This is a genomic window from Bacteroides mediterraneensis (genome assembly GCF_900128455.1).
GTDB lineage: Bacteria > Bacteroidota > Bacteroidia > Bacteroidales > Bacteroidaceae > Phocaeicola > Phocaeicola mediterraneensis.
Window position 1 is genome coordinate 903,866 of the sequence record NZ_LT635783.1, and the last position, 57,671, is coordinate 961,536.

The window sequence follows — 57,671 nt, forward strand, 5'->3', positions numbered from 1 at the left end:
AAGAGCCTATTGGGTTGTGGATGGGGAAGAATATACCACTTCATTTGGCACAGAAGGCGGCATTGTGTTCAGTATGGATGAACTTTATTACAACCGGAAAAGTGAGGAATATGTAGAAACCTTGGAGGAAGTGCAAGCCTACAGAATCAGTATAACCGACCTCCAACATCTGTTCGAAACGAATCTGGAACTATGCAACTGGGGAAGAATCATCCATCAGAATGAATACAGAAGGCTCCACAGAAGTCATAAAGAGCGGCTGTCGCTCCCGGCCAAGGAACGTTATGAGGAATTCCAGAAACAGTTTCCCGAAATATGCAGGAAGGTGAACTTGAAATACATTGCTTCTTATCTGGGGATTACCCTTTCCACGCTCAGCAGACTGCGAAGCAAGAAGCCATAATTTGATGTAGGACAAATTTTAATTGGGGGTGATTCCCTATCTTTGCAGGGTCACATTCAATTTATTCCAATATGAATCATCTAATTTCTTCCTCGGCCTTTGCCGATACGAAACCCCATTATGAACTGCTCGACGGACTGAGAGGAGTGGCTGCACTGCTGGTGGTGTTTTATCACATTTTTGAAGGATTTTCCTTTGCCGGAGGGGGCACCCTCATCACGGTCATCAACCACGGCTACCTGGCCGTCGACTTTTTCTTTATACTTTCGGGCTTTGTCATCGGCTATGCTTACGACGACCGATGGAAGAAGAACCTGACCTTGAAGGGCTTCTTCAAGCGAAGACTGATTCGCCTCCATCCGATGATTGTCATGGGAGCGGTCATCGGTTGCCTCACCTTCTTTATCCAGGGAGGGGTGAAGTGGGACGGCACGCAGGTGGCTACCTCCGCGGTCATGCTGGCTCTCTTGCTGGCCATGTTTTTCATTCCGGCCTATCCGGGAGCGGGTTATGACGTACGCGGAAACGGGGAGATGTTTTCGCTGAACGGTCCCAGCTGGTCGCTGTTTTTTGAATACATCGGGAACCTCCTTTATGCCCTTTTCATCCATCGGTTGGGCAACAAAGCGCTGACCGTCCTGGTGATATTGCTTGGATTAGGACTCTCCTGGTTTGCCTTGTCCGACGTGGTGGGCTACGGTATGATTGGCGTGGGCTGGACACTCGACAGACTGAACTTCTGGGGAGGAATGTTGCGGATGCTCTTTCCGTTCACGCTGGGAATGCTGATATCGCGGAATTTCCGCCCGTTGAAGGTTCGGGGGGCGTTCTGGATTTGCAGCGTCATTCTGCTGGTGCTTTTTTGTGTACCTTATATTGGGGGCCATTCGCCCGTGTGTCTGAACGGGGTGTTCGAGATGGTCTGCATTGTCCTCATATTCCCTATGCTGGTTTGTCTGGGGGCCTCCGGACAGACCACCGACAAGCGGTCGACCCGTATTTGCAAGTTTTTAGGCGATATATCCTATCCGTTGTATGCCATTCACTATCCTTTGATGTACCTGTTCTATGCGTGGCTGATTGAAAACAAACTGTACACGCTGGGAGAAACCTGGCCGATGGCGGCACTGGTTTATTTCGGAAGCATCGTCTTGGCCTATCTGTGTCTGAAACTCTATGATGAGCCTGTAAGGAAGTGGCTGGGCAGGAAGTTTGTAATCACACTTTGAAGGGTTTGCGGAACTTGCATCCGTTTTTCCACTGCGAGCAGCCATAGGCCGTCTTTCCCTTGATGATGATTCCCGTGCCGCATACGGGGCAGGCTTTGCCCAAAATACTGTCGTCGGCAGGAAGGGTATCCTCTTTAGGAGTATCCGGCGCGGTGGCTTTCTTGCTGGCCCGTGGCTTGCGGGGAGCGGCTTTCTTCTTGGGCTCACCGTCGTTGCCCTTGGGGACAGCGGCTTTTTTCAACGGGATTTTCGGACTGTCGTCGGTAGTGACAGTGACACGGCGGTTGCTGTTGTCGCGCAACACACTGTACACAATGTCGGTGACCATCTGTTTCAGTTCGGCCAGGAAGGTACCCGCATCGTAGCTCTTCCGCTCGATTTCCCGCAGTTTCTTTTCCCAAATACCGGTCAGTTCGGCCGATTTCAACAGTTCTTCGTGAATCAGCTGAATCAGTTCCACACCCGTAGGAGTGGCAATCAGGTTTTTACGTTCCTTGCGGATGTAATGCCGCTTGAACAAAGTCTCGATGATGGCGGCACGGGTAGACGGGCGGCCGATGCCGTTCTCCTTCAAGGCATCCCGCAGTTCGTCGTTGTCCACCAGCTTTCCGGCGGTTTCCATGGCACGCAGCAGAGTAGCCTCAGTATAGGGTCGGGGCGGCTGTGTCCATTTTTCGTTGAGCATCGGACTGTGCGGACCGCTTTCTCCCTTGGTGAAGGCAGGCAACACGCTTTCTTCTTCATTTTCCTTGTTTTCTTCCGACACGTCCTTGGCAAAGATGACCCGCCAGCCGGGTTCCAGAATCTGTTTGCCGGTTACTTTGAACTCTATCTGGTCGGCTTCTCCGATGACGGTGGTCGTCGAGAATTTGCAGTCGGGGTAGAACACTGCGATGAAGCGCCGCGCTATCAGGTCGAATACCCGTTTCTCCATGTCGCTGAGGCCCTGCGGCTGTACGCCCGTAGGGATGATGGCATGGTGGTCGGTCACCTTGCTGTTGTCGAATACTTTTTTCGACTTGAAGAGCGGTTTCCCGGCCAGTACGCCCGTATAAACGGTATAATCTTTCAGTCCCTCCAGAATTTTCGGACACTTGGGATAGATGTCATCGCTCAGGAAAGTGGTATCCACACGCGGATAGGTGGCCACCTTCTTTTCATACAACGACTGGATGAGCTGCAAGGTCATGTCGGCCGAGTAGCTGAATTTCTTGTTGCATTCTACTTGAAGGGAAGTCAGGTCGAACAGGCGGGGAGGAGCTTCTGTACCTTTCTTGGAACTGACTTCAGTCACGGTGAAGTCTACGTTCCGGATGCGTTCCAGCAAATCTTTTCCCGTCTGTTCGTCGGTAATCTGCGGAATGCCTCGGTTGGCATCAGCCTGTGTCTTTTTCTTGGCCGAAGGATTCTCTTTTTCCTTTTCGGCTTCTTCTGCCAGTTCCTCGTCACTTTTGCGTACGATGGCCGAGAAGACCGTATCCCGGTATACCGTCTTCAGTTCCCAGTACTGTTTGGGTACAAAATGTTCGATTTCCTGCTGTCTTTTCACAATCAGGGCCAGGGTAGGTGTCTGTACCCGCCCGATGGAAAGTACCTGTTTGTTCTGTCCGTATTTCAGAGTATAGAGTCGGGTAGCATTCATGCCCAAGGTCCAGTCGCCGATGGCCCGGCTCAGTCCGGCTTCGTAGAGCGGCTGGAACTCCGACTGGTCTTTCAAGTGTGCAAAGCCGTCGCGGATGGCCTCTTCCGTCAGTGAGGAAATCCAGAGCCGTTTGACCGGACACTTGGCTCCGGCCTTCTGCATTACCCACCGTTGGATGAGTTCTCCTTCCTGGCCGGCATCCCCACAGTTGATAATCATTTCGGCTTCCTGCATCAGCTTTTCGATGATGTGGAACTGCTTTTCAATCCCGCTGTCGTTGATCAGCTTGATGCCGAAGCGGGGAGGAATCATGGGAAGTGTACTCAGGCTCCACGTTTTCCATGAAGGAGTATATTCATGCGGTTCTTTCAGGGTACACAAATGCCCGAATGTCCAGGTCACCTGGTATCCGTTTCCTTCAATGTATCCTTCTTTTCGGTTCTTGGCTCCCAGCACGTCGGCGATGTCGCGTGCCACGCTGGGCTTTTCGGCGATGCAAACTATCATGGTCTTTCTTTCAATATGGGGCAAAATTACGCAAAGTTGCCTGAATAGAAAAATAAAATCTTTATCTTTGAGCGGAAACGACTGACAGCCTTTCTTTTGGCAAGGTTTTTGTAAGATAGAATATATAACGATTAAATGAAGAATTTATGTTGATTTGGATTGTATTTATAGGTATTGCGATTCTCAGTTACATGGTGCAGGCCAGCCTGAAGAGTAAGTTTGAGAAATATTCCCAGATTCCGCTGACCAATGGGATGACGGGAAGGGAAGTCGCCGAAAAAATGTTGCGTGACAACGGTATTTACGACGTGACGGTGACCAGTACGTCGGGTATGCTGACCGACCATTATAACCCGATGAACAAGACGGTGAACCTGAGTGAAGGGGTTTATGGAAGTGCAAGTGTGGCTGCGGCGGCAGTAGCTGCCCATGAGTGTGGACATGCCGTACAGCATGCGCGGGGATATGCGCCTTTGCGGATGCGTTCAGCATTGGTACCGGTGGTACAGTTTTCTTCTTCCATCGTTTCTTGGGTGCTGCTGGCAGGTATCCTTATGGTAAATTCTTTCCCGCAGCTGCTGCTGATTGGCATTTGTCTGTTTGCCATGACTACCTTGTTCAGTATTATTACGCTCCCGGTAGAGATTGATGCCAGTCGTCGGGCGTTGGCGTGGTTGAGTCGGGCAGGTATCACCAATGCCTTCAACCACCAGCAGGCCACGGATGCCTTGAAGTCGGCTGCCTATACGTATGTAGTAGCGGCACTGGGTTCATTGGCTACGTTGATTTACTACGTGACAATTTATATGAATCGCCGCGAGTAAGCGTGAAATCCTTCCATTTTGTGTGCGGAAGGTAGAAATTTTATTCGTAATTTTGCCCCGTTAATTTAAAGACTGATTCATTATGGCAACAAAACCAAGTATACCGAAAGGAACAAGAGACTTTTCGCCGGTGGAAATGGCGAAACGTAACTATATATTCAACACGATTCGCGAAGTGTTCTATCTTTATGGCTTTCAGCAGATAGAGACTCCTTCCATGGAAAACCTGTCTACCTTGATGGGTAAGTACGGGGAGGAAGGTGATAAGCTGCTTTTCAAAATCCAGAATTCGGGGGATTATTTCTCCGGGCTGACCGATGAAGAGCTGTTGAGCCGGAACGCAGCCAAGCTGGCCAGCAAGTTCTGTGAGAAGGGTTTGCGCTATGACCTGACGGTTCCTTTCGCACGTTACGTGGTGATGCACCGTGATGAAATCACTTTCCCGTTCAAGCGTTTCCAGATTCAGCCGGTATGGCGTGCCGACCGTCCTCAGAAGGGGCGTTACCGTGAGTTCTACCAGTGTGATGCCGACGTGGTGGGCAGCAATTCTCTGCTGAACGAGGTGGAACTGGTGCAGATGATTGATACGGTGTTCCAGAAATTCGGTATCCGGGTTTCCATTAAGATTAATAACCGCAAGATTCTGACCGGTATTGCAGAAATTATCGGAGAAGCAGATAAGATTGTCGACATTACGGTAGCCATCGACAAGTTGGATAAAATCGGTTTGGACAATGTGAATGCGGAATTGGCTTCAAAGGGTATTCCGCAGGAAGCGATTGACAAGTTGCAGCCGATTATCTTGCTGAGCGGTTCGAACGAAGAAAAACTGGCTACATTGAAGAATGTGCTGGCTGCCAGTGAAACCGGTCTGAAAGGGGTGGAGGAAAGCGAATTTATCCTGAAGACGATTGCCGGACTAGGCATCAAGTCGGAAGTGGAACTGGATTTGACGTTGGCCCGCGGATTGAATTATTATACAGGAGCCATTTTTGAAGTGAAGGCCTTGGATGTACAGATTGGTAGTATTAGCGGAGGTGGCCGTTATGACAACCTGACAGGTGTGTTCGGTATGGACGGTATGTCAGGGGTAGGCATCTCTTTCGGTGCCGACCGTATTTACGATGTGCTGAACCAGCTGGATTTGTATCCGAAGGAAGCCGTGAACGGCACGCAGCTGCTGTTCGTTAACTTTGGCGAGGCGGAAGCGGCTTATGTACTTCCGATTTTGTCACAGGCGCGTGCGGCAGGTATCCGTGCGGAAATCTATCCGGATGCAGCCAAGATGAAAAAGCAGATGAGCTATGCCAATGCGAAGATGGTGCCGTTTGTGGCCATTGTGGGCGAGAATGAGATGAAAGAAGGAAAAGTGACACTGAAGAATATGGCAAGCGGCGAGCAGTCGCTGGTCACTCCGGATGAACTGGTGGATGCCATTCACGGATAAGTGTGATTCATTATATAAATAAAACAATAAGGACACAGGTTTCACGGGAGAAGGCGGAAGATGTAAAGGCTTCGGACTTCGGTTTCGTGGAACCTGTGTTTTTTGTCGGTCTACTTTGATAAATTAAATAATTGCAGAAGGTATGGAAATCGTATATTTAGTGATGGGCATGATAGTGGGGGGGCTGCTTGGCTATTTGTTTGCTGCCCGGAAATCGGTAGCTTTGCGCTCACAGTTGCAGTGGAGCGAGGCACATGCCCAGGATTTGCTTCAAGCAGAGAAGGAACGTGCGGCGGCTTTAGCAGAACAGTATAAGAAAGAGACGGAGAGACTGCACGGGCAGTTGGACGAACTTTCCGGAAAGTGGAGTGAGACCGGTCGGGCATTGGCAGCTTCACAAGCGGAACGTCGGAATTTGGAAGAGCGTTTGATGCATCAGAAGGAAGAAGTGGAGCAGTTGCGGAAGCAGTTGAATATGGAGTTTGAGAACATGGCCAACCGCATTTTCCAGCAGAAGACGGAGGCTTTCAACCGACTCAGCTCGGAAACGCTAGGCAATCTGTTGAAACCTTTCGGCGAAAACCTGAAGGAGTTCAAGCATCAAGTTGAAGAAGTGTATGATAAGGAATCCAAACAGCGCTTTTCATTGGAGGACCGTATCAAGGAACTGATGCAGCTGAACAAGCAGATTAGTGACGATGCCAACAACCTGACCCGGGCCTTGAAAGGAGATTCCAAGATGCAGGGAAACTGGGGAGAAATGATTCTGGAAACCATTTTGGAGAACTCCGGATTGCGGGAGGGGGAAGAATATTTCCGTCAGGAATTCTTGAAAGATGAGCATGGGGAACCGCTTAAGAATGAGCTGGGACAGCGGATGCAGCCCGATGTACTGGTGGTGTATCCGGACAACCGGCAGGTGATTATCGACTCGAAGGTATCGCTTACGGCCTACGCCAACTATGTGGGATGTGAGGATGCTGGACAGCGAGAACAGTACTTGAAAGCGCATCTGGTTTCGGTCAGGACACATATCGATGAATTGAGCCGGAAGGATTATTCCAGTTACAATGTGTCGGCCCTGGATTTCGTGATGATGTTCGTACCCAACGAACCGGCTTATCTGCTGGCGTTGCAGGCCGATCCAGACTTATGGAACTATGCGTATCAGAAGAAAGTGGTGCTGATGAGTCCTACAAACCTGATTGCGGCGCTGAGGCTGGCGCTGGATTTGTGGAAGCGGGAGTATCAGGTGAAAAACATTCAGGACATCATCAAGCGAGGTACCGTGCTGTATGAGAAACTGGTGGGATTTACCGAGACTTTCGAGAAAATCGGTGATACGCTACAGGCGGCTTCCACGGCTTACAAGAATGCTTTGGGACAGCTTTCGCAGGGAAAAGGTAATTTGATTCGTCAGGCGGACATGCTGACGGAGCTGGGGATTACGTCGAAAAAGAAATTCTCTCCCCGTCTCCGGCAAGAAGCAGATAAGGATGCGACGCCAGATTCTTCTGCAAGAGACCTGTTTACTTCTTTAGAAGAGAAATAAGAATGGAAGGAAGAAAAAAACTGTTTATGATGTCAGCGTTCAAATCCACTTTGTCAGTAAAATCATGTCAGAATGGCAGTTTTGAGCTTTGGCACGCTTTTCGTAAGAAAGTTGATGCTTTCATGTACAACGCATGAGATTATAATCTAGTATAAACGTAAAAAAATATAGCATTATGAACATTAAACCATTAGCAGACAGAGTCCTGATTCTTCCGGCTCCTGCAGAAGAAAAAACAATCGGCGGTATTATTATTCCTGACACAGCAAAAGAAAAACCGTTGCAGGGTGAAGTAGTGGCCGTAGGCCATGGCACAAAAGACGAAGAAATGGTCTTGAAAGTGGGCGATACGGTCTTGTACGGAAAATATTCTGGTACAGAAATCGAATACGAAGGCGTGAAGTATTTGATGATGCGTCAGAGCGATGTACTGGCAGTTTTGGGATAATTCATTCATTTATTTAAAAGATTAGAAAGGAAAATTCAATATGGCAAAAGATATTCTCTTCAACATTGACGCTCGCGATCAGTTGAAAAAAGGTGTAGACGAACTGGCTAATGCAGTGAAAGTAACACTGGGCCCGAAAGGACGTAACGTAATCATCGAAAAGAAATTCGGTGCTCCTCACATCACAAAGGATGGTGTGACAGTAGCGAAGGAAGTGGAACTGAGTGACCCTTTCCAGAACACTGGTGCACAGCTGGTGAAATCAGTAGCTTCAAAGACTGGAGACGATGCCGGAGACGGTACTACTACCGCAACCGTATTGGCGCAGGCAATCGTAGGCGTAGGTTTGAAGAACGTTACAGCCGGTGCTAACCCGATGGACTTGAAACGTGGTATTGACAAGGCCGTTGCAAAAGTGGTTGAATCAATCAAGTCACAGGCTGAAACTGTAGGCGACAACTACGACAAGATTGAACAGGTCGCTACTATTTCTGCCAACAATGATCCGGTAATCGGTAAATTGATTGCAGATGCCATGCGTAAGGTTTCTAAAGATGGTGTCATCACCATTGAAGAGGCTAAAGGTACTGATACTACCATCGGTGTAGTAGAAGGTATGCAGTTCGACCGTGGTTACCTGTCAGCTTACTTTGTAACTGATACGGAAAAGATGGAATGCGTGATGGAACATCCGTACATCCTGATTTACGATAAGAAGATTTCTAACTTGAAAGATTTCTTGCCTATCTTGGAACCGGCTGTACAGAGCGGACGTCCGTTGCTCGTCATCGCAGAAGATGTGGACAGCGAAGCTTTGACTACTTTGGTTGTGAACCGTCTGCGTAGCCAGTTGAAGATTTGTGCAGTGAAAGCTCCGGGCTTCGGCGACCGTCGTAAAGCCATGCTGGAAGATATCGCCGTATTGACCGGTGGTGTGGTTATCAGCGAAGAAAAGGGCTTGAAACTGGAACAGGCTACTTTGGAAATGCTGGGTACTTGCGACAAGGTAACTGTGACAAAAGAAAATACTACTATCGTAAACGGTGCCGGTCAGAAAGAATTGATTCAGGAACGTGTCAACCAGATTAAGGCCGAAATCAAGAACTCTACTTCTGACTACGACAAAGAAAAACTGCAGGAACGTCTGGCCAAATTGTCAGGTGGTGTAGCTGTTCTTTACGTAGGTGCTGCCAGCGAAGTGGAAATGAAGGAAAAGAAAGACCGTGTAGATGACGCCTTGTGTGCTACTCGTGCCGCTATTGAAGAAGGTATCGTACCGGGTGGTGGCGTGACTTACATCCGTGCCATCGATGCGTTGGAAGGCATGAAGGGTGACAATGCCGACGAAACAACCGGTATTGAAATCATCAAACGTGCCATCGAGGAACCGCTTCGTCAGATTGTTGCAAACGCCGGTAAGGAAGGTGCTGTAGTAGTTCAGAAAGTACGTGAAGGCAAGGGTGACTTCGGTTACAATGCCCGTACGGATGTGTACGAACATTTGCACGCAGCCGGTGTGGTTGATCCTGCCAAGGTAACGCGTGTGGCTTTGGAAAATGCCGCTTCAATTGCCGGTATGTTCCTGACTACTGAATGTGTCATCGTAGAAAAGAAAGAGGAAAAGGCTGACATGCCGATGGCTGCTCCAGGAATGGGCGGTATGGGAGGCATGATGTAATTTCTCCTTTCAAGCTATAAAAGTAAAATCCCAACCGGATTTTCCGGCTGGGATTTTTTTGTATAAGAGAGAATTTAGTATCCCGGATTCTGTGTCATATCCGGATTGTTGTTGAGTACTTCCGCAGGAATAGGTAAGTAATAATTGGTGGGACTGCTGAATCCAGTTTGTTCGATGGGAATGTTCAGCAGACGATAATAAGGATAGGCTCCTCCTGTGCCCTGTAACAGCTGAATATATTCCGCCCAGTCTGTTCCATTTAGTGAGAATGCCTCTTTTAGTTGATTCTTGATTTCAGTGGCTTGCATCTCATTCCCTATTAGAGAATAGGCGATGGCGGCCATGAGATATACCTCTCGTAAAAGGACGGGATGAATGTAGCTTCCTCCCGGATTTCCGAAATTATCTTTGTATCCTCCCCAAAGGACTTCCTGACTGTCTGACAGGTTTGTTGCCTCCGGATCCAGACTGAATGCATTGCTGTCCAGTATATATTGGCACTGTTGAAGGGCCTCTTGGTAATATCCGGAAATCAGGTAGGTTTTCCCTAGCAAGGCTCTGGTTGCCAACTGTCTTTTCTCGGTTGAACTGGATATCAAATCTGTCAGATAGTAGAGTAGCCAGTCTTGACTTGCTTCGTTGTCGTTGGGCATGATTTTTCCATAATATCCTAATAATTGGTTTTGAATCATTGTGTAGTCGACGGTCATATCCCAAGAAGCGGCCCATCCTTCCGACGTATTTAATGAGGTAACCTGGTCCAAGTATTTTTTACCGTTTTCCAAAGTCTGGTAAGCAAGTTCCCAGAAAGGACTGGAAGTATATTCCACCATGTTATAGTCGAAATAGGTATCGTATAGCAGGCTGTATTCCAGATTTTTGACTTGTGTCAGGTAGATGCCGAGCTCTTCGTTCCATTTGTTTTGAATATCCGCTACGCTTACCTCCTCAATTTTGGTCATGTAGCAGATTTTGGTTACACTGTTTTCTGTAAGGTTCCTATAATTCAGGTAGTATCTATACGGTTCGCTGTTTACCTTGTCATTTACATTGATTACTCCATCTCCATTTAAGTCAGTGAAGATAAGATTGCCATTGGCGTCAGCTCCTTCAATGAGGAAGCCGTCGGATAGATTGGAGTAACCTTCTTTGCTGATGACATAGGTTAATGTATCATTCTGATGTGAGATGATTGCTGCTCCGTTCTCATCGGTCGTGAAAGGTCCCAGTACGGTACCATTTCCTTCTTGGGCTTCAATGGTCACACCTTCCAGCGGTTCTCCAGTAGGTAATAGCACAAGAATGGTCGTTTCATGTAAGCTGACAATCGGTCCGTCGAGCATGGGAAAAACCTCAGGTACGACATATACATAACTGTTTCCTGCCGGAATGGCTTCTCCTTCAATCTGGATGCCGTTGATTTGAATGTTGTCTTCCTCACGTGTCACGTAAAGTGTTTCATTGCTGATACTGGTCAAGGTACTTCCTTCAGTAAGTTCGTTTTTGGTGTACTGTCCTTTTATGATGTGGTTTTTAATGGAAGCTGTGTCCAGTTTCTCGGTGCGACTGGCGGCATTGGCGTTTTTCACGGCAAAAACGGTCAGTTGACTTTCCTGGAGGTCGGCTACATTTGTTTTTTCCAGTATTTCCACAAACTGGCTCACCTGCGGTTCGCTTTCTTTCAGGACTTTTACAATGGTTTGCACTTCTTCCTGTCCTTTGGAAGGAGGAGGTTGCGGACTGGGAGATTCTTCATCACTACAAGCGTGTAGAATACACAATGCAAAAATGCTTGCTAAATAATACGTAAAGGTTTTCATAAGGCGTTTATTTTGAAGGTGGTTTTATAATAAGTCTCCTAAAAATGAAATGGAGTGTTTCCCTTTTTCAAATAGTCTGATTCCCCTTTTGAAGTCGGCTGGGGATATTGCGTTTTTCAGTGATTTCTTTTCCGTAGGTTTTCTGTTTGTTTTCAGATAAGCTTATTGGAACATCAATTAAATAAGTTGTATTTTCGTCCCGAAAGAATTATAGTAACAGATTCTTTTGTATGCCATCATAAAGGATGGCGTATTTTAGTTCAGGGGAATACTGAGATAGCCTTTTGAAAGTGCCTTGATGACCAAATCGGTGGCATTCTTTGCGCCGAATTTTACCATCAGGTTTTTGCGGTGCCATTCTACGGTATTTTCTGAAATAAAGAGGCACTCGGAAATTTCATGGGTATTCATTCCTTTGGCAATGGCTTTCAGCACATCCAGTTCCCGAATGGTGGGGGCAGAATCAAGCGTGTCGGTCGTATTGCTGACCTTTTCTTTTTCTTTATAGAGTTTTTGGAATTGCGGACAATAGTATGTTTTCCCCTTGAGGACAGCCTGTATGGCTTTCTCAATGTATTTCCCTGCCGACGATTTGAATACGACTGCATCAATGTCCGGATTTTTCAGCTTGTTGACAATCCAGATTTCTTCGTGCATGGTACTGACCACAATCTTGGCTGTCGGGTCTTTCTGTTTTATCTGGTGTATGAGTATAAATCCATCTATGTCTGGCAAATCCAAATCGATGATGTAGAGCTGAAAATCAAATTGTCCCATTAAATCTTTCAGCTGTGAGCCTGTCTGTGCCGTATGTATGCTTGTTATCCCCGGGCTATGGGACAACAGGCTTTTCAACCCTTCCAATACAAGAGGATGATCGTCGATAATGGCTACATTCAGGTTCATTTATGCTTTGTCTTTTTATTTATTAACAAAAGTACGCAACCCTCTTGAGATTCCCCCCACGGTAACCCGTAGTTTTCTAGGTGAACAGTGGAATAATGATGGTCATTTTCTGAGAATCCAGTGAAATGCTTCCTTTCAAGGCCATCGCACGTTCTTTCATGGTCTGTAATCCGATACCCTTTCCGGAGGTGGAGATGAAGTGTCCGTTGTGGGATATGATGAGTTCCAGGTTGGGAAGCTTCCATTCCAGTGAGAGATGAATTTCGGTTGGAGAAGCATGCTTGAGCGCATTGCTGGTTGCTTCCTGAATGATGCGGTAGATATTCAGGCTGTAGGTCTCGGGGAGCACCGACCAGTCGCATTCTTCAGGCTGGGTGGTAAAGGTGACCTGGCAAGCGGCTGAGGTCATGCGTTCCGCATAATTTTGCAGCACTTGTTTGAGCGTGGTTTCCTGAAAGGTGGGAGGAAGCAGTTCGTGGGATACCCGCCGGATGTTTTCCCGACTGTTGCGTAACACTTCCTTCCAAGGTTCATCAAGAGAAACGGCATTCATTTCCAAGGCATACAGGTCGTTGCATACCCCGTCGTGGAGCTCTTTAGCCAGGCGGTTGCGTTCTTCTTCCAGTTCTTTCAGATACGTGCGTGTGGCATTGCGCGCTGTTTCACGCTGTAAGTTCTCAAATTCACTGCGCTGTGTCTCCGCCTCTCTTTTCTGGCGTTCGATGCGTAGCCTCTGTTTTTGAATGAAATAGAGCGAGATGAAGGCCATGACTGCCAGCAGGATGAGCAAGGCGGTGATTTTCAGTTGCAGATTCTGCTTTTCTTTCTGTCGTTTTTCTTGTAGCTGTTGGTATTCCAGTTCTTTCTTTTGGGTTTCATATTTCACGGAGAGTTCCTCCAGCTGACGGCTTTTGTCTTGTACGAACAGCGAGTCGCCGAGGGTTTTGACCAGCCCTAATATGTGGTAAGCCTGTCGGTAGTCGGCCAGCTCCTTGTAAACAAGGTGAAGATTGTTGTAGATGTCGTATTCCAGGAACGGATAATTTTCGATACCCGGCAGCTGCAGCATCTTTTGGGCGGTCTGTGCGGCCTGCTTCCATTCTTTCTGGGTTTGTTGCACATAAAAGAGCACTTGATAGTAATTGACGAGAGCCATGGTTGAGCGGATTTTGGAAGCAAGCCGGTTAGTCTGTTGGACGAGCGGCTGAATCTCTTGGGAGGATGCACCCTCCCGAAACAAGGTCAGCAGGTAGTAGGTGCGTGCACTGAGTTCGGTTTCCGGTTGCTGAAGCTGTTGCGAAAGCTCTATGGCTTTAGACAGATAAGTTTTGGCTGCCTTATACTCCTTTTGTGTGATGAAGATTGAAGCGCATACATTGTAAATCTGAGTACGGAAAGCAGCGTCCTGACATTGGTCTGCTTGGGTAACTGCTTCGTGTGCATATTTCAAGGCTTGTTCCGAATCCTTCATGTCCAGGTGGATGGTGGCCAGGTTGTTGTAGAGTGTGACAAGGGCCTGCCGGTTCTCTTCCGAGTTTTCAGGCAGGCAGACGGCTAGTTGCAGGGCTTTGTCATACGCCGCCACTGCTTCCGGAATCTTTCCGGAAGAACGCAGATACACCCCTTGTGAGGTGTAGCAGGACACCATGCCGCAGGTATCCTTGTCGGTCAAAGCCTGCCGGATGGCCTGGTCGATGGCCCACAGAGCAGAATCTATCTTGCCGGTCTGATAGAATGCATCGGCGGTTTCCGTGAGTTTCTCTATATTTGAGGGGGAGGCTGAAAGCAGAAAGCAGGACAAACCAAGCAGGAAGGTAAAAATACGGGTTCTCATAGGCTATGATGATTAAGGGGGACTTTGCAATGTAAAGAAAAAATTTGGATTATTCTAGTTTTTTCCCTATTTTCAGTTCGTTTTTGAACTTGGACTTAAAACTAAATCGTATGACAAAAGAAGAATTGATGCGAAAAGCAATAGACCTGTCTGTGAAGAATGTAGCAGAAGGAGGAGGCCCTTTCGGGGCTGTGATTGCCCGGAATGGGGAAATTGTCGCTACAGGGGTAAACCGTGTGACTCCGGATTGTGACCCGACGGCCCATGCGGAGGTGAGTGCCATTCGGGCAGCTGCCAAGAAGCTGGGGACGTTTGATTTGAGCGGATGTGAAATCTATACTTCGTGTGAGCCTTGTCCCATGTGTCTGGGAGCCATCTATTGGGCGCATCTGGACCGGATGTATTATGGGAACAACCAGCACGATGCGGCAGCCATCGGTTTCGACGATGCCTTCATTTACGAGGAATTGGATTTGAAGCCGGCAGACAGACGCCTGCCTTCAGAGGTATTGCTGCCGGAAGAGGCCATCAAAGCCTTTCAGGACTGGACGGCCAAAACGGATAAGGTGGAATATTGAAAATGATTCGGCAAGGAGGCGGTAGCGTCTTGTCGTTTTTTAGGTTTCCCTTGGCGGAACCGTACGTTTCTCTTGGCGGAAACTTATGGCTCCGCCAGGGGAAACGTATGTTTTCCGGTGGGGAAACCTAGTGGGGATAAGCGTGTTTTTCCGAAAAGCAAGCAGCATTTTCAGATTAGCTTTACTGACTGTTATTCAGGTTGGAGTACGGTCGTGAATTCCCGTTCAAAATTAGGTGTGAACACGCCTTTTCCCAAGTTTTCCCGGATTTCTTCGATGGACCAGAAACGTCCGCCGGCCAGTTCTTCACTGGGAGAAATAGGACCTTCGTACACGGTCTTATGGGAAAATACCAGTTCTTTTTCCCGTGCGGATTCGAATACATAATGAGTCAGTAGCTGAGGGGTGAAGTCGGTAATGCCGAGTTCTTCGCGGACTTCCCGCTTCAAGGCCATCTCCACGCTTTCTCCCAAATCCACGTGTCCTCCCACGGAAGTATCCCATTTGCCGGGCTGGATGTCTTTCCAGTCCGGTCGTTTCTGCAGATAGAGTTCTCCTTTGCTGTTGAATACGTGCAGGTGGACCACCGGGTGCAGGAGCTTGCTGCCGTTGTGACATTCTCCTCGGGTGGCCGCTCCTATGAGGTTTCCTTCCTCGTCTACGAGGGGAAACATTTCTTCGCTATTATCTTTCATCGGTTGAGGCGTTTAAATTTTAGGGTATCAGTAAGGACGAATCGCCGTAGCTCAGGAAACGGAAATCGTGAGCCAGCGCATAGTCGTAAATCGGTCGCCAGTTTCCTTTTACAAAGGCTGAAACCAGCAACAGCAACGTGCTTTGCGGCTGGTGGAAGTTGGTCACCATTTTTTTGACGATGTGATATTCGTATCCCGGGGCGATGATAATCTGGGTACTGGTGTGCAGGGCTTCCAGTCCGTGATGGTCCATGTAGTCGAGGATGTGTTGCAGGGCCTCCAGCGTGCTCAGTGCCGGATGGGTTTCGTAGGGTTGCCATTGCTGTACGTGCAGCTCTTCCTGACTGGCGTCGGGATGCTGTGACAGGGTCACTCCGATGTAGTAAAGACTCTCCAGGGTACGGACGGAAGTGGTGCCCACCGCTACCGCCTCACCTCCGTGTGCCAGCAGTTTCTCGATGGTGCTCCGGTTCACGGAGATGTATTCCGTATGCATTTCGTGTCCTTCAATTTCTTCACTCTTTACAGGTTTGAACGTGCCGGCGCCCACGTGGAGGGTCACTTCCTCCAGGTCGATTCCTTTTTCTTTCAGGGCGTTCAATACGCGCTCGGTGAAGTGCAGGCCGGCGGTCGGGGCCGCTACGGAACCTTTTATCTTGGAATAGACCGTCTGATAAGTCTCCTTGTCGCTTTCCTGCGTCTCTCTGTTCAAGTAGGGAGGAATGGGCAGTTCGCCGAAGAATTCCAGAATGTCGGCAAAGGTCACTTCGGGGTTGTCCCAGGTGAAATCAATCCAGTGGCTGGTGCCGTGGCAGGCGCCACGGGTAGCCGTCAGGGTCAAGGTTTTGCCTTTGACTGTCATTTCCTTGTGCAGCGGGCCTTCCTTCCATTTCTTCAGGTTGCCAATCATGCAGAGCCAGGCCGCATGCTGGGTTTGCTGGAAGTTGAGGGCATAATCGTTGGGCTCGATGGGCTCCAGGCAGAATATCTCAATCAAGGCACCGGTTTCCTTGCGGAAATGCAGACGGGCCTGAATCACTTTCGTATTGTTGAAAATCATGAGAGTGCCGGCTTCCAGGTAATCCGGAAGGGAAGTGAAATGGGTTTCACTGATTTGTCCGTGCCGATAAACCAGCAGCTTGGACTGGTCGCGGACCGGCAGCGGGAATTTTGCGATGCGGTCATCCGGCAGCGGATAATTGTAATCGCTGATTTTTATATGCTTTGTATCTTCCATGTCGTTTATTTTTTTGCAAAAGTACAATAATTAGCAGAATCCTCCTAACAGAATATTTTTTTCGTGGACTTCCTTTCATGGCTTCTTGAATAATTTCCATATTCCGATGAAAGTCGTTACATTTGTCAGAGTTATAAAATCAGAGTAAAGATATGAAAATAGGAGATAAAGTACGTTTCCTGAGCGAAGTGGGCGGCGGGATTGTCCGTGGCTTTCAGGGAAAAGATGTGGCATTGGTAGAAGGGGAAGACGGGTTTGAAATCCCCATGCTGATTAAAGAATGTGTGGTGATTCAGACGGATGATTATAACATTCCGTTGAAATCGGCCCAGAAACCGTCGGCTCCGGAGGTGGAAGAGGAAGAAGAGGTGGAAGAAGAAAAACCGATTACGTATCGGGCTCCGGAAATCCGGGGAAATGATGTGCTGAACGTGTTCCTGGCCTACGTGCCGCAGGATGTGAAGGCCATCTCCTCTACTGCTTTTGACGCCTACCTAGTGAACGACAGCAATTATTTCGTGGATTACCTGTACCTTTCGGCAGAAGGCAATAGCTGGACGTTGCGCAGCCGGGGAACGGTGAAACCGAACATGAAGCTGCATCTGGAGGAGTTTGAAAAGAGTGCCTTGAACGGTATGGAGCGTGTGGCGGTCCAGCTTCTGGCTTATAAGGACGACCGTAGCTTCCTGTTCAAGCCGGCGGTGAGCCAGGAATTGCGCATCGACACGGTGAAATTCTATAAGCTGCATACGTTCCAGCCTTCCGATTTCTTTGAAGAACCGGCGTTGATTTATGAGATTGTGAAGGACGATGAGGCGGTGAAGCAGGTCTTCGTATCGGCCGATGACATCAAGAATGCCTTGTTGCAGAAGAGCGTGCAGGACGTACCGGCCAAGGTGCAGAAAAAGCAGCATGTGGTGAAAAACGAGATTGTGGAGGTGGACCTGCACATCCATGAATTGCTGGACGATACCACCGGCATGGGCAATGCGGAAATGCTGAACTATCAGCTGGAGGTGTTCCGCAAGACGCTGGAAGAGTATAAGCAGAAGAAAGGCCAGCGGATTGTGTTTATCCATGGCAAGGGAGACGGCGTGCTGCGCCGGGCCATCCTGGATGAACTGAAGCGGAAGTACAAGACTTACCAATGGCAGGATGCTTCTTTCCGGGAATACGGATTTGGAGCTACGATGGTGACAATACGTTAAGAGATATGGGAACTTTGAAAGAAATGCTGTCGGCCGACCGTTTTGCGGCGGAGGCAGGAGTAGAATTGTTGGAAATCAGTCCGGGATATGCCAAGGCGCGGATGAAAGTGACCGAAAAACATTTGAATGCCGGAGGGGTTTGCCAGGGAGGTGCGTTGTTCACACTGGCTGACTTGGCTTTCGCCGCGGTGGCAAACAGCCGGGGGAGGCTGACCTTGTCGCTGAATGCGAATATCACGTTCTTGCGTGCGGTGAGCAAAGGCTATGTGTATGCGGAGGCTACTGAGACGTATAATCATGCCCGGGTACCTTTCATCGAAGTACACTTGGTGGATGAACAGCAGCAGCTGATTGCCGTACTGACCAGTTCGGGTTACCGGAAAAGTGAGGAGCTGGAGGTAGACGAGCTGGAATAAAGTGGAAAGAAATTGTCGGGAGTATTCCCGCTCCTGAATGATGGAAAAATCCCCCTTGTTTTCAGGAATTTGAAGCGGCCCTAAAAAGTGGAGTATAAAACTTTTGGGATTACTTCAATTCAGAAGCGAGGGGGATTTTTTTACTCGTTTGTCAGATTTGTGCAAAGGCTTGTGTCAAGTCGGCAATCAAATCATCGATATGTTCGGTGCCTATTGACAAGCGGATGGTAGCTTGCGTGATTCCTTGTGCGGCCAGTTCTTCGTCATTGAGCTGGGAGTGAGTGGTGCTGGCCGGATGGATGACCAGCGATTTCACATCGGCCACGTTGGCCAGCAAGGAGAAAATCTTCAGGTGGTCGATGAAGCGGTGGGCTTCGGCGCGTCCTCCTTGAATCTCGAAGGTAAAGATGGAACCGGCTCCTTTCGGGAAATATTTCTGGTAGAGTGCCGGAGAGGTGTGTGACGGCAATGACGGATGGTTGGCTTTCGTCACCTTGGGGTGGTGTTGCAGGAAGTCCACTACCTTCAAGGCATTTTCCACATGGCGTTCCACTCTCAAAGAAAGGGTTTCCAGCCCTTGCAGGAGAAGGAAGGCATTGAACGGACTGAGGGCGGCTCCGGTGTCGCGAAGCAGGATGGCCCGGATGCGGGTCACATAGGCGGCAGCTCCGGCTACTTCGGTAAAGCAGAGTCCGTGGTAGCATGGGTCGGGATTGGTCAGTTGAGGGAATTTTCCGGAAGCCTTCCAGTCGAACTTGCCGGAGTCCACGATGATACCTCCCAGCGAGGTGCCGTGCCCGCCGATGAATTTGGTGGCTGAATGAATCACGATGTCGGCTCCGTGTTCAATGGGGCGCAACAGATAAGGCGTGGTAAAGGTGTTGTCTATCAGGAGAGGAATCTGATGGCGGTGGGCAATTTCCGCAATGCGTTCAATGTCCACCAGTGTACTGTTGGGATTTCCCAGACTCTCGATAAATAATGCTTTGGTGTTCGGCTGGATGGCCCGCTCGAAGTTCTCCGGGTCTTCCGGGTCTACGAAGGTAGTATGTACGCCCCGGGTAGGGAAAGTATGTGCCAGCAGATTATAGGTGCCTCCATAAATGGTGCAGGCGGATACGATATGGTCACCTTGGCAGGTGATGTTCTCAAACGCATAACTGATGGCGGCGGCTCCTGAGGCGACGGCCAAGGCTGCAACTCCACCTTCCAGTGCGGCCACCCGCTGTTCCAGTACGTCTTGTGTGGGATTGGTCAGACGACCGTAAATGTTTCCGGCCTCTTCCAGACTGAAACGGGCGGCCGCATGGGCAGAATCACGGAACACATACGAAGTGGTCTGATAAATAGGTACGGCCCGTGCGTCGGTAGTGGGGTCGGGAGTTTCTTGTCCTACGTGTAGTTGAAGTGTTTCGAAGTGTAGCTTAGTCTTTTCCATTGCACTGAGTTTTTAGGGGTTTAAATACAATGCAAAAGTAGTTCTGATGGACATATCCTCCAATATGAACGGGAAATATGGAAAATTCATCTATAAAAATATTCAGTAAAAGAAAAAATGATTAGTTTTGCACACATAAAACAAACTTTGTTGGAATAATATTCTGATGACGGAAAAATTGGATAAAGTAGATTTGCAGATTCTCCGCACGTTGCAGGAGAATGCCCGACTGACTACCAAAGAACTGGCGGCTCAGGTCAGTCTGTCGTCCACACCCGTATTCGAGCGATTGAAAAGACTGGAACGGGAAGGATACATCAAGAAATACATTGCTGTGCTCGATGCTGACAAGCTGAATCAGGGGTTTGTGGTGTTTTGCAACGTGAAGCTGCGCCGGATGAACAAGGACATTGCCATGGAGTTTACCCGTATCGTGCAGCAGATACCGGAGGTGACGGAGTGTTACAACATTTCCGGCAGCTACGATTACCTGCTGAAAATCCATGCTCCGAACATGAAATACTATCAGGAATTTATCATTAATGTATTGGGTACGGTAGACAGTCTGGGTTCGTTGGAAAGCATGTTTGTGATGGATGAAGTGAAGCACGACTACGGACTTCATATTTAGACCTCTGTACGGTTTACTGCTCTTTTATTCTATAATCGAAGCTCTGAATAGAATATTATTCTGTTTTGACAGGTGTTTTGTGGGTTAAACACTCTCTTTTTTCTAAATATCACCAGAGTGTTGGTGGATAAATCAAATGCTTGTATCTTTGTCGGTATAAATTTACAAATGCACGATGAAAGTAATAGATTTGATAAAGAATAGTAAGGAACCGATATTTTCCTTTGAGATTTTGCCGCCTTTGAAAGGAAACAGCATACAAAAAGTATATCACGTCATCGACAAGTTGCGGGAGTTCGACCCCAAGTACATCAACATCACGGCTCACCACAGTGAGATTGTGTATCTGCCGCAACCCGACGGCAACCTGAAGAAGACCACTGTCCGGAAACGTCCGGGAACGGTGGCCATTGCGGCAGCCATTCAGAACAAGTACGGCATTCAGGCGGTTCCCCATATCATCTGTAAGGGATTTACCAAGGAAGAAACGGAATACGCCTTGCTCGACTTGAACTTTCTGGGCATTACCAATCTGTTGTTGCTGAGAGGTGACTCCAAACCGTTGGACATTGCGGCCAAGGACCTGTATCTGTACAACGAACACGCCACCGACTTGCAGGAGCAGGTGAACCGTTTTAATCAAGGCATCTCACTGGACGGTTCGAAAATAGAAGGCATTGAAACTCCTTTCTCTTACGGCATGGCCTGTTATCCGGAGAAGCATGAAGAAGCGCCCAACATGGAATCGGACCTGTTCTATCTGAAAGAGAAAGTACGCAATGGAGCTGATTACGTGGTGACTCAGATGTTTTTTGACAACGAAAAATACTATGCTTTTGTAGACCGTTGCCGTCAGGAAGGTATTGAGGCACCTATCATCCCGGGCATCAAGCCGGTAGTCTTCAAGAACCAGTTGAATGTGCTGCCTAAAGTGTTCCGTACGGATATACCCGAAGCCTTTGCTTCAGAGCTCCGTAAATGTGAGAATGACGAGGAAGTGAAAGCTGTAGGAGTGGAATGGTGCAAGGCACAGTGCAAGGACTTGTTAGCACATGGGGTTCCCGGTCTGCATTTCTACACTTTCATGGCTTCCGACAGTGTATATAAGGTAGCCAAGGAGATTTATTAATCTCTTTGGCCTTTAAGAGCAATCCTTCTTAATCGGATGCGCAGATTGGACAATTCTGCGTCAGTATGCGGGGAAGAGGGATTGTGTGGTTTCAGCACAAGATGATGGTCTTTCCCGTTGAGTGCATCGGGTAGTACCACATCCTGCCGGTAGACTTTCTGTTCTTCTGCCGGGCGCAACAGGTAGGTGGCTTGCTCTTCAAAGCGGTTGTAAGTGCGGAGCACGACTTGGTTCATACCCTTTTTGAGCGGGAGCACGATTTTTTCCATACGGAATTGAGTCCGATACGGGTTCAGGTGTTTGGCAACCAGTTTTCCATTGACATAGACTTCCATGCCGTTTCCTGCTCCGATTTCAGCCAGAATGTGCTGTGAGCGAGGTGATTCTACCTCTCTCAGGATGTAATAGCTGGAGAATCGGGGGCAATCCAACGTATCGCTCTCTGCTGCGGGTTTCCAAGTTTTACCGGTAAGAGGGGATTGTTGCAGGTTGGCAACTAATGAATCTTTTGCATGGAATATCCCGTTGCCCGGTCCACAGATGTAAGTTTTTCCCCATTCCGTATTGGAAAGCGAGGTACCCTTCTGTTCTTTTCCTTTGTTCAAAGTGACGTGATAGGTTTTTCCATCCAGAATCAGATCGATTTTCCGTCCGGCTTCCTGTGGTGTGTAAATGAGTTCCAGCTGTTTGAGGAGCAGTTGTTCAAAATCCCAGCTGTAACCGATGACACTGCGGTAGTTGGTATAATAGTCAAAGCAGGAATAGCTGTATTGCGGAGTGGCATTTTGTGCGGTCAGCATCGTGCTTCTGACTGTATTTCCCGGAAGAGGTTCAATCTTTTTGTCGAACGAGAGTGTCAGCACATGGATTTGTTTGTCTTTGTAGGCTGAGGCGGGTATGGTGAGTACCACCTCGTCACCATATTGCAGATAGGTGGCCATTTTTCCGTCTCCTTTCTGCAGGATATATCCAGGCATGGAGAAGGTGATTTTCCCATCCTTGGGATAAGTACCCGATAGGAAGAGATACAGGTGATTGTCTTTACGGGTCACTTCTCCCCAGTCGAACTCTTCTTGAAAGGGAGAGGCTTCCGTCTGATATACGGCATAACCGTAATGGGAAAGCCAGTTGCCGACTTGTTCCAGCACTTCTTTCTCAAAGTCGACCACTTCTCCGTTGCCTTTAGGGCCGATGTTGAGCAGGTAGTTTCCTCCTCTGGAAACCACATTAATCAGACTGCGTGTCTTTTCCCGTACTTTGTCTTCCACGTTGCCGCGTGCTTGCCAGGAGCGATATCCCCATGTCTCGTCGAACATGGAAGCGGCGCTTTGCCAGGGAGCATGAAGTGTTTTCTCCGGGTAGTCATTGTCGGCCATCACACAGAAATCGTATTGGTCGTTTCCCAGTCGCCCGCTGACCATGCAGTCGGGTTGGTACCGGTGAACCATTTCGTAAAGTTCTTTGCTCTGTGCGGGCGTATTGGAACCCATGTCGAACCACAGTTCCGAAATGGTTCCGTAGTGGGTAAGTAATTCTTTCAGTTGCTGTTTGGAGTAACTATGGTGACTTTCCGTGATGAAATCTGCATTGTGCGGTGACATGGGCGAAGCATACGGGTAGTGCCAGTCGATGAGTGAAAAGTATAGTCCGAACCGCAGTCCTTGCCGCCGGGCCGCTTCCGACAGTTCTTTGACGAAGTCCCGTTTGCAAGGGGAGGCATCGTAGGAGTTGAACGGGGTAGTAGCGGTTTTGAACAGACAGAATCCGTCGTGATGCTTGCTGGTAAAGATAATGGAATGCATGCCGGCCTTCCTGGCAAGCAGGGCGATAGAATCGGCGTTGAATTCCGTAGGATTGAATTCACGGGCTATCTTTTCATATTCTGCTTGTGGAATTTGTGCAAAGGCCCGAATCTGTTCACTGTATCCATCCTGAATCTGTTTCTGGTGCCACACTCCTCCCAGCTGGGAATAGAGTCCGAAGTGAATGAACATGGAATATTTTTCACCGTGCCATTTCTGGAAGGCGGCTGAAGATACCTGACCTTTCGCTCCCAGACCGATTATGCACATTAATAGGAGGATAAATAGCTTTTTCATGGGCTTTTACTTGTATTCTTGAAAGCAAAGATAAGGAGTTCTTTGCTTTTATAGTGCTTTTTTATGTAATTTTGCAGCCGATTTAAAAACCATTAAAAACAAGTTAAATTCAAATGAAAAAATTATTTCTTTTCGTACTTCTTCTGTCTGCCTTCGTGGGAGGAGCCGTGGCGCAGAACATTCAGTTACACTACGACTTGGGACGTGCCTTGTACAAATCACTCGACGAGCGTCCTTGGGTAACCACCACGGTAGAAATGTTCAAGGCCGACAAGTGGGGAAGCACGTATTTCTTTGTCGATATGGATTACACGGATAAAGGAGTGGCTTCTGCTTATTGGGAAATCAGCCGGGAACTGAAATTCTGGAAAGCTCCTTTTTCTGCACACGTGGAATACAACGGTGGTTTGAATTACATTAATAACGCTTTTCTGGGAGGTGCCACTTATTCTTGGAACAACAGTGATTTCTCAAAGACGTTTGGTATTCAGGTGTTGTATAAATATATTCAGAAGAATGTAAAGCCCCATAATTTCCAGTTGACGGGTACCTGGACACTGAACTTCTGGCAGGAAAAGTTCACGTTCAGCGGATTTGCCGATTTCTGGCGGGAGAAGCATACCGATGTGAACGGGAAGAATCATAACTTCATATTCATCAGTGAGCCTCAGTTCTGGATAAACCTGAACAAGTTCAAACATGTGAATGACAATCTGAACCTGAGCGTGGGTTCGGAATGGGAACTGAGTCACAACTTTGCTACGCGCGACGGTTTTTATTTCATCCCGACGCTGGCCATGAAGTGGACTTTCTGATGTTGTTAGAATAGACTTAACGCAATTATACAATGAAAATGCTTGAAAAATTATTTGGTTTTAATCCTCGTGAGACCCGTGTGCGCACGGAAATTCTGGCCGGTATCACCACCTTTCTGACCATGGCCTATATTTTGGCCGTCAATCCGAACATTCTGGCGGCTACGGGGATGGATAAGGGAGCGCTGTTTACTACCACAGTCATCGCTTCTGCTTTTGCTACCCTATTGATGGCGGTATATGCAAAACTACCTTTCGGACTGGCTCCGGGTATGGGTCTGAATGCGTTTTTTGCCTATACGGTATGTCTGACGCTGGGATATTCCTGGCAGTTTGCCCTGACGGCAGTTCTTTTGGAAGGAATAATCTTTATTCTGTTGACGGTGACCAATCTGCGTGAAAAGATTGTGGATGCGCTTCCGCTGACACTTCGGAATGCCATCGGAGCCGGTATCGGTCTGTTCATCGCTTTCATCGGTCTGCAGAATGCCGGTATCATTGTGAATAACGATGCGACCCTGATTTCGTTGGGGGATATTACTTCCGGCTCTGCTTTGCTGGGAATCATCGGTCTGCTGGTGACTTCCATCTTGCTGGTGAAGAGGGTGCGTGGTGCCTTGCTGATTGGTATTTTGCTGACTACTGTCATTGGCATTCCGATGGGGCTGACCCATTTGGACGGCGTGGTCAGTACGCCTCCTTCTATTGCACCGATTTTCTGCCAGTTCCAATGGGAGCATATCTTCACCAAGGAAATGGTTATCGTAGTCTTTACCTTTCTGTTTGTGGACATGTTTGATACCATTGGTACGCTGGTCGGAGTGACTACCAAGGCGGGGATGGTGACGAAAGACGGAAAGATTCCGCATTTGAAACAGGCTTTTCTGGTGGATGCGGTTGGTACAACTGCCGGTGCCGTATTGGGAACCAGTACCATTACCACTTTTGTAGAAAGTGCTTCCGGAGTGGGAGAAGGGGGACGCAGCGGTCTGACAGCTTTCGTGACTGCCGTTTGTTTCCTGTTGTCCTTGTTCTTAGCTCCTTTCTTCTTGGCCGTTCCGGGAGCTGCCACCGCTCCGGTACTGATTCTGGTAGGACTGATGATGATGTCTTCCGTCAAGAAAGTGGACTTCCTGGATTATTCCGAAGCGATTCCGGCATTCATCTGTATCATTTTCATGCCGTTGGCTTATAGTATTTCCGATGGTATTGTATTGGGAATGATCAGTTATGTGCTGATTAACTTATTGTGCGGGCATACCAAGAAACTGACACCGGCTATGTACATCTTGTCGGTTATCTTTGTCTTTAAGTTTTTCTTGTAGTTTGAGTCCGTTTCGAGTATATGGCGGAAATACTGGTGTAATGGAAATCGGTATTTCCGCTTTTTTTATGCATAAAATGTGGTCAAATGTTTCCGATTAATGGGATTTTTTTACCTTTGTTGAATGTGAAATTGTTTTTATGTTCAAACTTTTAAAATCTAAGACATGAATGATTCTTTTTTAGAAACACGACAAGTCACCAAACGTTATGCCAACCATACGGCATTGGATGGAGTGAGCATTCAGGTGCCTAAGGGGCAGGTCTTTGGTCTACTGGGACCCAATGGGGCTGGAAAGACCACTTTGATTCGTATTATCAACCGTATTACGGCTCCCGATGCAGGAGAAGTCTGGTTCGACGGCCGCCTTTCCCAACCACAGGATATCTATTCCATCGGCTATCTTCCGGAAGAACGCGGACTTTACAAAAAAATGAAGGTGGGCGAGCAGGCTGTTTATCTGGCCCAACTGAAAGGCTTGAGCCGTCAGGAGGCAAAGAAGCGCCTGACCGACTGGTTCGAGCGGTTTGACATTATGCCTTGGTGGAACAAGAAGCTGGAAGAACTGTCCAAAGGTATGCAGCAGAAAGTGCAGTTTGTCATTACGGTACTCCACCGTCCTCCTTTATTGATTTTCGATGAACCGTTTTCCGGTTTCGACCCGGTAAATGCGGAACTGCTGAAACGCGAAATTCTGAAGCTGAAAGAAGAAGGGCATACCATTATCTTCTCTACGCACAACATGGCGTCCGTAGAAGAGATTTGTGACCATATTGCTTTGATCAATCATTCCAAGGTGGTACTGCAGGGAGCGGTGAAGGATATTCGTTCCCAGTATAAGAGCAATCTGTATGAATTGACCGTGCAGTCGGCCCAGCCATTGCCGGAATCGGATGCCTTCGAAGTGGTCGGTCGTCAAGTGCTCGATGCGCAGGCGGTCAGCTATAAATTGCGTAAGCTGACTTCCATTTCCAATTCGGAAATGCTGTCACAGATTGGGGTCCAGGCCGAAATCACCCAGTTCTCGGAATGTATTCCTTCCATGAATGATATCTTCATCCGTACAGTAGAAGGAAAAGTCTAACTAAAATCTGCTTTTGCTATGAACAAGACTTGGATTATAATTCAGCGTGAATTTATAAATCGGGTAAGCAAGAAATCATTTATTCTGCTTACCATTCTGATGCCGTTTGTGTTTGCGGCACTTATTTTTGTTCCCTTGTGGTTGTCTACCGTCAAGGGAGGCGATCAGAAACAGGTGGCCGTCATTGATGAAACGATGAAATACCTGCCTCAGTTCAAGGACGATGAATCGTATCACTTTGTAGGAGTACCTCAGATGGAGGCTTCTTTCCGGACAGATTCCAGTACGTTCGACGCCGTGGTGGAAATCAAGGCCGATTTGGCCGTCCATCCGGAAGCCGTGGCCATTTATTCACGGAAGGAAGTGCCGAACAGCCTTTCGCGGTTGGTGAGCGAGACACTCGATGAACAGGTACGTCAGGACAAACTGCTTCGTTATGACATTCCTCAGTTACCTTCCATTATGCAGGATATGAACCGTAAGCTGAATATCCGTACGGTGAAATGGGGTGACGATGGTACGGAAAGCGAGTCGAATGCAGGAGCCGCCATGGCAGCCGGCATGATTTTGACATTCCTTATTTACATGTTCGTGATGTCTTACGGAGGTATGGTGATGCAAAGTGTGATGGAGGAAAAGACCAACCGCATTGTGGAAGTCATTGTCTCTTCTGTCCGTCCTTTCCAGCTGATGATTGGAAAGATTGTGGGTATCGGACTGGTAGGCGTGGCCCAGCTGGCTATTTGGATTCTGCTGATTGTCGTGTTGTTGGGGGTTGCGGGTAGCCTATCCGGCAGCTCTCCGGAGCTGATGGGAGAGGCTTCCAGTGTGCTGGCTCTGCTCCATGGGTTGAATTTGGCCAAGATGGGAGGATTCTTTGTCTTGAACTTTGTCGGAGGTTATCTGGTGTATGCCTCTATCTTTGCAGCCATCGGGGCCGCCATCAACGGGCAGGAAGATTCCCAGCAATTTATGACTCCGATTGTTCTGTTGCTGATTTTTGCCCTTTATGCGGGTATCTACAGCTCCGACAATCCTGACGGACCGCTGGCTATCTGGTGTTCCATGATTCCGTTTACTTCTCCCATTGTCATGATGGTGCGTTTGCCTTTCGATGTACCGGTATGGGAAACCGTACTGTCGGTGGTGATTCTGTATGCCGCCGCTTTCGGCATGATTTGGATAGCGGGAAAGATTTACCGGGTAGGTATTCTGATGTATGGCAAGAAACCTTCTTTCAAGGAAATGATTCGCTGGATTACGTACAAATGACTTTTCAGTACTTCCAGGGCAGTACCGTAGTACTTTCAAGTAAGTACTGCAGTACTTTCAGTGAAGTACTCTAGTACTGCCCAGGAAGTACTGATATTGCCTAAAAGGCTGGTAAATAGTTCCTTTTACATCAAGCTGAAAAAATGATGGAAGAAGTATAAAAAGCAGAGGCATCTCAAAATCTGAGACGCCTCTGCTTTTTTATAGAAATCCTTCTTTTATTCCTCTTCCGCTTCCAGCAACAGTTCCATTACCTGACAAGCTGATTTGGCGACGGAAGTACCCGGGCCAAAGATGGCCATTACGCCGGCTTTATACAGGAAGTCATAATCCTGTGCCGGGATGACACCTCCGGCAAAGACCAGTATATCTTCACGTCCCAGACGCTTCAATTCGGCAATGATTTGCGGAATCAAGGTCTTGTGTCCGGCAGCCAGTGACGAAACGCCTACTGCATGCACGTCGTTTTCCACGGCTTCGCGGGCTGCTTCTTCCGGAGTCTGGAACAACGGTCCCATATCCACATCGAAACCGCAGTCGGCAAATCCGGTAGCCACTACTTTTGCACCACGGTCGTGTCCGTCCTGTCCCATCTTGGCAATCATGACACGCGGACGGCGGCCTTCTTTCTTCGCAAATTCTTCGGTCAGTTCGCAAGCCCGTGCGAAATCTGCATCCTTTTTACTTTCTGATGAATACACGCCTGATATTGTTCTGATAATTGCTTTATAACGTCCTACAACTTTTTCGCAGGCATCGGATATTTCTCCCAGTGTGGCACGTACGCGGGCGGCTTCTACGGCCAGTTCCAGCAGGTTGCCCTTTCCGGTGCGTACACATTCGGTGAGGGCCTCCAGTGCCTTGTCCACCTCGGCCTGGTTACGGCCTTCTTTCAGACGGCGCAGGTTCTCAATCTGCTCCTGACGTACGGCTGTGTTGTCCACTTCCAGAATATCAATCGGGTCTTCCTTTTCCAGACGGTATTTGTTGGTTCCCACGATGGTTTGCTCTCCGGAGTCGATACGGGCCTGTGTGCGGGCAGCCGCTTCTTCGATACGCATCTTCGGAATACCTGTTTCGATGGCTTTGGCCATACCACCCAGCTTCTCGATTTCCTGAATGTGTTCCCATGCCTTGTGAGCCAGCTCGTTGGTCAGGGCTTCCACGTAGTAAGAACCTCCCCACGGGTCTACGTTCTTGCAAATCTGCGTTTCTTCCTGAATGTAAATCTGGGTGTTTCGGGCGATACGGGCCGAGAAGTCCGTTGGCAAGGCGATGGCTTCATCCAGCGCGTTGGTATGCAGTGACTGTGTGTGTCCCAGTGCGGCAGCCATGGCCTCGATACAGGTACGTCCCACGTTGTTGAACGGATCCTGTTCGGTCAGTGACCATCCGGAAGTCTGTGAGTGTGTACGCAGAGCCAGTGATTTCGGGTTCTTCGGATGGAACTGTTTTACAATCTTGGCCCACAGCATACGGGCGGCACGCATCTTGGCGATTTCCATGAAATGGTTCATACCGATGGCCCAGAAGAACGACAGACGGGGAGCGAAGGCATCGATGTCAATGCCGGCAGCCACCCCCGCACGAAGGTATTCCAATCCGTCGGCCAGGGTATAAGCCAGTTCGATGTCGGCAGTGGCACCTGCTTCCTGCATGTGGTATCCTGAGATAGAGATGGAGTTGAATTTCGGCATCTTCTGGGAAGTGTATTCAAAGATGTCGGAAATAATCTTCATGGAGAAGGCAGGCGGATAAATATAAGTATTGCGCACCATGAATTCCTTCAGAATATCGTTCTGGATGGTTCCGGCCATTTCTTCCAGTTTGGCCCCCTGTTCCAGTCCTGCATTGATGTAGAACGCCATGATGGGAAGTACCGCCCCGTTCATGGTCATGGATACAGACATCTTGTTCAACGGAATACCATCGAAAAGCACCTTCATGTTTTCCAGCGAGCAGATAGATACACCCGCCTTACCCACATCGCCCACTACACGCGGATGATCCGGGTCATAACCACGGTGAGTCGGAAGGTCGAAGGCCACAGACAGACCTTTCTGTCCGGAAGCCAGGTTACGACGGTAAAAGGCGTTGGATTCTTCTGCGGTAGAGAATCCGGCATACTGACGGATGGTCCACGGGCGGAAGGTGTACATCATGGAGTACGGGCCACGAAGATAAGGAGGAATACCCGCCGCATAGTTCAGGTGTTCCATGCCCTCCAGGTCTTCCTTGGTGTATACAGGCTTCACCTGAATCTGTTCAGGTGTTTTCCAGTTGGCGGTGATGCCATTCTCTTTCTGCCATTCCATGCCGTTCTGCGGATGGAAACCGGCAAATATATCGATTTGTGTAAAATTCTGTCTCATAGTGTGCAATTCAAGATAAGAGTTTGCGGTTGTATTCGCGTAAAGTTTCCAGCACGTTGCAGCGTACATGGATGAAGTTCTCAATGCCGGCAGCTTTCAGTTCTTCCATGCAGGCCGGGGCACCTGCCACGATAAACATGGCACGTCCGTTGAGGGCTTTGAAGGCAGGAATGGCATATTCGGCATATTCATCGTCGCTGGAGCAGAGCACCACGATGTCGGCTTGTGCCTTCATGGCTGCTTCGATACCTTCTTCAATGCTGGCGAATCCCAGGTTGTCGATGACCTGATACCCCGCACAAGCCAGGAAGTTGCAGGAGAACTGGGCACGGGCCTGACGCATGGCCAGGTTGCCGATGGTCAGCATGAATGCCTTCGGACGTTTGCCGGAGTTCTCAGTCTCCAGGCGGAGAGCCTCGAATTCGCTGGCCGCACGTGCCGTCTGCAATTTAACCAAAGCCGTTTCTTCTTCTTCATGACCGCCACATCCGCATTTCGTACATCCGTCCAGCGGGCGTTTGTCGCCAGCCAGTTCGTTGAAGTTCGGATACTGGTTGGTTCCCAACAGAATTTCTTTCCGTTTGGAGACTGCTTCATGACGAGCTTTGTTGCTCTGGTTCACGGCCTCCTGTACGCTGCCCGCTTTGACCGCTTGCAGCATGCCTCCCGCTTCTTCCACAGTCAGGAAAAGTTTCCAAGCCTCTTTCGCGATGGAGACAGTCAGGTTTTCAATATAATAAGAACCGGCAGCCGGGTCGACGATGCGGTTCAGATGAGATTCTTCTTTCAACAGCAGTTGCTGGTTGCGGGCGATACGTTCAGAGAAATCGTTCGGCGTTTCGTAAGTCTTGTCAAACGGCGAAACGGTGATGGAATTCACACCGGCGATGGCCGCACTCATGGCTTCAGTCTGCGTACGGAGCAGGTTGACATGTGCATCAAACAGAGTGAGGTTGAAGTTGGAAGTTTCTGCATGAGCTACCATCTTGCAGGCACAGTAGCAAGTACCGTCGGCCCCTGTATTTTTGCAGTCCGTGCGCGGACATTTCGGCTGATATTGTTTTACGATGTCGGCCCACAGCATACGTGCCGCACGGAATTTGGCGATTTCCATGAAATAGTTGGAGCTGATGCCGAAATTGAATTTGATTTTCTTGGCAGCCAGTGCGGCGGGAACGCCGGCTTCCACCAGCTGGTTGAGGTATTCATTTCCCCAAGCCAGTGCATATCCCAGTTCCTGGTAAATGTAGGCTCCGGCATTGTTCAGCTGTATCGAGTTGACAGCGATGCAACGGAAATGCGGATATCCGGCCAGTGTTTCCACCAGTTCTTTTCCGGTGGCGATGACGGCGCTCACATCTTTTCCTTTCTGCATCATTTTGCTGATGGGGTCGAAGTTCAGCGAACCTTTCAGTTTTTCAGGCGCGTAACCTTTTTTCTGGAAGTAAGCTACCAGCAGCTGCGCCAGTTGCAGGGTATGGCGTTGGCAGGTAGAGAAGTTCAGTTCGATGCATTCGCAGCAGATATCTTTCAGCAGGGTTTCGAGGTATTCGGCACTAAGTTCTTTGGCCTTAATCTGAAATTCGAGTGAATCGACTCCTTTGTTTAAAATGTCAAGGGCTTTCGCATTGGCTTCGGCTGCATCCTCCACTGTAATATCCTGGCGGATGAACCAAGTGTTGTCGTCTTTCTTAATACCTCTTATATAGGGGTACTGTCCGGGAAGTCCTTCTGTCGTTTTCAGGCCTTCCAAGTCTTCTTGACGGTAGAACGGTTTCACTTTGAAACCCTCGTTGGTTTTCCACACCAACTTTTTCTCAAAATCGGCTCCTTTCAAATCGACCATAATTTTGTCCATCCATTCTTGGGTAGACACAGGCGGAAAATCTGAAAAGAGTTTTTCTTTACTATCTGCCATAGTGAATTAGTGTTTTTGTTGATATTCAGATTTAAAATTATTGTGTAGGTTGGTTACCTGCATGGGCAAATATACAAATTTTCCGGTTTTTTATTCTACATTCGTCCTTTTTTTACAGTCATAGTAGGCTAAAAACATTAAACTGGCATTATCTATTTAGTCTGGGAAAGTGTAAGTTGTAAATCCATCGGGAAGGCTTGGGATGAAAAAAGAAAGAAAAGTTTGCCCTATTCTTTTTAATTGGTTACATTTGCCTCTCGAATAAAATAATTTAATATCTATGAATTGGCTACAAGATTTATTGACGAATCCCAACTCAATAGCGCATATCGTAGCACTTTATGCTTTTGTGATTGCGGCGGGGGTATTGTTGGGAAAAATTAAATTCTTCGGCATTTCGCTGGGAGTTACATTCGTCTTGTTTGTCGGAATCTTGGCAGGACACTTCGGCTTTACCGGAAATCCGGCTATTCTTTCTTTCGTACAAGACTTCGGACTGATTCTCTTTGTCTTCTGTATCGGACTTCAGGTCGGTCCTTCCTTTTTTTCTTCGTTCAAGCGAGGGGGTATCACGCTCAACCTGCTGGCGGTGGGAATTGTGTTCCTGAATATTGCAGTAGCACTGATTCTGTATTTTGCCTTGCAGGGCAGGATAGATATTCCGATGATGGTAGGCATCCTTTGTGGGGCGGTGACCAACACTCCGGGACTTGGTGCGGCTAACGAGGCGTTGCAACAGCTGCATTATCAGGGCCCTGAAATTGCCATGGGATATGCCTGTGCTTATCCGCTGGGAGTGATGGGTATCATTCTTTCCATGATTATCATCCGTTATATCTGCCGGGTAGATGTGAAGCAGGACAGCGATGAAATTCAGAAAGAGGAGGAGGCAAATCCTCACATGAAGCCTTACACCATCTCCTTGAAGGTGCAGAACGAGGCCTTGAGCGGCAAGACGTTGTCGCAGGTACAGAACTTCCTGGCACGCGATTTTGTATGTACGCGCATTATTCAGGACGGACACATGATTACGCCGAATGCCAATACGGTGCTTCGTTTGGGCGACCGTATGTTCGTGGTGTGTGCCGAAGATGATTCCGAGGCTATTATGGCTTTCATTGGTCCGAAGATTGAACAGGACTGGGATGTGACGAACCAACAGGACAAACCGATGGTTTCCCGTCGTATTTTGGTGACACAGCCGAACATCAACGGAAAAACCTTGGGAGAACTTCACTTCAGCAGTATGTATGGAGTGAATGTGACACGTGTCAACCGTTCGGGTATGGACTTGTTTGCCGCTCGTCAGCTGCGTTTGCAGGTGGGCGACCGTGTGATGGTGGTCGGACCTCAGGATGCCATCGAGCGGGTGGCTAACTTGCTGGGTAACCAGTTGCGCCGTTTGGACCATCCGAACATTGTGACCATCTTTGTAGGTATCCTTTGTGGTATTCTGTTCGGTAGTCTGCCGATTGCCATTCCGGGCATGCCGACTCCGGTAAAACTCGGTCTGGCCGGTGGTCCGCTGATTATTTCCATCCTGATTGGCCGTTTTGGCCACAAGGTGAAACTGGTCACTTATACGACGATGAGTGCCAACCTGATGTTGCGTGAGGTGGGATTGGTGCTCTTCCTGGCCAGTGTGGGAATAAAGGCCGGTGAGAACTTCGTACAGATGGTAGTAGAAGGCGATGGCGTGCTTTACGTAGGGGTTGGTTTCCTGATAACGTTCATTCCATTGATTATTACAGGTATTGTAGCCCGCTGGCATCATCGGGTGAATTACTTCACGCTAATGGGTCTGATTGCCGGTAGTAATACCGACCCTCCTGCCTTGGCATACGCCAACCAGATAGCAGGTAACGATGCGCCGGCTGTAGGTTATTCTACGGTATACCCGTTGACCATGTTCTTGCGTATTCTGACCGCACAGTTGCTTGTCTTGCTGATGGCGGGATAAGTTTCGTGCAGGTGAAATAAGAGGAGCGTCCTGAATCTGAAAAGGTTCAGGACGCTTTTTTTGTAAACTCCAGTGCATAAAGAGTCATTCCACGTTTCATTTTCTATGTTCCCCTATCGGAAAACGTACGTTTTCCGAGGCGGAGCCGTATGTTTCGCATAAGGGAAACATACGTTTCTGGATTGGGAAACCTAAAAGAAGGGAAAGAATTTGGAAGATATCTTTTTGAGGTTTCCAATGATAGGCTTTTCCTGAAAACTATACTTTTAGGGGCTGTTTTCAGGTACGATTTATAGACTATTGGGAGGAGAAATCGTAGAACTTCATGCACCGTTTATGGTTGGGCTTGGGTATTAAGATGTACATCTATGAATCTTTTATTTGATATTAATGTGTTGATTATAAATGTCTTAACTTGTTTCTTAGATTCCGGAGAGATGTACGTTTCAGGGTGAAAGGATGGAAGTTGTTTGGTAGCGGGGGATTTATGTATATTTTTGCGAATACGAAATCGTGAGGATTTCATTTTTGACATAGGCTAGACAATTGAAAACTAGAATAACTAACTATTATTCATTTAATTTATTTTTTGTAGGAATTCTTCCCCGTTCGTTTCGGGTAGAATGTCGTAACCTTAAAAAAAATATTATGATTAAAAAAATCAGAACAGTAGGTATGCTGTGGTCCCTAGGGTTGTTGGCGACCGGAACAGCAGTTGCTTCATCTTCCTATGCGGGTATGGCAGGAACAGATGTAGTTCAACAAATGAATCCTTGTAAGGGTGTAGTGAAAGATGCCACGGGTGAGGTCGTGATAGGTGCATCTGTAGTAGTAAAAGGCAGTACGGTGGGAAGTATCACCGGACTGGATGGTGAATTTGAGATTGCCGGAGTGAAAAAAGGGGCTGTCATTGAGGTTTCTTTTGTGGGTTATGTCACACAAGAAATCGTTTGGTCTGGCCAGCCGCTCAACATTGTGTTGAGAGATGACACACAGGCTCTGGAAGAGGTGGTGGTCGTTGCTTTTGGTACGCAGAAAAAGGTGAATGTCACGGGTGCCGTTTCTTCAGTGAATGCCAAAGAAATTACTTCGCGTCCGGTGAGTTCTACGGTAGAGGCACTTCAAGGAGTAGTGCCTGGCATGAATATTTCCACCAGTTCCGATGGGGGTTCCTTGAAAGGAAACAAAGTGTTCAACATTCGTGGTACGGGTACTATCGGTAAAGGGTCTTCCGTGACTCCTCTTGTGCTGATTGACGGGATGGAAGGCGATATCAATGCCATCAATCCGCAGGATATCGAGAACATTTCCGTATTGAAAGATGCGGCTGCCTCGTCAATTTATGGTTCACGTGCTCCGGGGGGAGTCGTACTCATTACGACCAAAAAAGGAAAATCGGGCAAACCGAGTGTGAATTACAACAACAATTTCCGTTTCAAGTCGCCGCTCAACATGCCTCACATGGCCGATTCTTATAGCTTTGCCTTGGCTGTAAACGACCAGATGGCAAATAACGGAGAGGCTCCGATGTACAGTGAAACCAAATTGCAGCAGATTCTGGCTCATCAGAAAGACAAATCGGCTCCTTTCATGTGGGCCGAAAATTCCGGGCGATGGAATGCATTCGACGACCCGGAAAGAAAGGACATGATGCCTGCGGCCAATACGGACTGGTTGCATGAATTGTTTGGAAACAGCTTTACGCATGAACATGCCCTGAGCGTGAACGGGGGTACGGAAGTCATGCAGTATTATTTGTCGGCGAATTACCTGAATGAGGGTGGATTGCTGAAATATGGGGATGACGGCAAACAGCGTTATTCCTTTACTGGAAAAATCAATGCGGAACTGGCCAAATGGTTGAAAGTGGGTTACAGTATTCGTTTCAACCGCTCGGACTATGACGCTCCTTCGTTTGCCAGTGCAGGTAACAACCGTTCGAATGTGTTTTATTTTGATGTATGCCGGTATTGGCCGGTGATTCCGTTGAAAGACCCGAACGGTTATTATACGCAGGAGTCCAAGGTGTATCAGCTGACTCAGGGCGGACGTTACAAGACACAGTCGGATGTCATTGCCCAGCAGCTTCAGTTTCTCATTGAGCCGATAAAGAATTGGAAAACCACGGTAGAGCTGAACTATCGGATCAACAATTACTTTGCGCATACGGATTTTCAGACCGTGTATGGTTATGATTCAAATAAAAATCCGTTCGTAATCGCCAATAGGACGAGCAGTGTGTCGGAATATGCTTTTAAGAGTAATTTCTTTAATCCGAACATTTTTACGGAATATAGCTTGGAGACCAAACGCGGACATCACATGAAATTCATGGCCGGTTTCCAGAGTGAACTGTTTAAGCGGCGCGACATGAATGCCCGGCAAGATGGTATTATTGCCGGACTCCCCACGTTGAATACTACCACGACGAATGCCCAGGTAAGCGGCGGGTATGCCGAATGGGCTACTGTGGGATTTTTCGGTCGTGTGAACTATGATTACAAGGAACGTTATCTGCTGGAGGCCAATGTCCGTTACGATGGTACTTCCCGTTTCCTGAGAAACAAGCGATGGAATGTGTTCCCGTCTTTCTCTGCGGGATGGAATGTGGCGCGTGAGGCTTTCTTCGAACCTTATTCGCAGATTGTGAATACCTTGAAGATTCGTGGCTCATGGGGAGAACTGGGTAACCAGAATACAGACAACTGGTATCCTTTCTACCGGATTGTTAATTATCGCCCAAGTAGTGGCGGATGGGTTGTCAATGGGCAAAAACCGAACACTTCCTCTGAGGGCAAGCTGGTTTCCGCTTTGCTGGGTTGGGAGAAGACGCAGACGCTCGATTTAGGATTCGACTTAGGCTTGTTCGAAAATCGTCTGAACTTGAATTTTGATTATTTCCAGAGAAAATCGAAAGATATGGTCGGACCGGGTATGGAACTTCCGGGAGTGCTGGGTATTGCGGTGCCGGATGTGAATAACCTGGACATGACATCCAAGGGATGGGAACTTCAGGTGAGCTGGAGAGACCAGATCAAGGACTTCCGTTATGGAATTACGCTGGCTCTTTCGGATAATCAGGTAGTGATTGACAAGTATCCTAATCCGTCGAAAGACCTTGGACAGCGGTACTACGAAGGAGCACATCTGGGAGATATCTGGGGATATCAGACTGTGGGCATTGCCAAGACACAGGAAGAAATGGACAACCACTTGAAGACGGCCAAACCCTCATGGGGCGACAACTGGGGGGCAGGAGATATCATGTATGCCAACCTTGACGGAAAGGATGGAGTGAACCAAGGGGCCAATACATTGGATGACCATGGAGACAAAGTGTTGCTGGGTAACAGTACTCCACGCTATAATTTCGGACTTAACTTTGATGCGGCATGGAAAGGCTTTGATTTGAAAGTCTTTTTCCAGGGTACCTTGAAGCGGGACTATATGCCTGGGTCCGGAGCTACGATGTTCTGGGGCTCGGTGGGATACTGGCAGACAAACTTCTTTAAGCCACATTTGGATTACTTCCGTCCGGAAGATACGAAGAGCCCGCTCGGTCCGAATGTCGATGGATACTATCCGCGTCCGATGAACAGTGACAAGAACCGGCATGCCCAAAGCCGTTATTTGCAGAATGCATCGTATGTACGTTTGAAGAACGTGACATTGGGTTATACGCTTCCGACTGGGCTGACCAAGAAATTCTATGTGAACAACCTGCGTTTCTTTGTGTCGGCAGAAAACTTGTTGACATTTACCGGTTTGTGCAAGACTTTCGATCCGGAAACAATCGGTGTGGGTGATTGGGACGGCTGTACCTATCCTCTTTCCAAAACAATTTCATTTGGTTTAAGTGCAACATTCTAATTTTATAAAGCATAAGTGATATGAAAAAACATATAGGAATATTATCAATCAGTGTGTTACTTCTGGGAGGATTGACGGCTTGCAATGATTTCCTCGACAGAGAACCTTTGGATAAAGTGACTCCGGAAGTATTTTTTTCTTCCGAAGATGATCTTGCCTCATATACCATCAACTGTTATAGTTTCCAGACGGTGACGAGCGCGTATGGAAGTAATCTGTTCGGAGTGGACAGTCATACGGACAATCAGGCAGGGACTGGGATTCCGGCCTACTGGATACCGGGACAGAAACAGGTGGCAGCCAATGTGGGTGGCTGGAAATGGGAAGGAATACGTGCCTGCAATTATTTCTTCGACAATGTGCTTCCGAAAGAGGGAGATATAGTGGGGGCGCCAGGCAATATCCGCCATTATATTGGAGAGATGTATGTATTGCGGGCATATAAATATTTTGATATGCTGAAAACGTTCGGCGACTTGCCCATCATCGATAAGGCGTTGCCAGACGACAGGGAGATTCTGCTGAAGGCCAGTGTGAGACGTCCCCGTCATAAGGTGGCCGAGTTCATTATCAACGATTTGAAGGAAGCCGAAAAGCGATTGCTGGAAACGCCTCCGGGCGGGAAAAACCGAATCAGCCGCAATGTGGCTTATCTGTTGCATAGCCGTGTGGCACTTTATGAAGCTACATGGGAAAAATATCATGCAGGTACGGCTTTCGTGCCGGGAGGTAAAGGATGGCCTGGAAAAGACAGTGAGGGTTACGATGCCGCAAAATCGATTGCTTATTTCTTGGATGAGGCGATTGCGGCAGCTCAAGTGGTCGGTGACAAGATGGTAGATAAACTTGCCAAGAACACGGAAACGCCGGAAGGTATGGATGTAAACTTAAGTTCCATCAATCCATACTATACGATGTTCTGTGACGAGAATATGGAAGGTTACGAGGAGGTGCTGATGTGGAAAAAGTTCGACCTCGGTTTGGGTATAGTGAACAATCTCCAGATGGAACTGTGCCGTAACGGTGCCGGTACGGGATGGACCCGAGGAATGGTCAATTCGTTTCTGATGAAAAACGGCTTGCCGATTTATGATTCTAAGTCTGGGTATGACAAGAAATGGGAAGACCAGGGGGTGAACGCTACTTTGAAGGACAGGGATTCCCGTATCGTGATTTTCACGAAGAAACCTTATGATTTTGAGGCAGAAAAATATGGGATGAATGGCAACAGATATGTCAGTGCTTCGGGTAAGGTTCTGGCAAAAGGTGATGTGAACTATTATACTTCTGCCGGAAAAGAGGATACCTGTAAGATTGACTATATTTTTGGTACCAACATAGCGATGGCTCCTACCGGTTATATCGTGAAAAAGGGAAAACATTATTCCTATCTGATGGCACTGAACCATGCAAACGGTACGTCTGGAGGTATTGTGTTCCGTGGGGCGGAGGCTTTGCTAAACTATATGGAAGCTTATTATGAGAAGCATACGTCGTTAGACGATCGGGCAAAGCGATATTGGAAAGCCTTGAGAACACGTGCTGGCATTAAAGCTGAATATATGGTGACGAATGCTGCAACCAAAATGGAGGAAGAAGCCAAAGGAGACTGGGCGGCTTATTCTCATGGGAAATTGTTGAGCGATGTGACGCTTTATAATATCCGTCGCGAACGTCGTAATGAATTGTGCGCGGAAGCGTTCAGATGGGATGATTTGAAGCGCTGGAGAGCAATGGACCAGTTGTGTGACCATCCTTATGTCATAGAGGGGGCCAAGTTTTGGGGTACGATTTACAATAACAACAAGGCTTTGATGGAAAAATGCATTGTGGATGCAGCGAAAGGAAACATGTCTTCCAAGGATTTAAGTGATTACATTTGTCCTTATCAGAAGGTGACAGCCAACAATTCCATTGCCAAGCAGGGTGGTTTTCTGTTTTCCAAGGCTCAATACCTTGAACCCATCGGGGCGGCGGCATTTCGTCAGACGGCAGTCGACCCGGATAATTTCTCTTCTTCTGTCATTTATCAGAATCCGGGATGGAAGATTGAGGCTAGTACGGGAGCACAGCCTGTAGAATAAAAAGATACTTGAATTTTGCTGATGAACTGCGGATAGGGCGGAAGTGACAGCTTACAAAGGTTGTCTTTCCGCAATATCCGCAGTTTTTTATATCTTCGGATGGACTTGGAATTGGTTTATCGGGGGTGCGCTTGCAAATACAAGATTTTCTTGATATCTTGCAGAGAATATGGAATTAAATCTTTCTGCAGATAGTGATGAGGAAACAGAAACTGCGTAGATGCTTGATTATCGGAGTCATTTGGGGGTGCGTCGGATGGCTGCTGCCAGTTCGTACGTATGCGGTGGCACATGGAGAGTTTGCCGCATGGACGGGCGTGCGGGTAGACTGGCAGATGAACCGGTATTGGAAGTTCAGAGGCACCTTTCAGGCAAGAACCCAGCAGGGATTGAAAGAGATGGAACGGGAACGGCTGAATGTGGGGGTGAACTGTCGGGTGCTTCCGCTGATGCAGTTGAAAGGCTATTACGAATTGCAGTACCGTGACCGTGGAAAGGCGGGATGGAAAATCGGCCATCGCTATCAGGCAGGTTTTGTGGTGTCCGGTCCTGTGGGAGACCTTAAGCTGGGCTGGAGGGAGCTTTTCCAGCATACGTTTATCGGAGGAGGAAAGGAAGCACAACTTCGTTCGCGGCTGCAGGCTGAATATGCCCCCCAAGAATGTATTCTGCATCCTTATTTCTCGGTAGAGTCGTTTCAGCCGGTAGGTGGCGGGGCTTTCTTTTCGCTGCCGCGTGTCCGCTATCGTCCAGGAGTACGTTGGGGGTTGTCACGGAAAACGGCCTTGGATGTATATTACTGCCGGCAGTACGATGTGAAGCGGTGTCTGAATGTAATGGGAATCAATTTGGAAATAAAATTATAAAGGAATTATCGAGATGAATTTTTTGGAACTGGTAAAACAACGTCATTCCGTGCGGAGTTATGAACCTCGTGCGGTAGAGAAAGAAAAACTGGATTATGTGATGGAATGTGTGCGGATGGCTCCTTCGGCCGTGAATTTTCAGCCGTGGAAGTTTGCGGTGGTGACCGATGAGCCTCGGTTGTCGCAGCTGAAAAAGGCTTATCCGAGAGAATGGATATCCAATGTGCCTTGCCTCATTGTGGCGTGTGTCAATCACGAGGAATCATGGCATCGCAAGTCGGACGGGAAAGACCATGCCGACATTGACGTGGCTATTGCTGTGGAGCACCTTTGCCTGGCAGCCACAGAGCAGGGACTGGGCACCTGCTGGGTATGCAATTTTGACGTACCTCTTTGCCGGGAAGTGCTTCAGTTGCCTGCCCATATAGAGCCTGCGGTACTGATTCCGATGGGCTATTCTGCCGAACAGGAAATGTCAGCTAAGAAGCGCAAATCGTTGGATGAGATTTTATTTTGATAGTAATATGGTAGGTTTGTAAACAAAATATCAAATATTTAACGAGTTTTAGCTACAAAATTTGATTGAAATTTCTACTTTTGGGACGCTCTTTGGAACTTGGTTTTCTGAAGAGCGCCTTTTTATATACATTCAAATTAGTTGAAAAATGGAAAACTTTGAACTGGGATTATTGCTGATGGTGGTTGGAATGGTCACTGTCTTCGTAATTCTGCTCATCGTTATCTGGTTAAGCCAACTTCTGATTTCCATTGTCAATAAAGTAGCTCCAGAGGAAGCTCCGAAAAAGAAAAACACTTCATCGGGAGCATCTACTGATGCAGGTGCGATGGATGCCATCAAGGCAGCCGTCGACATTTTGACAGCCGGAAAAGGCCAGGTAATAAAAGTAGAAAAGTTGCAGTAGTCCGTTAGAAAAACACGCATGTAGAATCATGGAACAGAAAGAAGTCAAATTTAGTTTGGTTTTCCGCGATATGTGGCAGAGTGCCGGAAAATACGTACCGCGTGTAGACCAGTTGGTAAAGGTAGCCCCAGCCATTATTGAAATGGGGTGTTTTGCCCGTGTAGAGACAAACGGGGGAGGTTTTGAACAAGTTAACCTGTTATTCGGGGAGAATCCGAACAAGGCTGTCCGAGAGTGGACGAAGCCTTTTCACGAGGCCGGCATTCAGACGCACATGCTCGACCGTGCGCTGAACGGTTTGCGAATGAGTCCGGTGCCTGCCGATGTACGAAAATTGTTCTATAAGGTCAAGAAAGCACAAGGAACGGACATCACCCGTACGTTCTGCGGACTGAACGATGTGCGCAACATTATCCCTTCTATCGGCTATGCACACGATGCCGGCATGATTTCACAATGCTGTCTTTGCATCACTTATTCTCCTATTCATACCGTGGAATATTACCTGGATATGGCCAAGAAACTGATTGATGCAGGATGCGATGAAATCTGTATCAAGGATATGGCTGGTATCGGCCGTCCGGTGTTCTTGGGTAAATTGGTGGCCGGCATCAAGAAAATCAAGGATATTACGATTCAGTATCACTCACATGCGGGACCCGGTTTCAACATGGCTTCTATTCTGGAAGTCTGCAAGGCCGGTTGTGATTACGTGGATGTAGGTATGGATCCGTTGTCTTGGGGAACCGGACATGCGGATGTCATCAGTGTGCAGGCCATGCTGAAGGATGCGGGCTTCAAGGTGCCGGAAATCAACATGCAGGCTTATATGAAGGTGCGCTCGCTGATTCAGGAATTCATGGACGACTTCCTGGGCTTGTACATCAGTCCGAGAAACCGCTTGATGAACTCTCTGCTCATCGGACCGGGACTGCCGGGCGGTATGATGGGTAGCTTGATGGCCGACCTGGATACCAACTTGGAATCTATCAACAAATACAAGGCAAAACGGAACCTGCCGTTCATGACACAGGATGAACTGCTGATTAAGCTGTTCGATGAAGTGGCTTACGTATGGCCGCGTGTCGGTTATCCGTGTCTGGTCACTCCGTTCAGCCAGTATGTGAAGAACCTGGCCATGATGAACGTCATCCAGATGGAAAAAGGCAAGGAACGCTGGGGCATGATTGCCGATGATATCTGGGACATGATTTTGGGTAAGGCCGGACAGCTTCCGGGCAAACTGGCTCCTGAAATCGTGGAAAAGGCAGAACGCGAAGGCCGTAAGTTCTTTACGGGCAACCCGCAGGACAACTATCCTGACCAGCTGGAGAAATACCGCCAGATGATGTGGGAAAAGAAATGGGAGACCGGACAGGACGACGAGGAACTCTTCGAATATGCCATGCATCCGGCTCAGTATGAAGCCTACAAGAGCGGAAAGGCCAAGGCCGACTTCCTGGAGGATGTGAAGAAGCGTCGTGAAGCCAAGGAAGAAGTTCACATGGCCAACGACCAGACTAAGGTCTTGACGGTAGACGTCAACGGTCAGGCCTATCGGGTAACGGTAGCCTTTGGTGATGTCAATCCGGCCAAACTGGGTGCTCAGGCAGGTGCGGAAGCCGCTCCGGCTGCACAGGTACCGGCCGGCGAAGGAAAGGAAATCCTCTCTCCGCTGGAAGGTAAGTTCTTCCTGACAAAGGGTGCGCAGGAAACACCGGTGAAAGTGGGTGACAAGGTAAATAAAGGTGACGTGATTTGCTACGTGGAGGCAATGAAGACTTACAATGCCATCCGTGCAGAATTCAGTGGAACGGTGACCGCCATTTGTGTAAATTCCGGTGATTCCGTATCAGAAGATGACGTATTAATGAAGATTTTGTGATGGAAGAGATATTAGAAAGATTATATGATATGACCGCTTTCAGCAACATTGCTGCTGACCCGCGGTTTCTCATCATGTATGCCATCGCTTTCGTCCTGCTCTATCTGGGTATCAAGAAACAGTATGAACCGCTGTTGCTGGTGCCCATCGCTTTCGGTGTGTTGCTGGCCAACTTCCCGGGAGGCGACATGGGGGTTGTGCAGGCCGATGAGAACGGAATGGTCATGGTGAACGGTGTGATGAAGAACATCTGGGAAATGCCGCTGCATGAGATTGCGCACGACCTGGGACTGATGAACTTCATTTATTATATGTTGATTAAGACGGGATTCCTGCCCCCGATTATTTTCATGGGTGTGGGTGCGCTGACCGACTTTGGTCCGATGTTGCGTAATCTTCGTCTTTCTATTTTCGGCGCGGCTGCCCAGCTGGGTATTTTTGCCGTACTGCTGGTTTCTATTCTGATGGGCTTCACTCCGAAGGAGGCTGCCTCTCTGGGTATCATCGGAGGTGCCGACGGTCCGACTGCCATCTTTACGACCATTAAGCTGGCTCCGCACTTGCTGGGCCCGATTGCCATTGCGGCTTATTCCTACATGGCCTTGGTACCGGTCATCGTACCGTTGGTGGTACGTATCTGGTGTACGAAGAAGGAGCTGTCCATCAACATGAAGGAACAGGAAAAGAAATATCCTTCGAAGACGGAAATCAAGAACCTGCGGGTACTGAAAATCATTTTCCCGATTGCATGTACCACGATTGTGGCCTTGTTCGTACCGAGTGCAGTGCCTTTGATTGGTATGCTGATGTTCGGTAACCTGGTGAAGGAAATCGGTAGTAACACTTCCCGTTTGTTTGATGCCGCTTCCAACAGCATCATGAATGCAGCTACCATCTTCCTGGGAATCTCCGTGGGTGCGACCATGACGACCGACGCCTTCCTGAACTGGACAACCATCGGTATCGTGGTGGGTGGTTTCCTGGCATTTGCCTTGTCAATCTCAGGTGGTATCTTGTTTGTGAAGGTGGTCAACCTCTTCACCAAGAAGAAAATCAATCCGCTGATTGGAGCTACCGGATTGAGTGCCGTGCCGATGGCCAGCCGTGTAGCCAATGAAATTGCCTTGAAATACGATCCGAAGAACCATGTGTTGCAATACTGCATGGCAAGTAACATTTCCGGTGTAATCGGTTCAGCTGTAGCTGCAGGTGTGCTGATTTCCTTCCTCGGATAAATAGAACAGGATTCTGGTTATAGACGAGATTCCAAAGAGTGCGACAGAAAAAACGCTCTTTGGAATCTTTTTTTGTCATTCTGTTTCATTTTTTTAGTAGATTTTTTCTTACTCAGCAAACTATTTCCCATTTTTGCAAAAAACACAAGAATGACTTAATTCAACGTATGAAAGCTAACCTTTTTAACCTGTATCTGATTTTTTCCTTGTTGTTCGTTTCTTGTCAAAAAGAAGTGGAAATAGTTCCGTTTGAGAATGTCACGCAAAGTGTCACGTTGCCGTCGGTGGAAGGGAAGGAAGCTTCCATCTCATTTACGTGTTCGGGTACGTGGAATGTAACTACGGATGCCACATGGCTGACTCTTTCTCCCCTTTCCGGAGGAGCAGGAGAAAGAAAAGTGACGGTCAGGGTGGTTTCGGAGAATAACTCCAACCAGCTGCGGGAGACTAAAGTGAAACTGACATCCGGAGATGCGGTTTATGAGGTTTCCGTTTCTCAGGAAGTGGGCGATTATGTGTTGCCCGAACAAGGGGAGTATCTGGCGAAGGTGGATGGAGAAAGTCTTGTCATCCGCTTCGAATCGAATGTAGAGATGAAAAATTTGCGGATATATACTCCTTCTGAGCCCGAGAACTGGTTGCGGAAAGAAATATCGACCCGGGCAGTTCCGGCGGGAAAGCATGAGGTTGTATTGAATGTGGCTCCCAATAAAGGAGGGATGTCTCGTTCAGCTTATTTGCTGTTTATGAAAGAAGCCAGTGGGACTCAGAAGAAGCTGGCTACTGTCAAGATTTCTCAACTGGGCGGTCAGGTGCTGGAGTCGGTAGATTTTTCAGCGGATGGGAAAGTGGACATTTTGCAAAGACACACAGAAGGTAAAGGCATACCGGTTGTCTTGATGGGAGATGGATTTGTGGACCAGGAGATAGCGGACGGCATTTACCGTAAGGTGATGGAAACGGCAATGGAGAATTTGTTTTCTGAAGAACCGATAAAGTCGCTTAGGGCTTATTTTGATGTGTTTATGGTTCAGGCTGTGTCCGAAAACAATGATTTCGGAATGGGGTATCAAACGGCATTCAGCTGTAGGTTGGCAGGAGGAAAAGCTGCGACGATTACAGGAGACGACAGCTCTGTACAGGTTTATGTGGGCAAGGCACTGAAGCAAACGGAAAAGAAAAACTGTCTGGCAGTGGTTGTACTCAACACTTCGGCTTATGCGGGAACCACCTATTTCGGCTATCAGGATGAGAAAGGACGGTTTGTGGAGTTTGCTGTTGCCTATTGTCCGGTGGTTGAAGACTTGAAAAGTGAATCTTTCCGCCGGGTCTTGGTGCACGAGGCGATAGGCCATGGTCTTGGAAAGTTGGAGGATGAATATGTTTATCCGGAGAAAGGCAGTATTTCTACGCTTGAAAAGCAGAAGATAAAGACTATGCAGGCCAATGGCTGGTCGCAGAATGTGGGTTTTACGGAGGTAGCTGATTCGGTGTGCTGGGCTCCATTCCTGAAGGATACCCGTTACCAGAACGATGCGCTTGGAGTGTATGAGGGGGGATGTACTTATCCTAAAGGAGTTTATCGTTCGTCGGATGACAGCATGATGAATTCAACGGCATGCGGGTTTAACGCTCCTTCCCGCAAGGCTCTTTATGACAAGGTGATGAAGCTGGGAAAAGAAATGGAACAGGTGGCTTGGGAGGATTTTGTGACGTTCGACAGGTCGCATCTTCCGGAAAAGAAGGCTACCCGTTCGGCACAGGCTGTGGAGCGTCTGGCTCGTCCGGTGTGGACTGGGGACAAACTCCAGTATTAGCCTTTGTACAGGTGTTCACTGATGACCGTCAGGAATTCTTTTCCGTATTTTTCTTTCTTGAATTCACCTATGCCACTGATTTCGCCAAACTCTTCGATGGTTTCCGGCTTTCTGAGTGCCAGCAGGTGCAGTGTCTTGTCGGATAGCACAATGTAAGCGGGGATAGCCAGCTGGTCGGCCAGCTTTTTCCGAAGCTGCCGGAGAGATTCGAACAGTTCCGCATCTTCTTCTTCGAACACGGTTGAGACGAATAATGGTGCCGGAGCGGAGTCCTTGTGCCCTTTGGCGCCTTTCTTTCCGCGGGCGTCCTCTCTTTGGATGACGATCAGCTGTGCGCGTTCCTTTCCGAACAGGACTTTTTTCCCAGCCTCTGTAATTTTCAGATGGTTGCTTTCGTTGTAGGCAATTTCAAAGTATCCCAGGTTCAACATCTGAAGCAGATAGTCTTGCCAGTCTTTTCCGGGTACGTCTCTTCCCACTCCGTAAGTCTTGAGTTTGTCATATCCATTTTCTGTCACTTCGTATGTGGCATATCCTTTGAGGATATCAATCAGTGTACGTGTACCAACTTGCTGGTTGGTACGGGCGATGGCGCTCAAGGCTTTTTGCACGATAATGGTACCGTCAAAACGTTTCGGAGGATTCTTGCACACGTCGCAGTTGCCGCAATCGTGATCCATGGTTTCTCCAAAGTAGTTCAGCAGGATTCTTCGGCGGCAAATGTCGGATTCGGCATACTGCTGCATGCGGTTCAACTTTTCCAGATTGATTCCCTGCTGGTTGCTTTCGGCTGCAAAGCGGGAAAGCATGACGATGTCGCTGAAAGAATAGAAGAGAAGGGTCTCACTGGGCAGGCCGTCACGTCCAGCCCGTCCGATTTCCTGATAAAAGTTTTCGATGCTTTTGGGCAGGTTGTAATGGATGACCCATCGGACGTTGGACTTGTCAATTCCCATTCCGAAGGCGATGGTGGCGCAGATAATCTGGATGCGGTCGTTGATGAAATCATCCTGCGTCATTTCCCGTTGTTCGTTCGATAGCCCGGCGTGATAGACTCCAGCATGAAATCCTTCTTCTTCGAGCAGGCTGGCTACCTTCTCCGTTCCGTTACGGCTCATGCAGTAGATGATGCCGCTTTCTTTCCGGTGGCGTCGCAGGAAGTTGGCAATGGTTTTTATTTTTTCTTTTTGCGGGTAACCTCGTTTTACTTCCAGGCTCAGGTTGGGCCGGTCGAAAGAGGAGATGAAAATCTCCGGATTCCGCATGTTCAGTTGCTGTATGATGTCTTCCCGGGTAATTTTATCGGCGGTAGCGGTCAGGGCTACGACAGGTACCTGTGGAAAATATTGGCGTATCACTTTCAGCTGGGTATATTCCGGGCGGAAGTCATGTCCCCAGTGGGAGATACAGTGGGCTTCATCGATGGCAAACAAGGAAATCTTGATGTCGCGCAGCAGATGGTTGCTTTCAAAGAGCAGTCTCTCGGGAGAGATATAGAGCAGTTTCACCCTTCCTTGTATGCATTCAAAATAGAGCTGGGCGTTGGTGGTCTCGTCGTTGGTACTGTTCAGCGCGCGGGCAATGATGCCGTTGGCCTGTAAAGATTCCACCTGGTCTTTCATGAGAGATATCAGAGGGGAGACCACTACGGTTGTTCCTTCCATCATGAGTGCCGGAAGCTGGTAGCACATGGACTTTCCTCCTCCGGTAGGCATGAGTACCAGTGTGTCTTTTTTCTGTAAGATGGTGGTGATAATTTGCTCCTGAAGCGGACGGAAAGAAGTGTACCCGAAATAAGATTTGAGGGTTTTCAGCATTTGTTCTCTCATGATTTTGAATTTTGTTCACAAAGATAGAGAAAATTTTAAAACCCTGCTGTTTTATGATGGGTTTTGTCTGTGCGTAAAGATTTTTGATAAAGTTTTTGAGGGGATTGTTGTGAAATCGGAAAACTTCTACGACTTTTGTATAGTTATGTGATAAGAATATTTTATTTAGAACGAACTAGAATGAGCACACAAGAGAATTTTAATTATATAGTAGAACAATTTGCCGATTTGCAATTGTTACGCTATCGTGTGACCGGCTTTGAAAATTTATCTTTACGGCAGAAGGAGCTGGTTTATTATTTGTCGCAGGCGGCTTTGGAGGGAAGGGACATCCTTTTCGACCAGAACGGGAAGTATAATCTGCGTATCCGGAAATTGCTGGAAGTGGTTTATACGACTTATACGGGTGACAAGGAGGATACCGAATTTCAGGGACTGGAGGTCTATTTGAAACGGGTGTGGTTCTCCAGTGGAATTTATCACCATTATGCATGTGATAAATTTGTGCCTTCTTTTTCTCCGGAATTTCTCCGGAAATGGATAGGAGAAGCGGATGCCTCACAGCTCCCGTTAAAGGAGGGAGAATCTGTGGAGGAAATGTGTGATGAACTGTTTCCGGTTATTTTCAATCCGCAAGTCATGCCTAAACGGGTAAACCAGGCGGATGGAGAAGACCTGGTGATGACTTCTGCGGCCAACTATTATGAAGGTGTGACGCAGAAAGAGGCTGAAGCATTTTATTCCATCCTGAAAATACCAGGAGACCCTCATCCGGTGATGTATGGCATGAACAGCCGGCTGGTAAAGAAAGACGGGATCTTTCGGGAAGAAGTATGGAAAGTAGGAGGAATGTATGGGGAAGCCATCGAGAAAATCATTGCTTGGCTGGAGAAAGCTGAGGCCGTAGCCGAGAGTGAAGCACAACGTGAGGTGATTCGCTTGTTGGTGGATTTTTACCGCACGGGCGACTTGAAGACTTTTGATGCCTACTCCATCGCTTGGTTGAAAGATACTGCTTCAAAGGTGGATTTTGTCAATGGCTTTATTGAAAGTTACGGTGATCCGTTGGGAATGAAAGCCAGCTGGGAGTCTATTGTGAATTTTAAAGACGAAGAGGCTACCCGGCGTACGGAAATCATCAGCCAAAATGCACAGTGGTTTGAGGACCATTCTCCAGTAGCTTTAGCTTTTAAAAAGGAAGTGGTGACGGGCGTTTCGGCCAAGGTCATTACGGCTGCCATGTTAGGAGGAGATTTGTATCCGAGTTCAGCTATTGGTATCAATTTACCTAATTCGAACTGGATTCGCAGTCGTCATGGTTCCAAGTCGGTGACAATCGGAAACTTGACGGATGCTTACAACAAGGCGGCCAAAGGAAATGGTTTCCGGGAAGAATTTGTATACAGTCAGACTGAGCGAGATTTGTTGGAGAAATATGCTGATATTACGAGTGAACTGCATACGGATTTGCACGAATGTGTGGGGCATGGTTCTGGCAGATTGATTCCGGGAGTTGACCCGGATGCCTTGAAAGCCTATGGTTCTACGATTGAAGAAGCTCGTGCCGATTTGTTCGGCCTGTATTATCTGGCTGATAAAAAGCTGGTGGAGCTGGGATTGACTCCTGATGAAGAAGCCTATAAAGCTGAATATTATGCCTATATGATGAACGGACTTCTCACTCAGATGGTACGCATTGAACCGGGTCGTGATTTGGAAGAGGCACACATGCGTAATCGTCAGTTGATTGCCCGTTGGGCTCTTGAATATGGGAAGTCGATGAATGTCGTGGAACTGGTGCAGAAGGAAGGCAAGACGTATGTAAAAGTCAATGATTATCTTCAGTTGCGTGGGCTTTTTGGGATGTTGTTGAGCAAGATTCAGCGTATCAAGAGCGAAGGTAATTATGAAGCAGCTCGTGCTTTGGTGGAAAAATATGGTGTGAAACTGGATGCGTCGCTTCACGAAGAAGTGCTGGCCCGTTACCGTGCCTTGCATCTGGCTCCCTACAAGGGGTTTGTCAATCCCGTGTATCGTCCTGAATACGATGCGGAGGGCCGGATTGTAGATGTGAAAGTAGATTATACAGAAGGTTATACGGAGCAGATGCTTCGTTATGGACGCGATTATTCTAATTTAAAAATTAAACGATGACAGAAGCAGAAATACATGAAACGATAAGGGAAATCAAGTCGAAGTTCCGTTTGTTTATGAATGGAGTGGTTTCTCAAAGCATGCGGGAGAAAGGGTTTGATTATAAATTGAATTTTGGTATTGAATATCCACGTATTAAAGAGATTGCGGCAGGATACGAGCCTAATCATGAACTGGCCCAGGCGTTATGGAAGGAGAATATCCGTGAGTGTAAAATAATGGCCGGTTTGCTCCAGCCTGTAGAAACCTTTTATCGGGAAATTGCAGAAATATGGATAGAAGACATGCACTATCCGGAACTGGCTGAATATACCGTGATGAATCTTTTCCAGCGTTTGCCATACGCTTCGGAGGTGGTTTTCCCATGGATGGCCGACGAACGTGAATATTTCCAGCTTTGCGGGTATCTGTTGATGGCCCGTCTGCTGATGAAAGGATGGACATTGAACGAGCGGGCAGAGGAGGAATTCTTGGACCAGGCTTTTACCGTATTGGAAGGAGATTCAGATATGCGCAATGTGGCGGGAAAGGCGGTTTGTAAATTTGCCTTGCAGTCAAAAACTAATGCACGCAAGGTACTCCGCATGTTGGGAAATCTCATAAAATCTTCAAAACCTGAGGTCCGTATGGTGGCTGAAGAATTAAAAAATGAGATAGAATATAGCCTGTAATCTTTCTAAATTACTCAAAAAAATATAACTTTGACCGCTGAACGATTATTGGGATGGAAGAAAATATAAAAGATACAGTCAAGCAAATCCTTACGGAGTATTTGCAGAAGAACGGACATCGGAAGACGCCTGAACGTTATGCCATACTTGAGACGATTTATTCCATCAAAGGGCATTTTGATGTGGATGAGTTGTATAGCTATATGGCGGAAAAGGAGAAGTTCCGGGTGAGTCGTGCTACCCTGTATAATACCATCATTTTACTTATAGATGCCGGATTGGTCATTAAGCACCAGTTTGGCAATACTTCCCAGTATGAACGCTCGTATAACAATGAAACCCATCATCACATGATTTGTACCAGCTGTGGAAAGGTGTCAGAGTTTGAAGATGAAAACCTGAAACAGGCGATTGCGCAGACAAAGCTGAAGGGATTTTATGCTTCGCATTACTCCTTATACATCTATGGCTTGTGCAACAAGTGCATGGCGGCGAAACGGAAGAAGAAATAATACCAAAGAATATATAAAACAAAAAGAATCATGAAAGTAGATGTTTTGCTAGGTTTACAGTGGGGCGACGAAGGAAAAGGTAAAGTAGTCGATGTGTTGACTCCCCGTTATGATGTGGTGGCCCGTTTTCAGGGAGGCCCGAATGCCGGACATACTCTTGAGTTTGAAGGTCAGAAATATGTGCTCCGTTCTATTCCTTCTGGAATTTTTCAGGGTGATAAGGTGAATATTATTGGAAATGGAGTGGTGCTTGATCCGGCTTTGTTCAAGGCGGAAGCAGAAGCTTTGGAGGCAAGCGGACATCCGTTGAAAGAACGTTTGCACATTTCCAAGAAAGCCCATCTGATTCTTCCTACCCACCGTATCCTGGATGCTGCATACGAAGCTGCCAAAGGTGCGTCTAAAGTAGGAACTACCGGAAAAGGCATTGGCCCTACCTATACTGACAAAGTGAGCCGTAACGGATTGCGTGTGGGTGACATCCTGCATAACTTTGAAGCAAAATATGCTGCGGCCAAGGCTCGTCATGAAGCCATCTTGAAGAGTTTGAATTATGAATATGATATTACAGAACTTGAAAAACAATGGATGGAAGGTATTGAATACCTTCGTCAGTTCCATTTGGTAGACAGCGAGCATGAAGTGAACCGTCTGCTGAATGAAGGCAAGTCTGTACTTTGTGAAGGTGCTCAGGGGACCATGCTGGATGTAGATTTTGGTTCTTATCCTTTTGTGACTTCTTCCAATACCATTTGTGCCGGTGCTTGTACAGGACTGGGATTGGGTCCTAACAAAATCGGTGAAGTGTATGGTATCATGAAAGCTTATTGTACACGTGTGGGGTCAGGTCCGTTCCCTACCGAACTTTTCGATGAAACTGGTAAGACAATCCGTGATTTGGGGCATGAATATGGAGCTGTGACAGGTCGTGAACGTCGTTGCGGATGGATTGACTTGGTTGCCTTGCGTTATGCGATTATGATTAACGGGGTTACTCAGTTGATTTTGATGAAGAGCGATGTGCTGGACGGTTTTGACACTATCAAGGCGTGTGTGGCGTATAATGTGAATGGGGAAGAAATCGATTATTTCCCGTTTGATATTACAGAAGGAGTAGAACCGGTATATGCAGAGCTTCCGGGCTGGAAGACTGATATGACTAAGATGACGAGTGAGGATGAATTCCCTGAAGAATTCAATGCGTATATCACTTTCTTGGAAGAACAGTTGGGAACTCCGATTAAGATTGTGTCTGTAGGTCCCGACCGTGAACAGACAATCGAACGTTACGTGGATTGATTTATTTATCTGAATAAATTGGGAAAGCCATCCTTTTAAGGATGGCTTTTTTTGTTCTTTTAATGAAGCTGATTATGTCTTAATTCTTTTGTTGTTTCTAGCTTTTTGATAGGTGTAATTATCTATATATTGCTTTTTGATTTTGTTTTTATCTCACGGCTTTTATTGTTATCTTTTGTTTATTCTCTTTGTTTTTCTTGCTGTTTATATTATTGGTTGTTGTATTAAAGATGAATTGATATTCGTTTTGATATGTCGTTTTGGTGTTTTTTATTATTTTTCTGTGATATTTTGTTATTTGTTTGATTAAATATATATCTTTGTGGTGTTGTTAATTAGCTTTAATGTGTGTTTATAATGTATTTTATTAACTAAACGAGATTTATTTATGTTTAATCAAAGGAGGGATTTATGAAAAGGAAACTTACATTGATGCTGACCTTTCTGTTTGTATGGATGGGAGTAGCATGGTCGCAAGGATTAACGGTGAAAGGTGTGGTGACTTCAGAAGAAGACGGGCTTCCTATTGTAGGAGCATCAGTGCTGGTGAAAGGTACTACCCAAGGAACCATTACCGATGTGGATGGTAATTTTGAGATTTCAGGTGTGAAGGCTGGAAGCAAGACCTTAATTGTTTCATTTGTAGGAATGAAAAGTCAGGAGGTAGCGATAAAGCCCAATATGAAGATTGTATTGCAGTCGGATACGGAAACCTTGGATGAGGTAGTGGTTACCGCAATGGGTATTTCAAGAGAGAAGAAAGCATTAGGATATGCCTTGCAAGAAGTGAAATCGGATGAAATTACTCAAGCTGCACAGTTGAATGTGGCTAATGCACTTTCGGGAAAGATTGCCGGAATACAGATTACTTCGCAAGGTGGACAGGTCGGAGCCTCTCAAAATATTGTAATCCGTGGTAATTCTTCATTCGGAAACAATGCACCTTTGATTGTAGTGGATGGTGTGCCTGTACAGAACGATAACGGAACCGGTTCAGATGTCAATCTGGGTTCAGGTTTGAATGATATTAATCCGGAAGATATTGAATCCATATCGGTATTGAAAGGTGGTTCGGCAGCCCTTTATGGTATGCGTGCCGGAAACGGTGTTATCCTTATCACAACCAAGTCGGGTAAAAAAGATAAAGGTGTACAGATATCGTATGACGGAAGTTTTACGGTTGACCAGATTTATAACTTGCCAAAACTTCAGAACAAATACGGGCAGGGATATTACGGCAGTGAGTTCGACTGGAAAGAAGGAGGTTACAGCGATATTATGTCATACGCCGACTTTGCCGTAGAGCATGGATTCTCCTACTACGATGGTATGGGAAATGGGGTGAATGACAACGCCGACGAGTCTTGGGGACCGCGTTTGGATATCGGTCTGATGATTCCACAATATAATAGTCCGGTTGTTAACGGTGTGCGCCAAGCTACTCCGTGGGTGTCTCATCCGGACAATATCAAAGATTTCTTTGAAACTGGTTACTCACAGAGCCACATGATTTCATTGACTACTTCCAATGAAAGATCATCAACTCGTGCTTCGCTGGGATTCCGCGACCAGAAAGGTACTACACCCAACACAGACCAAAAACGTTACTCTATTGCCATAAACTCGAAAATGAGTGTAAACAAGTATCTTGACTTTGATTTGTCTGCAAACTTTGTCCGCACGAAGAGTGACAATCTTCCTGGAACCGGATACAGCGGCTCAAACGTACTGCAGTCATTGCTGCAATGGCATGGACGCCAGATTGACATACAGGATTTGAAGGCAAATTATGACCAAAAGGACGAGATGGGTAATTATACTCATTACAACTGGCAGCAGGCTTATGCCATGAACCCGTACTGGGTGTTGAACCATAACTTGAACAAATATACCCGTGACCGTTTCTATGGCAAGTCTTCTATTTTTATCAAGCCTACTGACTGGTTGAAGTTTGAAGGACGCCTTGGTTTTGATCATTTTGATTCAAACCAGCTGTCTAATATAGAATGGAGCGTTGATTACCCGGATGGATATTTCCGTAATTATGATCGTCGTACCACGGAAATCAATGCTGATTTCATCGGTTACTTCACCAAGCAATTCGGTGACCTCAATGTGAATGCGTTGGCTGGAGCTAACTATCGTGATTATGCGTATGAAATCAATACAATAGGGGCTGACCAGTTGACCGTCCCCGGGCTTTATACCGTGGCGAATGCAAAAGGAACAGCTTATACTGCACAGAACCATGAGACACGGCGTTCGAACTCTGTGTACGCCAACCTTTCATTGGGGTGGAAAAATCAGCTTTATGCGGATATCAGTGTGCGTAACGATTGGGATTCTACCATTAAGGATGCATTCTTCTATCCGTCATTTAGCGGTAGCTGGATTTTGACAGAAACACTTCCGATGCTGACCAGTGGGGGTATTCTCAATTTCCTGAAACTTCGTGGTGGATGGGCTAAAATCGGTAATGCAACAGATCCATACGTATCTAACTCATATTATTCAGTCATATCTGCACCGTTTAACGGTACTACGCTTTACTACAATCCTACGACTTATCCCGCACGTAATCTGCGCCCTGAAATGATAAAGACATGGGAAGTCGGTCTTGAGGCAAGCTTGTTGGATAATCGTATTCACTTCGATGGAGCTTATTACCAGAAGGTTACTACCGATCAGATTATGCAAGCCAATGTCGCAACTTCCACTGGTTATAGTTCTATGTATATCAATGCGGGTAAGGTAAGCAACAAAGGTGTTGAACTTCAGTTGTCGGCCGATATTTTCCGTAATCCAAAAGGCTTCAGCTGGACTACCACATTAAACTGGGCAAAGGATAAAAGCCGTATCGACGAACTTTATACTGATCCTGTTACCGGACAGAAACTGGACGCTTATGAAATCGGAAGCAGCTGGAGCTGTACCAGCTATGCAATACCTGGTGAAAGCTGGGGAACACTTGTGGGAACAGGATATGTATATAATGACGATGGTTCCATTCGGGTAGAAAACGGAATGCCGGTATATGAGAGTGCAAAAAAGATTGGAAATGTAAGTCCGGACTGGCTGGCTGGCTGGAGCAACGAATTTACTTACAAAGACTGGAGTTTCGGGTTCTTGCTTGACTTCCGCAAAGGGGGAGACGTTTACTCTATCTCACAGGCTTTTGGTACACAGACAGGTATATATGATTTTACTGCAGCGGGAGATATTCGTGAAAACGGTGTTATTGCAGGTAAGAACGTGTTGACCGACAAAGTGTTCAAGACAGCCGACGGTAAAATCAATGATGTGGCAGTGAATGCGGAAGACTTCTTCTATAACTTCTATACCATCTGTGAAATGTCAGTCTTTGATGGTTCTTACTTGAAGTTGCGTGAAGCACATCTTACTTATACTTTCCCTAAACAGTTGTTGAAGAATACATTCATCAAATCAGCGAAAATTTCATTGGTTGGAACAAACTTGGCACTGTTATGGGTACATAGTTCGAACCTCACTCACCTTGATCCGGAATCTACAACGGGTTCAAGCAATGGAGACGTAGGCTTCGAATCAAACTCTTACCCTCCTTCACGAAGCATCGGTTTAAAATTAGGAGTAACATTCTGATAAAATTAATTTAAAAGGAACTGACTATATGAAAAGATATATTAAGAAAATCACCATGGCATTCATGGCTGGAGCTTTAATTTGGAGTGCTACCGGATGTACGAACTCGTTCGAGGAAATCAACCAAGACCCGGACAATGCAACCAATGTTCCAAATGGGAACCTTCTTGCTTATGTTATTTACTACACTTCCTATCGATTCAATGACCGCTGGTTTGCGATGGATGAGCCTATGACTTTCTGCGGTTATGCGGCAAAGATGAGTTACATCGATGAATCGCGTTACAGCTATCGTACGAATATACAAGACAACAACTGGGAATATGTATATCGTATCCTGAATAATGTGATGGATTTGCAGGGACGTGCTACGTCCGGTTCGAATCTTCTGAATGTGGCCAAAGTGATGGAAGTAACTGTCATGCAGGTCGCTACCGAC

The 57,671-nt window shown here is 47.4% G+C and carries 42 protein-coding genes (2 of these 42 running past the window's edge); 31 read left to right on the top strand and 11 right to left on the bottom strand.

Going from position 1 to position 57,671, the window contains the following annotated elements:
- Both BQ7480_RS03605 and BQ7480_RS03610 read left to right on the top strand, forming a co-directional pair.
- Positions 1-403, top strand: the 3' portion of a protein-coding gene (locus tag BQ7480_RS03605; protein WP_072541757.1) for a Crp/Fnr family transcriptional regulator. Its footprint begins 164 nt before the window's first position; 403 of the gene's 567 nt are visible here — the last part of the coding sequence; its start codon lies off the left edge, out of view; its stop codon occupies positions 401-403.
- Between the two features lie 71 nt (positions 404-474).
- Positions 475-1,632, top strand: coding sequence for an acyltransferase family protein (locus tag BQ7480_RS03610; RefSeq protein ID WP_072541758.1), 1,158 nt, complete (start codon positions 475-477; stop codon positions 1,630-1,632).
- On the opposite strand, the gene BQ7480_RS03615 is transcribed toward BQ7480_RS03610, so the two are convergent.
- Positions 1,622-3,781, bottom strand: coding sequence for a DNA topoisomerase 3 (locus BQ7480_RS03615; RefSeq protein ID WP_072541759.1), 2,160 nt, complete (start codon positions 3,779-3,781; stop codon positions 1,622-1,624). The two genes, BQ7480_RS03610 and BQ7480_RS03615, sit on opposite strands and share 11 nt — an antisense overlap.
- Positions 3,782-3,927: 146 nt before the next feature.
- Between BQ7480_RS03615 and BQ7480_RS03620 the strand changes: the two genes are divergently transcribed.
- From BQ7480_RS03620 to groL, 5 genes are all read left to right on the top strand, one after another.
- On the top strand, positions 3,928-4,605 hold the full coding sequence (locus BQ7480_RS03620) for a zinc metallopeptidase (RefSeq protein ID WP_072541760.1): 678 nt from the start codon (positions 3,928-3,930) through the stop codon (positions 4,603-4,605).
- An 82-nt stretch (positions 4,606-4,687) separates the two neighbouring features.
- The gene (gene hisS / locus BQ7480_RS03625; RefSeq protein WP_072541761.1) at positions 4,688-6,052 is read left to right on the top strand and encodes a histidine--tRNA ligase; all 1,365 of its coding nucleotides are present in this window, start codon (positions 4,688-4,690) and stop codon (positions 6,050-6,052) included.
- 142 nt (positions 6,053-6,194) lie between these two features.
- Entirely contained in the window at positions 6,195-7,604 is a 1,410-nt protein-coding gene (gene rmuC, locus BQ7480_RS03630) for a DNA recombination protein RmuC (RefSeq protein ID WP_072541762.1), read from the top strand.
- Positions 7,605-7,779: 175 nt separating this feature from the next.
- Complete coding sequence (locus BQ7480_RS03635; RefSeq protein WP_007562047.1) at positions 7,780-8,052, top strand: co-chaperone GroES; 273 nt, start codon at positions 7,780-7,782, stop codon at positions 8,050-8,052.
- 40 nt (positions 8,053-8,092) lie between these two features.
- Positions 8,093-9,730, top strand: coding sequence for a chaperonin GroEL (gene groL, locus BQ7480_RS03640; protein WP_022354478.1), 1,638 nt, complete (start codon positions 8,093-8,095; stop codon positions 9,728-9,730).
- Between the two features lie 74 nt (positions 9,731-9,804).
- Here groL and BQ7480_RS03645 read toward each other — a convergent pair whose 3' ends face one another.
- From BQ7480_RS03645 to BQ7480_RS03655, 3 genes are all read right to left on the bottom strand, one after another.
- Positions 9,805-11,550 (bottom strand): fasciclin domain-containing protein, encoded by a 1,746-nt coding sequence (locus BQ7480_RS03645; protein WP_083581748.1) that lies wholly within the window; start codon positions 11,548-11,550, stop codon positions 9,805-9,807.
- Positions 11,551-11,805: 255 nt separating this feature from the next.
- Complete coding sequence (locus tag BQ7480_RS03650; RefSeq protein WP_072541764.1) at positions 11,806-12,456, bottom strand: response regulator; 651 nt, start codon at positions 12,454-12,456, stop codon at positions 11,806-11,808.
- A gap of 76 nt (positions 12,457-12,532) precedes the next feature.
- Complete coding sequence (locus BQ7480_RS03655; RefSeq protein ID WP_072541765.1) at positions 12,533-14,290, bottom strand: tetratricopeptide repeat-containing sensor histidine kinase; 1,758 nt, start codon at positions 14,288-14,290, stop codon at positions 12,533-12,535.
- A gap of 110 nt (positions 14,291-14,400) precedes the next feature.
- Between BQ7480_RS03655 and BQ7480_RS03660 the strand changes: the two genes are divergently transcribed.
- Positions 14,401-14,868 carry a nucleoside deaminase gene (locus tag BQ7480_RS03660; protein ID WP_072541766.1) on the top strand — a complete coding sequence of 156 codons (468 nt, stop codon included), beginning with the start codon at positions 14,401-14,403 and terminating at the stop codon, positions 14,866-14,868.
- 191 nt (positions 14,869-15,059) lie between these two features.
- Here BQ7480_RS03660 and BQ7480_RS03665 read toward each other — a convergent pair whose 3' ends face one another.
- Both BQ7480_RS03665 and BQ7480_RS03670 read right to left on the bottom strand, forming a co-directional pair.
- Positions 15,060-15,563, bottom strand: a complete 504-nt coding sequence (locus BQ7480_RS03665; protein WP_072541767.1) for an NUDIX hydrolase — start codon at positions 15,561-15,563, stop codon at positions 15,060-15,062.
- A 19-nt stretch (positions 15,564-15,582) separates the two neighbouring features.
- Positions 15,583-16,800, bottom strand: a complete 1,218-nt coding sequence (locus tag BQ7480_RS03670) for an S-adenosylmethionine:tRNA ribosyltransferase-isomerase (RefSeq protein WP_072541768.1) — start codon at positions 16,798-16,800, stop codon at positions 15,583-15,585.
- Between the two features lie 152 nt (positions 16,801-16,952).
- Between BQ7480_RS03670 and BQ7480_RS03675 the strand changes: the two genes are divergently transcribed.
- Both BQ7480_RS03675 and BQ7480_RS03680 read left to right on the top strand, forming a co-directional pair.
- Positions 16,953-18,008 (top strand): DUF2027 domain-containing protein, encoded by a 1,056-nt coding sequence (locus BQ7480_RS03675; RefSeq protein ID WP_072541769.1) that lies wholly within the window; start codon positions 16,953-16,955, stop codon positions 18,006-18,008.
- A gap of 5 nt (positions 18,009-18,013) precedes the next feature.
- Positions 18,014-18,424 carry a PaaI family thioesterase gene (locus BQ7480_RS03680; protein ID WP_072541770.1) on the top strand — a complete coding sequence of 137 codons (411 nt, stop codon included), beginning with the start codon at positions 18,014-18,016 and terminating at the stop codon, positions 18,422-18,424.
- A gap of 151 nt (positions 18,425-18,575) precedes the next feature.
- Here BQ7480_RS03680 and BQ7480_RS03685 read toward each other — a convergent pair whose 3' ends face one another.
- Positions 18,576-19,862: an O-acetylhomoserine aminocarboxypropyltransferase/cysteine synthase family protein gene (locus BQ7480_RS03685; protein WP_072541771.1), complete on the bottom strand. Its 1,287-nt coding sequence runs from the start codon at positions 19,860-19,862 to the stop codon at positions 18,576-18,578.
- Positions 19,863-20,028: 166 nt separating this feature from the next.
- Here BQ7480_RS03685 and BQ7480_RS03690 point away from each other — a divergent pair, with 166 nt between their 5' ends.
- Together BQ7480_RS03690 and metF are read left to right on the top strand one after the other, a co-directional pair.
- Positions 20,029-20,493: an Lrp/AsnC family transcriptional regulator gene (locus BQ7480_RS03690; RefSeq protein WP_022354011.1), complete on the top strand. Its 465-nt coding sequence runs from the start codon at positions 20,029-20,031 to the stop codon at positions 20,491-20,493.
- Positions 20,494-20,668: 175 nt separating this feature from the next.
- Positions 20,669-21,622, top strand: a complete 954-nt coding sequence (gene metF / locus BQ7480_RS03695) for a methylenetetrahydrofolate reductase [NAD(P)H] (RefSeq protein ID WP_072541772.1) — start codon at positions 20,669-20,671, stop codon at positions 21,620-21,622.
- On the opposite strand, the gene BQ7480_RS03700 is transcribed toward metF, so the two are convergent.
- The gene (locus tag BQ7480_RS03700; protein ID WP_072541773.1) at positions 21,619-23,721 is read right to left on the bottom strand and encodes an alpha-L-fucosidase; all 2,103 of its coding nucleotides are present in this window, start codon (positions 23,719-23,721) and stop codon (positions 21,619-21,621) included. The genes metF and BQ7480_RS03700 overlap by 4 nt on opposite strands.
- 113 nt (positions 23,722-23,834) lie before the next feature.
- On the opposite strand from BQ7480_RS03700, the gene BQ7480_RS03705 reads away from it, so the two are divergent.
- The 4 genes from BQ7480_RS03705 to BQ7480_RS03720 all read left to right on the top strand — a co-directional run bounded on the left by BQ7480_RS03705 (position 23,835) and on the right by BQ7480_RS03720 (position 28,216).
- Complete coding sequence (locus BQ7480_RS03705; protein WP_072541774.1) at positions 23,835-24,536, top strand: nucleoside-specific channel-forming Tsx family protein; 702 nt, start codon at positions 23,835-23,837, stop codon at positions 24,534-24,536.
- 38 nt (positions 24,537-24,574) lie between these two features.
- On the top strand, positions 24,575-25,861 hold the full coding sequence (locus tag BQ7480_RS03710; protein WP_083581870.1) for an NCS2 family permease: 1,287 nt from the start codon (positions 24,575-24,577) through the stop codon (positions 25,859-25,861).
- 165 nt (positions 25,862-26,026) lie between these two features.
- Positions 26,027-26,944, top strand: a complete 918-nt coding sequence (locus tag BQ7480_RS03715) for an ABC transporter ATP-binding protein (RefSeq protein WP_072541775.1) — start codon at positions 26,027-26,029, stop codon at positions 26,942-26,944.
- 18 nt (positions 26,945-26,962) lie between these two features.
- Positions 26,963-28,216 (top strand): ABC transporter permease, encoded by a 1,254-nt coding sequence (locus BQ7480_RS03720; protein WP_072541776.1) that lies wholly within the window; start codon positions 26,963-26,965, stop codon positions 28,214-28,216.
- 218 nt (positions 28,217-28,434) lie between these two features.
- Here BQ7480_RS03720 and scpA read toward each other — a convergent pair whose 3' ends face one another.
- Positions 28,435-30,588, bottom strand: coding sequence for a methylmalonyl-CoA mutase (gene scpA / locus BQ7480_RS03725; RefSeq protein WP_072541777.1), 2,154 nt, complete (start codon positions 30,586-30,588; stop codon positions 28,435-28,437).
- 10 nt (positions 30,589-30,598) lie between these two features.
- Positions 30,599-32,506, bottom strand: a complete 1,908-nt coding sequence (gene mutA, locus BQ7480_RS03730) for a methylmalonyl-CoA mutase small subunit (RefSeq protein WP_072541778.1) — start codon at positions 32,504-32,506, stop codon at positions 30,599-30,601.
- 280 nt (positions 32,507-32,786) lie between these two features.
- Between mutA and BQ7480_RS03735 the strand changes: the two genes are divergently transcribed.
- The 9 genes from BQ7480_RS03735 (at position 32,787) to BQ7480_RS03775 (ending at position 47,146) form a co-directional block, all read left to right on the top strand.
- Positions 32,787-34,466 carry a putative transporter gene (locus BQ7480_RS03735; RefSeq protein WP_072541779.1) on the top strand — a complete coding sequence of 560 codons (1,680 nt, stop codon included), beginning with the start codon at positions 32,787-32,789 and terminating at the stop codon, positions 34,464-34,466.
- Between the two features lie 648 nt (positions 34,467-35,114).
- Positions 35,115-38,336: a SusC/RagA family TonB-linked outer membrane protein gene (locus BQ7480_RS03740; protein ID WP_139255702.1), complete on the top strand. Its 3,222-nt coding sequence runs from the start codon at positions 35,115-35,117 to the stop codon at positions 38,334-38,336.
- A 20-nt stretch (positions 38,337-38,356) separates the two neighbouring features.
- Positions 38,357-40,420, top strand: a complete 2,064-nt coding sequence (locus tag BQ7480_RS03745) for a RagB/SusD family nutrient uptake outer membrane protein (protein ID WP_072541780.1) — start codon at positions 38,357-38,359, stop codon at positions 40,418-40,420.
- Positions 40,421-40,617: 197 nt separating this feature from the next.
- The gene (locus tag BQ7480_RS03750; RefSeq protein WP_072541781.1) at positions 40,618-41,286 is read left to right on the top strand and encodes a DUF2490 domain-containing protein; all 669 of its coding nucleotides are present in this window, start codon (positions 40,618-40,620) and stop codon (positions 41,284-41,286) included.
- 13 nt (positions 41,287-41,299) lie between these two features.
- Entirely contained in the window at positions 41,300-41,803 is a 504-nt protein-coding gene (locus BQ7480_RS03755) for a nitroreductase family protein (RefSeq protein WP_072541782.1), read from the top strand.
- A gap of 148 nt (positions 41,804-41,951) precedes the next feature.
- Positions 41,952-42,209: an OadG family protein gene (locus BQ7480_RS03760; RefSeq protein WP_072541783.1), complete on the top strand. Its 258-nt coding sequence runs from the start codon at positions 41,952-41,954 to the stop codon at positions 42,207-42,209.
- A gap of 28 nt (positions 42,210-42,237) precedes the next feature.
- Positions 42,238-44,094 carry a biotin/lipoyl-containing protein gene (locus BQ7480_RS03765; RefSeq protein WP_072541784.1) on the top strand — a complete coding sequence of 619 codons (1,857 nt, stop codon included), beginning with the start codon at positions 42,238-42,240 and terminating at the stop codon, positions 44,092-44,094.
- Positions 44,094-45,329, top strand: a complete 1,236-nt coding sequence (locus BQ7480_RS03770; RefSeq protein ID WP_072541785.1) for a sodium ion-translocating decarboxylase subunit beta — start codon at positions 44,094-44,096, stop codon at positions 45,327-45,329. The genes BQ7480_RS03765 and BQ7480_RS03770 overlap by 1 nt, the downstream gene beginning before the upstream one ends.
- Before the next feature lie 167 nt (positions 45,330-45,496).
- A complete protein-coding gene (locus tag BQ7480_RS03775) occupies positions 45,497-47,146 on the top strand; it encodes a M64 family metallopeptidase (RefSeq protein ID WP_072541786.1) in 1,650 nt (549 codons plus the stop codon).
- On the opposite strand, the gene recQ is transcribed toward BQ7480_RS03775, so the two are convergent.
- The gene (gene recQ, locus BQ7480_RS03780) at positions 47,143-48,963 is read right to left on the bottom strand and encodes a DNA helicase RecQ (RefSeq protein ID WP_072543885.1); all 1,821 of its coding nucleotides are present in this window, start codon (positions 48,961-48,963) and stop codon (positions 47,143-47,145) included. The two genes, BQ7480_RS03775 and recQ, sit on opposite strands and share 4 nt — an antisense overlap.
- A gap of 192 nt (positions 48,964-49,155) precedes the next feature.
- Here recQ and BQ7480_RS03785 point away from each other — a divergent pair, with 192 nt between their 5' ends.
- The 6 genes from BQ7480_RS03785 to BQ7480_RS03810 all read left to right on the top strand — a co-directional run.
- Positions 49,156-51,129: a dipeptidyl-peptidase 3 family protein gene (locus BQ7480_RS03785; protein WP_072541787.1), complete on the top strand. Its 1,974-nt coding sequence runs from the start codon at positions 49,156-49,158 to the stop codon at positions 51,127-51,129.
- Complete coding sequence (locus BQ7480_RS03790) at positions 51,126-51,800, top strand: DNA alkylation repair protein (protein WP_072541788.1); 675 nt, start codon at positions 51,126-51,128, stop codon at positions 51,798-51,800. Before BQ7480_RS03785 ends, BQ7480_RS03790 begins: the two co-directional genes overlap by 4 nt.
- Before the next feature lie 53 nt (positions 51,801-51,853).
- Complete coding sequence (locus tag BQ7480_RS03795; RefSeq protein ID WP_072541789.1) at positions 51,854-52,312, top strand: Fur family transcriptional regulator; 459 nt, start codon at positions 51,854-51,856, stop codon at positions 52,310-52,312.
- A 30-nt stretch (positions 52,313-52,342) separates the two neighbouring features.
- The gene (locus tag BQ7480_RS03800) at positions 52,343-53,611 is read left to right on the top strand and encodes an adenylosuccinate synthase (RefSeq protein ID WP_022353512.1); all 1,269 of its coding nucleotides are present in this window, start codon (positions 52,343-52,345) and stop codon (positions 53,609-53,611) included.
- 411 nt (positions 53,612-54,022) lie between these two features.
- Complete coding sequence (locus BQ7480_RS03805) at positions 54,023-57,232, top strand: SusC/RagA family TonB-linked outer membrane protein (protein WP_072541790.1); 3,210 nt, start codon at positions 54,023-54,025, stop codon at positions 57,230-57,232.
- 28 nt (positions 57,233-57,260) lie between these two features.
- Positions 57,261-57,671, top strand: partial view of a SusD/RagB family nutrient-binding outer membrane lipoprotein gene (locus BQ7480_RS03810; RefSeq protein WP_072541791.1) — the start only. The gene runs 1,104 nt beyond the window's last position; the window shows 411 of its 1,515 coding nt (coding positions 1-411); it begins with the start codon at positions 57,261-57,263; the stop codon falls past the right edge of the window.

Coding starts and splice junctions, on each gene's coding strand:
- BQ7480_RS03765 (WP_072541784.1), top strand. CDS start 42,238: ATGGAACAGAAAGAAGTCAAATTTAGTTTGGTTTTCCGCGATATGTGG.
- BQ7480_RS03665 (WP_072541767.1), bottom strand. CDS start 15,563: ATGAAAGATAATAGCGAAGAAATGTTTCCCCTCGTAGACGAGGAAGGA.
- hisS (WP_072541761.1), top strand. CDS start 4,688: ATGGCAACAAAACCAAGTATACCGAAAGGAACAAGAGACTTTTCGCCG.
- BQ7480_RS03790 (WP_072541788.1), top strand. CDS start 51,126: ATGACAGAAGCAGAAATACATGAAACGATAAGGGAAATCAAGTCGAAG.
- BQ7480_RS03740 (WP_139255702.1), top strand. CDS start 35,115: ATGATTAAAAAAATCAGAACAGTAGGTATGCTGTGGTCCCTAGGGTTG.
- mutA (WP_072541778.1), bottom strand. CDS start 32,506: ATGGCAGATAGTAAAGAAAAACTCTTTTCAGATTTTCCGCCTGTGTCT.
- BQ7480_RS03785 (WP_072541787.1), top strand. CDS start 49,156: ATGAGCACACAAGAGAATTTTAATTATATAGTAGAACAATTTGCCGAT.
- BQ7480_RS03760 (WP_072541783.1), top strand. CDS start 41,952: ATGGAAAACTTTGAACTGGGATTATTGCTGATGGTGGTTGGAATGGTC.
- BQ7480_RS03635 (WP_007562047.1), top strand. CDS start 7,780: ATGAACATTAAACCATTAGCAGACAGAGTCCTGATTCTTCCGGCTCCT.
- groL (WP_022354478.1), top strand. CDS start 8,093: ATGGCAAAAGATATTCTCTTCAACATTGACGCTCGCGATCAGTTGAAA.
- BQ7480_RS03720 (WP_072541776.1), top strand. CDS start 26,963: ATGAACAAGACTTGGATTATAATTCAGCGTGAATTTATAAATCGGGTA.
- BQ7480_RS03685 (WP_072541771.1), bottom strand. CDS start 19,862: ATGGAAAAGACTAAGCTACACTTCGAAACACTTCAACTACACGTAGGA.
- BQ7480_RS03705 (WP_072541774.1), top strand. CDS start 23,835: ATGAAAAAATTATTTCTTTTCGTACTTCTTCTGTCTGCCTTCGTGGGA.
- recQ (WP_072543885.1), bottom strand. CDS start 48,963: ATGCTGAAAACCCTCAAATCTTATTTCGGGTACACTTCTTTCCGTCCG.
- scpA (WP_072541777.1), bottom strand. CDS start 30,588: ATGAGACAGAATTTTACACAAATCGATATATTTGCCGGTTTCCATCCG.
- BQ7480_RS03675 (WP_072541769.1), top strand. CDS start 16,953: ATGAAAATAGGAGATAAAGTACGTTTCCTGAGCGAAGTGGGCGGCGGG.
- BQ7480_RS03650 (WP_072541764.1), bottom strand. CDS start 12,456: ATGAACCTGAATGTAGCCATTATCGACGATCATCCTCTTGTATTGGAA.
- BQ7480_RS03775 (WP_072541786.1), top strand. CDS start 45,497: ATGAAAGCTAACCTTTTTAACCTGTATCTGATTTTTTCCTTGTTGTTC.
- BQ7480_RS03620 (WP_072541760.1), top strand. CDS start 3,928: ATGTTGATTTGGATTGTATTTATAGGTATTGCGATTCTCAGTTACATG.
- BQ7480_RS03800 (WP_022353512.1), top strand. CDS start 52,343: ATGAAAGTAGATGTTTTGCTAGGTTTACAGTGGGGCGACGAAGGAAAA.
- BQ7480_RS03750 (WP_072541781.1), top strand. CDS start 40,618: ATGAGGAAACAGAAACTGCGTAGATGCTTGATTATCGGAGTCATTTGG.
- BQ7480_RS03795 (WP_072541789.1), top strand. CDS start 51,854: ATGGAAGAAAATATAAAAGATACAGTCAAGCAAATCCTTACGGAGTAT.
- BQ7480_RS03710 (WP_083581870.1), top strand. CDS start 24,575: ATGCTTGAAAAATTATTTGGTTTTAATCCTCGTGAGACCCGTGTGCGC.
- BQ7480_RS03735 (WP_072541779.1), top strand. CDS start 32,787: ATGAATTGGCTACAAGATTTATTGACGAATCCCAACTCAATAGCGCAT.
- BQ7480_RS03610 (WP_072541758.1), top strand. CDS start 475: ATGAATCATCTAATTTCTTCCTCGGCCTTTGCCGATACGAAACCCCAT.
- BQ7480_RS03680 (WP_072541770.1), top strand. CDS start 18,014: ATGGGAACTTTGAAAGAAATGCTGTCGGCCGACCGTTTTGCGGCGGAG.
- rmuC (WP_072541762.1), top strand. CDS start 6,195: ATGGAAATCGTATATTTAGTGATGGGCATGATAGTGGGGGGGCTGCTT.
- BQ7480_RS03805 (WP_072541790.1), top strand. CDS start 54,023: ATGAAAAGGAAACTTACATTGATGCTGACCTTTCTGTTTGTATGGATG.
- BQ7480_RS03660 (WP_072541766.1), top strand. CDS start 14,401: ATGACAAAAGAAGAATTGATGCGAAAAGCAATAGACCTGTCTGTGAAG.
- BQ7480_RS03655 (WP_072541765.1), bottom strand. CDS start 14,290: ATGAGAACCCGTATTTTTACCTTCCTGCTTGGTTTGTCCTGCTTTCTG.
- BQ7480_RS03645 (WP_083581748.1), bottom strand. CDS start 11,550: ATGAAAACCTTTACGTATTATTTAGCAAGCATTTTTGCATTGTGTATT.
- BQ7480_RS03745 (WP_072541780.1), top strand. CDS start 38,357: ATGAAAAAACATATAGGAATATTATCAATCAGTGTGTTACTTCTGGGA.
- metF (WP_072541772.1), top strand. CDS start 20,669: ATGAAAGTAATAGATTTGATAAAGAATAGTAAGGAACCGATATTTTCC.
- BQ7480_RS03715 (WP_072541775.1), top strand. CDS start 26,027: ATGAATGATTCTTTTTTAGAAACACGACAAGTCACCAAACGTTATGCC.
- BQ7480_RS03755 (WP_072541782.1), top strand. CDS start 41,300: ATGAATTTTTTGGAACTGGTAAAACAACGTCATTCCGTGCGGAGTTAT.
- BQ7480_RS03770 (WP_072541785.1), top strand. CDS start 44,094: ATGGAAGAGATATTAGAAAGATTATATGATATGACCGCTTTCAGCAAC.
- BQ7480_RS03615 (WP_072541759.1), bottom strand. CDS start 3,781: ATGATAGTTTGCATCGCCGAAAAGCCCAGCGTGGCACGCGACATCGCC.
- BQ7480_RS03670 (WP_072541768.1), bottom strand. CDS start 16,800: ATGGAAGATACAAAGCATATAAAAATCAGCGATTACAATTATCCGCTG.
- BQ7480_RS03690 (WP_022354011.1), top strand. CDS start 20,029: ATGACGGAAAAATTGGATAAAGTAGATTTGCAGATTCTCCGCACGTTG.
- BQ7480_RS03700 (WP_072541773.1), bottom strand. CDS start 23,721: ATGAAAAAGCTATTTATCCTCCTATTAATGTGCATAATCGGTCTGGGA.